The sequence below is a fragment of the Bacillus songklensis genome, assembly GCF_042649685.1.
GTDB lineage: Bacteria > Bacillota > Bacilli > Bacillales > Bacillaceae_H > Bacillus_BA > Bacillus_BA songklensis.
In genome coordinates this window covers 625,511-683,181 of record NZ_JBHRZT010000052.1, presented here as the reverse complement: position 1 = coordinate 683,181, position 57,671 = coordinate 625,511, and the positions used below count along the sequence as shown (strand labels likewise).

The following is a 57,671-nucleotide window of genomic DNA, read 5'->3' as shown; positions in this document are numbered from 1 at the left end:
ATGTCAGTTCAGCCTTTTTAATTTTATGCTCCTGCGGTGTCGGAATCCCGCCACCTTCAAGACCTGACCACAAACGGAACGTAAGATTTAAAGAGGAACCTGCTGCATCATTTGGAAAAAACACTTCGATATGGTTGGAATCCACACCTTGATACGGACGATCTCCAACATACAGTAATGATTCGAACCCGGAGTTATTTCCTTCCCCTGTTCTCCCAAAGTCAAATCGACCTACAATTTCACGATTGTTCCATTCTTTCGGAACCTCAACATCTGTCTGCAGCCAAGCGTAGACGTCCCGCCCTGTCCAATAATCCCCTACTTGGATGGTACCCCATTCCCCAGATTTTGGAGGACGCGTCCCGACGTCTCCATTTTCATCTATTAAAAAGCGAAATGAAGGAATCGGTATAGCTTCACGATAACGATATTCCCCTAATTCTGTGATACGTGCTTCCAACTTTTCTTCCGTCCAAAACATGATAAATCCTCCTTCGTTTTTTATGCGAATCGTGTAAATTAACCTTTAGATGCTCCTCCTAAACTAAAACCTTCTGACATGAAGCGCTGACTGAGGATGTATAGAATGACAGGAGGAATCGTATAAATAAGTGAAAAAGCAGCAAGCTTGCCATACTCCACCATACCGTATGATCCAAAAAACTGATAAATGGTAACGGATGCAGGAAGCTTTTCAGGTGTTTGAATTAAAATATACGGGACAAAGAAATTTCCCCAACTCCCTGTAAAGGTGAAAATACCAACTGTAAAAACCCCCGGTAACATAAGGGGTGCCACAACTTTGCGAAGTCCCTGAAAAACAGATGCTCCATCAACCCATGCCGACTCTTCAAGCTCAAGCGGCACAGCATCCATATAGTTTTTCATCATCCAAATGGCATAAGGCAGTGCAGATGCTGATAGAAATAACATGGTGCCAAAAAGAGAATCCTGCATTTTCAACATGATGAACAGCTGATAAACCGGAACCATGACAGCTGTAATCGGAAGCGCAGTCATAAACAGGATCGTATATAAAAATGGCTTTTTATATTTCAGTTGATATCTTGATAACGGATATGCTGCTAACCCGGCGACAATTACCGTAATGATTGCCTGGCCGAGTGAAAGTAACAAACCAGTTGAAAAAGCACGCTGATTCGACTTATCAGAAAGAATAGATGTAAAATTCGAGATTGTCGCCTTTTCCGGCACTTGCAGTGATACTTTGGCATGCGGATCAAATGCGGATAAGACAACCCAGAGCAACGGCAGCAGAAACAGAATACCGATAAGGCTAAGTACAACATAAGGTATGACCTTCTCTGATGAAAAACGGTTCCGCTTGAAATCCATCCTTCTTTTCCCCTCCTCTTAGAGCTTTACTTTCAACGCGCGAATGTACAGCAAGCTTGCAGCAACACCAATTAGAAGCATCACTAATGAAATGGCCGTTCCATAACCTAACTGATAGTTGACAAACGCCTGGTTGTACATATAAACCGGCAGCGTTTGTGTATCCATTCCCGGGCCGCCGCCTGTTAAGGCATAAATCAATGTGAATACGCCCAATGTTTGCAATGTAACAAGAATCATGTTTGTCACGATTTGGCCCTTAATCATTGGAACAGTAATTTTCCATAAACGCTGCCACCTTGAAGCACCGTCAATAATAGCTGCCTCCTCCACTGATTTAGGCACATTATCAAGAGCCGATTGGAAAACCAACATGGAGAAAGCTGTTCCGTGCCAAATATTTGCCACAATGACACCAACCATCGGGAACGTATACAGCCAGGTAACCGGCTTCAAGCCGATCAAACCGATGAGTGTATTCAATGTTCCCTGGTCATTTAAAAAAGCGAAAAACGCGAATGCCACGACAATCTCCGGTGTCACCCATCCGGCAAGTACAATCATGCCTATCACGCGTCTAAATGTCCGGTTTCGTTCCCTCATTAAGATGGCAATGATGAATCCTAACACTTGCTGCCCGATCACAGCTGAGAAAATTAAGAAGATAATGGTTTTCACAACGCTCAACCGGAAATTCGGATCTGAAAACATAGCAGCAAAGTTCTGAAAGCCGACAAACTCAATGCTTTGAGCAGATGCCCCTGTCAGCGACATATTTGTAAACGCAAAATAGAACGTTAATAAAATCGGTCCTACGAAAAAGACAGAAAGTAAAATCCAAGAAGGAAGCAGAAACAGAATGGATCTTAGAGAGGTGTTGTCCCGCTTTTTTCCTAATCCAATAAAGCTTAACTTTCCTATCGCCTGATCTGATTTTTGAACTTGAGCATTCATGGCATACTCCTTTCCTTCCGCGGTTAAAGTTTGACCGCCCCCCTACTAGGGGGCAATCATTTGTAAAGCCGTATTTCTTCCCTTCTTGTTAAAGCCCCTTACTTTTTAGTGACATTATCGGCACCCACAACCCGTGTCACTTCATTTGCGTATTGTTCCATCGCCTTTTTAGGAGATAAACTTCCAGTGACGACCGCTTCAACTGCCGCTTGTATTTTGGTAGAAACAGCTGGATATTTATCGACGCTTGGTCTAAAGTGCGTGTAGTCAATCAACTTGGCAGCTTCTGTTGTTACGCTTCCCGGTGCTTCAGTAACTTCCGGATCTTTGGCCACATCGGTACGAGGTGTTAAATCACCTTGTTTTAGTACATAGCTTTTGTTGTGCTCCGCATTTGTTGCGAGCTTAATAAACTCCCATGCTAAATCTTTGTTGTCCGCTTTTGAAGGAATAGAAAGCGCCCATCCACCTGACATCGAAGTAAAGCCAGGCTCTTGCCCGTTTTGCGTTGGCATGGCCGCCAGCTTATAAGTTTCTGTTCCTTTCGCCCAAGGCGCAGGACCATTCTCTCTCCAAACTCCCGGAACCCAGTTTCCGTTTAACACAATGCCTACCTTTTCTTTTGGCATTAATTCTGTTTGTACAATATCCCCGGCTTTACCTGTCAGCACCTGTGATAACTCAGGTCCGAGCTTGTTTGAATAAATTTTATCCATAAATTCCAGGGAATCGAGGAATCCTTTACTTTTTACAACCCACTTCTTACTTTCAAAATCATAAAGTTCATCTTCAGTTCCATATAGAAGCATTTCAAATGTTTGCATGGCCGTTGCTTCACCGGTTGCTTTACCGGAGTTTGCCCAGAACGGTACAACTCCCGGTACTTTTTCTTTGATCGTTTCTGCTGCCTTTATGATGTCATCCCAGCTTTTTGGCTCCCAAGGTACCGGAAGACCCGCTTTTTTGAAAAGATTGACATTGTACCAAAGGCCGCGTGTATCCGTGCTGTACGGAACACCATACAGCTTTCCGTCACTTGCCGTCACACCTTGTTTAACTGTTTCATTAAAGTTCTTCCAATCGTCCCAATCCTTTATGTAATCATCTAAGGGTTCAACGTTTTTAGCCATCGCATCAGAGTTAATCATAAATGTATCCTCTGTCACGACGTCCGGGGCTGTTTCACCAGATTTCACCATCAATGCAAGCTTTGCGAAGAAATCTCCCTCCGATGCTTGAATTGGCAGGAATTTCACCTTCGCATCAGGATTTTGTTCCTCCAGCTCTTTTTTTGTTTCATCCAACCATTCCTTTAAACCGACATTTGCTGATCCAAAGTCTCTGTATGCGATTTCAATTGTGTTCTTGCTGTCTGAAGCGTTGCCCTCCTTTTCACTAGAAGAGGTTCCACTGCTGCAAGCAGTAGAGGACATGATAAGCACAGGCGCCATTAATCCCATCAACATTTTTTTGGTCAATGATCGTTTCAAGACAATCTCCCCTTTTGTCATTTTTGTTTCGAACTGCGTTTTGGTCCCGCCCATAATTCTTTCAATCACCGCCCCCTTTATAGCGTGCCATTTTTTCAATATACAAAACTAGCAAGCTAGTTTTTTGCCGTTTTAATGTGCTGAAAGATGTTGAAATAGAGCCAATCATGTTTGTCGAGCATTCGCTGGAGGTATCAATAAAAAACGAATAATTTGTGTAATCGCTTTCTTTTGGGTGTAAAAAAATAAAGAAGAAGCTGTTTGATGAAAACAATGAGGTATCCAACTTACTTATAAACCCATATAACTACATCAACTTGTATACATTGTTTAACTTGTATATTCAATCTATCATATTCTGAATATTAGCATAGATATCGAGAGGTGTAAATAAATTATTTTAAATTTTCATATATTTACAAAAATATGAACAGGTTGTATATTCATTATATACATCTTACATAAAAAAGGGGGGAATTCCGGACGTGCGAATTCCACTTTACAAACAAATCCAAAAATATATAGCTGACAATATTCAACAAAAGAGATGGGCTGTAAATAGTAAGATTCCATCTGAAAATGAATTAGCCGAACAATTTAATGTAAGTAGAATCACGATTAAAAAGGCATTAGACGATCTTGTTGAGGAAAGAATCATTTATCGTATTCAGGGGAAAGGTTCATTTGTCGCTTCCAATATGGAAGGAGAACCTTCTCTTTACGAAACTCCTTCTCAAACAAATCATCACCGTCAAAAGTTGATTGCCTGTATCACTCCGCGTTTCAACAGTGAACTTGCTACCGCCACATTCTCTCAAATTGAGTCAACGCTGGCTGAACAGGGGTATCGTATGATTCTTTGTCAAACTCATGATTCGCAAAAGACGGAGGAACAAATATTAAGGGATGTTCTTCAAATGGGAGTGGAAGGGATTATCATTTACCCTGTGGAGGGGGAAGCTTACAATGAAGAGGTATTAAGGCTCACTCTAAAGGATTTTCCGCTCGTTTTAATTGATCGCTATTTTAGGGGAATAGAAGCGAATAGTGTATGCTCTGATAACTTTAGCGGTTCCTATGAAGCTATTCGTCATCTTATAGAACTCGGCCATACTCGAATTGGGGTAGTTTCTACCATGCACAAAGGAACGACAAGCATTGAGGACCGAATCGCCGGTTATGAAAAAGCGCTGACTGATGCTGATATCCCAATCGATCATCACCTTTACTTATTAAACCTCCAAAAGTCCGAAGAGAATGTGGAGAAAAGAGAGGAAAATAAAAAAGAGATTCAAACCTTTCTACAAAAAAATCCGGAAATGACGGCAATCTTCGCGGTCACCCCGGGCTTAGAGGTGCTGGAAGCCGCTCTCGAGTTTGCTCTTCAAGTTCCAGATGATTTGTCCATTATTACGTTTGACGACTATTCACATTCTCACCTTTTCAGTATTCCTCCCTCTTGCGTTCGGCAGCAAGGGCAAAAAATCGGCCAGGAAGCGGCAAAATTATTGATTTCTGCAATCGAAAACCCGGGTCAAAAACGAAAAAAAATCTTGATTCCTACTAAACTAGTAGTCCGTCAATCTACGGCAGCTTGTAAAGTAATACCAAAATAACAAGTACAGAAGTCAGAGATGCGAATCATTATAGCTCCTGATTGATTTAAAGGGTTCTGATGCAAGAAATCCAGGAAACCTGGACCTGCTGATACAGCCAAACCTTAGGTGTACATTCTATAAGGGGGATAGTTGCTTATGAAAAAGGGATTGGAAAAAAGAAAAATACATCGATTAAACGAAGAAGTCACATTTGTAGGTTTTGGTGCTTTGTCAATTGGTCGAGATTGGGGAATGGGAAAAGGATTCGATAAGAAAAGGCCTAATGAAAATGAAGCCGGAAAACTGCTGCATGCCGTTTTGGATAGCGGGATTAACTTAATCGATACAGCAAGTGCCTACCATCGAAGTGAGGAAAGAATAGGGAAATCTATTTCTCATCGCCGAAATGAATATATTCTAGCCTCAAAATGTGGTGAACATAATGATGAACCTGGTACCTATTACGATTTTTCCTACAATGCAGTGAAACAATCCATTGATCGCAGCCTGGAATTATTAAAAACAGATATGATAGATATTATGCAAATCCATTTTGGCCCAAATCCAGAAAAGGTAATCGTTGATGGTGAAACTGTAAAGGCAATGAAGGACGCAAAAGCCGAAGGGAAAATTCGTTTCCTCGGTGCTTCCATTGATGGCGAACTTGCAAGGCATTGCATCAATTCCGGTGATTTTGATATTATGCAAATGGAATATAACTTACTAAACCAACACAATGAAGGGAATATTCAATTATGTAAAGAAAAGGGAATAGGTGTTTTGATCCGGACAGGTTTAGGAAGAGGTCTATTAACACCGAAGGTTTTGAATTATCTTGAAGAGGACATGCCGCACAAAAAACAAATCCAGGCATTGTTAGATTTAGTTAATAACGATGCCAACCTATTATCAAGCATAGCTCTTCAATTTTTATATCAAAATGATGGTATTAGTTCCGTTCTAATTGGAACTAAGAATTTCGAGCGATTTGAACAAAATATGATTCTGCTTGATAAGGAAATAGATTCCTCTCTACTCACAAAAGCAACTGAGATTGTAAAGTCGTAAATCAGGAAGAACCAGCGGCTCTTATCCTTTACAGATAAGAGCCGCTAAGTTATGCACATTTTTTATTGGTTTAATTCTTTATAAGCCAAAACCTTTAAAGCCTGGATTTCTTCTTCTGTCAATTTACTTTCCACTTTATTCAAAATCTCCTGCTTTTCCTCTGCCGTAACGCCATCTTTTACTTTTGACTGAATGGATTGTACTTCATTCATCCCCAGCTTTTTGATAACCGTTTTAACCGCCTCTTCTTTCGTTGTAAACGGCAGTTTGCTTTCATCAATATGTTGGTTTCCCTCTTTGATAAACGCCTGTAGCTGAGGGTCACGTTCGATGGCTTCTTTCACCTTCTCCACTTCTCCGCTATTTTCAAGCTCAGCTGAAACATAATCCATAACCTTATCCGAAGCGATCTTCGTCCCAAAATGATAAACGCCGAAACCCGCTAGAGCAAGGAAAATAACAAAGAAGAACAAGATTTTCATGAATTTCATTTTTTGTCCCCTCCCTCTAGCTACTACTATACTATATTTCTTCCACCAATTGCAGCATTTCCCCGTTCGGTCCTTTAAACCGAATGGTTTTGCGGCCATTGATGCCGCGTTTTGGTTCATCCGTTAGAAAAACGACTGCTACTTTACGCTTCCTGCCGACCATTACAAGACGTATACATGAAACGAACGCCTTTAATAAAAAAGACAGTCAGGCATCTATCCCAACTGTCCCTTGAAAAAGGCGATTCTCTTTCGCGGATTTTTCCCAATTTTAATATAACCCCCGGCTTTATCACTTTTAAAAAACTTGATGTTAATTAATTTCAATGGTGTCCAAATTTCTTTCATATGATACAATGGCATACCATTTCCCTCCTTAATTGTACGGATATTCGTATTCGACAACTGGCTAGCATAGTTTCTTTAACCTTAGCTCCTATCGTTTTGCGTGACCACTTTTCAATGGCTTTGCCCTTTCGTACAATACTTGGATGATATTTCCATTATAAAATACTTTTTCATTCTTCATCAAGAACAATCTGTATTTTCTGAAAAAACGTTTTACAAAGAAAAAGAGCAGTAAAACTTTACACCCTGCCCTTTATTTTTTTATTGAACATATGAACGCTGCGATTTTAATCATTTCATAACCAGGACTAGCAATTGCCTAAGGAATTAATGCGTTGCTGTCGAAAAAGAGAAACGAAAAAACAGCGGCTCCTACCCTTTACGGATAAGAGCCGCTGTTTTGATTTGCTGCTTACTTTGTTGGTCCCATTTCCAGGCACTTGAAATAATCTCTTTTTCACCGATGTATGTAAGCAAACCTCTTTCAGGTCATTCATCCATTAAACTTCCTTTTTTGACAATAAACCACGGGTTCAATAAATTTTCTTTGTTGTAAGACAGTCTTTCTTTAGATTCCGTTTGGACTACCTTTCCTCCAGCCTGCTCAACAATCGCTTGTCCGGCTGCAGTGTCCCATTCCATCGTAGGAGCAAATCTAGGATACACATCTGCCTTACCTTCAGCGACCAGACACAGTTTGAGGGAACTGCCCGCTGAAGTAATCGTTACCTTTCCATACTTTCCTTGAATTTTATTAATATATGCTTCTGTTTCAGGCGACATATGTGAACGACTAGCCACAACGGCCATTTCTTGATTTAGTTCACGGGAAGATAATTTCTCTGAATGGGAAATCAATTCTGCTTCATTACGAAGGTTTACAGCTTCTACACCCTTTATCTTAAAGGAACCTGCTCCTTCTTTGGCAAAGTAGATGGTATCTAATATCGGAGCATAAATAACTCCCAATACTGGATACCCTTTATGTACTAACGCAATATTTACGGTAAACTCCCCATTGCGTTTAACAAACTCTTTTGTCCCATCCAAAGGGTCAACTACCCATAGGTACTCCCAATTCTTACGTTCTTCATAAGGTAAATGTTTGCCTTCTTCACTCAAAACAGGCATCTTTGGGAACAAACGCTTTAATTCAGAAGCGATCACCTCATGTGATTTCTTATCAGCAAGGGTTAATGGTGACTTGTCTTCTTTATTTTCAACAGCGAAATCTGAATGATAGACATCCATAATTTGCTCCCCGGCCTTCATGGATATAGCGATAACATCCAAAAGATTAATAGTAGTAAGCATATCTACTCCCACCTCTTTCACATTTTCAATACTATTAAAAAAGCCCCTTCCTGAAAACGCCATAAAAACGACTTCTTCCTCTATCTTACTATATCGCAATTTATTTTAATTGAATATCCATTTACTTCTAAATTAAAGGAAAAGCACTCTTTTTATGAAAGGGTGCTTTTTATTATGGTTATAATCCCAAAATGTAGAGGGATTCTATAACTACACGATACAGCTGTCCAAAGGTATACGAAGTTTTCACGGTTTCCCGGAATTAACTTCCTAATCATCTGACGGGATAATCTTTAAGATCATCGCTGTTTCATCACATGAAAGCAGTTTTGGACAGTTCAAGCAATCTTTCCACATTTTTTCCGTTCTTACTTTATCACTTTAAACTTTAGCTGGATGGGAGGCTGACACCGAGCTCACACTGGCACGCAAAATTAAAAGCACCGAAACACATACCTCGCCACAGCCGCAATTCCAGCCGAATGACGAAACTCTCCTTCTGCAATCCATTTCTTTACTTCCTGTAAATCCACTACTTCTATTTCAATTTCTTCGCTTTCCTCCAGCTGTTGCTCATGTCTTGTTAAATCTTTCGCTGCAAACAAATGAATCACTTCATCTGTTGAACCAACAGATGCATAAATATAGCCAAGATCCATCCATTGCGCTGCTTTGTATCCCGTTTCTTCAAGCAATTCTTTTTTTGCCGTTTCAATTGGTGTGTCGCCTTCTTCAATGCCGCCAGCCGGAAGCTCATATTCCCATTTTTCAAATATATGTCTGTACTGCTTGATACAGATGACTTGATGATTTTCAAGAATGGGAAGCACGCACACCCCATGTTTCATCTTCACATACGAAAAGGGGGCTTCGCTTTGATTGGGAAGCTGCACTCTCTCTACAACCACTTCAAACCGATCGGCTTTAATGGTTTCTCTTTGTAACACATGCCAATTTGACACTTTACACACTCCCTTTGCTCAATAATTTCGGAGGGAAGTTGGCTTATTAACCTATTCATGTACTGGGGGGCACCAACATTTTAAGCCATCTACTCTTCTTCTCTACCATTCACTTTATCATGTTCGAGCGGTGACAGGCACGCAAAAATCCGGCAAAATTAAAGAATTCCGTGACGGGTCCTTTCAGTAAAGATCAACTTTTGCCATTGATTAGAGACTTATGGGACAGCCTCAGGCTCTGGTGTAAGAATGAAAGAAAAAAGAATGAAGTGTGTAATCAGCGGTTCCTATCTTTTAAAAGCTAGGAACCGCTGTTTTACATGATGACTCACTTTGCTCATGCGACTAATCGAGCGGGATTTCCTTCATGAGTGGGGATGTGACATCGAAATTCGAAAAGATATGCCTCCGAACTTCCTAGCCAGCCTTCCTCCCGCCATCGAACTCCACAGCCATAGGGAGCGAGCCCAGGAGACAAAAACCAACTTGTCTGCCGGGCTCTACGCCCGTTCGCTCTGCTCGCTTCCTTGTCGTACAGTAAAGATACCGCGGAATACAAGAAAAGCGCGCTTTTCAAAAGGAACCGAGCATGATTGAAACAAAACCGGCTACATTTGAAGAAGCACTTGTCCAATACACACCGATGGTCCACCATCTCCTGAAAAAGCTGCGAATTTACAAAGACTTTGAGGACTACATCCAGCTCGCCTTCATCGCCTTATGGGAAGCATACGAAAAATTCGATCCCGAAAAAGGAGCCTTTTCCGCCTATGCCTATATGACGATGAAAGGACATTTGTTAATGGCGTTAAAAAAGCAAATCAAATATGCCGAGCACAACAAGCCGCTAAATGAAGCCGTCTTAGGGATCATCGAAGCAGAAAGGAATAACGTCCCGCTCGAACAAGAGATTCTTTATCTTTACTATAGAGGGTTGACGGAAGGCGAAAAAACGTACATCCACGAACATATCATCAATGACCGTCCGCTCCACGACATTGCCGCCGAACACCAGGTTAAACTCGATGCCGTCAAATGGTGGGGACGCTCGGCGAAGAAAAAGCTGCGGCGTGCAGCTGAGAGATTAAGAGATTACTAGTAGATGTTGATTAGAATATGTACGTATGCAGATGTTCATCCGCCATTTCTCGGATGGTGACTACAGGGACCAAATCTTATGATCTTTAGCCAAGGATTGGTTGCCGTGCAATCGAAAAAGAAAACATTCCTCCGTTCCCTTGGCCTTATCAAAAAGCAGCTCTTTGTTTAAATGGATCAAATCCATGAACTGAAACCTCAACGCAGAAGCGGCCGTTCGTTCGTACTGTGCTTTTAAAAAGGCCGGTCTTGCTTTCACGACGAGCTCGCTGCCGTTGTGAAACTTGACAATGGAATGATGATGATTTGTTGGATGAGGGACAATCTGAAGGATGTGCCGGGGGAATAGCCAAACGCAGTCAAAATGCTGGGGAGATGCAGAAGGAAATGTGTAAATGCCAAGAGCGGGAAGAAATGGGGTCCTTTTCTCGTATCCAAGTGACCGAACAACCGCCTCGCGTCTTCCCTCATAGGTGGAGCCGTGCTTCAAACAAATCTCGTCAAACAATTTTTGTGGAGACTTCGATGTCAAGTAATCTCCGTCAAGGTCGATCATCCTCGTCTGAAACGATGCATCGATGTGATACATAACCGCCATCGTTTTCAACCCGATTTCATACTCTTCATTAATTATCATTTTCTATTCACCTTCCTTAAAATTGTGTATCCCAATTGTATTATAACGGTAAATCCGACTGTTTTCTTAAATGCAGCGTAAAAATTTTGTATATAAATTGTAAAATTATGTATTATTTTGTAAATCCTATTACCATCCCTGAAAATGTTTTGTTCCACTCTAGGCTTCCAAACAAGCAGCCTTCCCCCTTTTTCGCATAGTAAAGATAGTTTATAATAGTTAACGGATATTTTTTTGGTTAAATTTCCAGTACATATGTTCTATTCAAGACCCCAAAAAAACACACCCGCCAAGCAAAAAGAATAACAGCTCAGCGGGTATTTCTGTTTTTCATTATCCTGTCAATCACTAAATAAACTCCAATCCCAACACTCGCCCCGGCACTATCAATGAATACATCTTTAACTTGAGCTCCTCTGCCGGGAACAAATAGTTGATGCATTTCATCTGATATGGCATACAGCACACAAATCAGTAAAGCCAGTCCTATAATACGATATCTATGTACCACACTTCTCCCCAGAACGCTTGCCACTAGCACTCCAAATACTAAATAAGCAAAGAAATGAGCATTTTTTCTGACGATGTGATTGAAGTTTCTTATATCAAACTCCGTATTAGGAGCAACTTTTTCTGCTGTTTTTACAATAACCTCTGTTATTCCTTTACTCAGGTGGTTAGACTCTGTTGCTGGTTGATTTGATAGGTAAAAGATTAATACCACCCAAAGAATAACAGCTGTCCAGGAAAAATTTTTATACACTTATTAAGTCCTTTTGCTTAACCTTATAATACTTAACATACCAATCCGCAAACTTCTGCAATCCTTCTTCTATCGAAGTCTCAGGCTTAAACCCTACAGCTTTCTGCAATAAGTCAGTAGACGCATAAGTAGCAGGTACATCACCCGGCTTGATTGGTTCAAAAACTTTATCAAATACTACCTCTCTGTCCATGGCCTTACTCAAGCATTTCTCTAGCGTTTCAATAAATGTCATCAACTTCTCTGGATTGTTGTTTCCAATGTTATAAACTTTATGAGGAACAGACTCGATAGGTGGTTTACCTATAAGTCGCTCAATTCCAATCACAATGTCATCAATGAATGTAAAGTCGCGATACAGGTCATTTTCAAAATCACCGTTGTTAAATATCTTAATTGGTTCACCAGCAAAATACTTATCAGTAAATCCAAAGTAGGCCATATCCGGTCGTCCCATAGGACCATAAACGGTAAAGAACCGAAGTCCTGTAGCTGGGATTTTATATAGATGGCTATAAGTATGTGCCATTAATTCATTTGATTTTTTAGTCGATGCATAAAGTGATACGGGATTGTCTACAAAATCTGTTTCTTCAAACGGAACCTTTTTATTTGCTCCGTAAACAGAACTGGATGACGCATATACAAGATGATCAACTGGATTGTATCTGCAGGCTTCAAGAATATTGTAAAAACCGATGATATTGCTTTGAATATATACATCCGGATTCTCTATGGAATACCGTACACCGGCTTGGGCAGCTAAATTTACTACAACATTTGGCTTGTACTCTTCAAAGAGTTTTGTAATCATCGATTTATCTGAAATATCACCTCTGATAAAGGTAAACTTCTCATAAGGTTCGAGCTGCTCCAAACGAGCATGTTTAAGATTTACATCGTAATAATCATTTACATTATCAACACCAATCACCCGGCAGCCCTGTTCCAATAGTTTACTAGATAAGAAATAACCAATGAAACCAGCTGCTCCAGTAATAAGGTATGTTTTACTAGGATCTAGAGGTTTGTAATTCAAGGTTCTTCGACTCCTTTAATCCTTCTCTACTTGCAGGTTTTCTTCCAATCGAGTGATACTCTACCCCTGCTTCTTGCATCTCTTCAACACGATAAATATTTCTTCCGTCATATACTAAAGGAGTTCTCATCAACTTCTTATAAGTTTCAGGGGTTACTGCTTTCACTTCTCCCCATTCAGTAAAAATAAAGCAGACATTGGCTCCATCTAAAGCATGCTCTATATTCGTAACATACGTCATACTACCTTTGCCATTCTTTCCTTCTGGATGCACTCTAGCAAAGTTTGCCGCACCTACAGGATCGTAAGCATAGATATCTGCACCTTGCTCCAATAACAAAGGCACATTTTCAAGAGAGGCAGCTTCCCTTAAATCGTCGGTTCCAGGCTTAAATGTCAACCCTAGCACTGCTACCTTAAGGCCATTAAAAGTAATGAGTCTTTTACTCGCCTTTTTATATAACATCGTCTTTTGTTCTTTATTTACATCAATGGCAGCCTTAACGGTTTTTAGCTCATAACCGTGCTGTCTTGCAATATACTCTAATGCTTTGGTATCCTTAGGGAAGCATGAACCGCCAAAACCAATCCCAGCATTTAAAAACTTACTTCCGATACGCTCATCAAAGCTCATCCCTCTTGCAACATCCTGAATATCCGCACCGACCAATTCACAAAGATTCGCAATATCATTCATATAGGATATTTTAAGAGCAAGAAAGTCATTAGATGCATACTTGATCATTTCTGCCGATCTTCTATTTACTGAAACAATAGGCAAATAAAACGGCTCATAAATTTTCATGAGCAGCTCTTCGGCCCATTTACTTTCGGTGCCGATAATAATTCTTTCGGCATGCAGCGTATTATGTACGGCGGAACCTTGTGCCAAGAACTCAGGATTTGACGCTACTTCTACTCTCACATCATTCACTAAAAAGTCATGAATAAACTGCTCAACCTTATCATTCGTTCCGACTGGCACTGTAGATTTTACAACAACAAGACAGTCTTTTTCTACCGATTCAGCAATTTGCCTTGCAACAGTTGCAATGTACGAAAGATTTGCAGAACCATCTGGCTGTTCTGGGGTACCTACACCTATAAAGATCGCATCCGCATCCTTATAGGCTGATTTATAATCTGTTGTATAATCAATTCTCCCAGCGGAATAATTCTTCTGCATCAATCCTTCCAAATCTGCTTCATAGATTGGAGAAACCCCAGATTTCATTAAATTCACTTTGCTTTCATCAATATCAACACAGGTCACTTGATGACCAACTTCGGCAAAGCATACACCTGCCACTAAGCCGACATAGCCTGTTCCTGCTACTGCTATTTTGTACATGGTTACGCCTTCCTTTACTTCTTATTTGCAATCTTCGTCAAGTAATTGGACACAGAAATCTGGAAGCCTTACATACTATACTGCTTCTCAAAATAATTCTGATACTCTCCACTAATAATTTGCTCCCACCACTCTTTATTATCAAGATACCATTCAATAGTTTGAGCAATTCCTGTTTCAAATGTATATGTTGGTTTCCAACCTAATTGTTCTAATTTGGTTGGGTCAATTGCATAACGCTTATCATGTCCTAAACGATCCTTAACAAACTCTATTAAATCCTCAGATTTCCCTAAGATACTAATAATTGTTTTAACAACTTCTAAATTGGTACGCTCATTGTGTCCACCTACATTGTATACTTCACCATTTACACCTTCGTGCAATACTAAATCAATAGCTGCACAATGATCAATAACATGTAACCAGTCACGAATATTTTTACCATCACCATATACGGGCACCTTTTGGTCATTTAATACACGAGAAATAGTTAAAGGAATTAGCTTTTCAGGGAAGTGATAGGGCCCATAGTTATTTGAGCAACGAGTGATATTAATAGGTAAACCATATGTTTCATGATAGGCACGGACTAATAAATCAGATGATGCTTTACTCGCACTATATGGGCTATTCGGTTGTAATGGTGTTTCTTCTGTAAAAAATGTCGTTGGATCAAAATCCAGTTCTCCATATACTTCATCTGTTGATACGTGAACGAATTTCGTAATACCCACTTGTTTTGCCGCATCTAATAATACCTGTGTTCCTAATACATTCGTTCGAACAAATACTCCTGGATCTGTGATCGAACGATCCACATGACTTTCTGCAGCGAAATGGACAACAAAGTCGAATTTCTCTTTCTCAAAAAGAGGAATTATTGCCTCATGGTCTGCAATATCCGCTTTTACAAAATGATAATTTTCTTTTGTTTCAATATCACGATGTTTTGTTAAATCTCCAGCATACGTTAATAAATCTAAATTATAAATATCATATTGAGGATATTTATCGACCATATACTGTACAAAGTTTCCACCAATGAAGCCTGCACCACCAGTAACAAGTACTTTCTTCCTTGTCATCTATTTCACCTCTTGTGTCAATTCTTTTAAGTATCTTTCCACAGCATCCTGCCATGTTGGTAATGGAATAAAACCGTTGTCTACTAGCTTTTGCTTCGACATACGTGAATTCTTAGGACGTACTGCACGAGTTGGATATTCTTCTGTTGAAATCGAATTTACTTTTATACCTTTATTAGCTTGTCTAAATATTTCTTTAGCAAATTCTGCCCAACTGCAAAATCCTTCGTTAGAAGCATGATAGATTCCATATTTATCACTTTGAATCATATCAATTAATAATCGGGCTAAATCTAATGTATAAGTAGGGGAACCAAACTGGTCTCCTACAACATTCAATTCATTTCGAGTTTCTACTAATCGCAGCATTGTCTTAACAAAATTGTTTCCATTAATACCAAAAACCCATGAAATACGAACAATAAACCACTTGTCCGATAATTGTTTTACCACTTCTTCGCCTTCATGCTTTGTTAATCCATAGTATCCAATTGGGCTTGGATCATCTGTTTCCTCAAACGGTGTTTCTCCTTCTCCATTAAATACATAGTCCGTGCTAATATACATGAACTTTGCATTAACATCTTTAGCAGCTTGAGCTATGTATTTTGTTCCTTCAACATTTACGTTCCAGCATGTATCCTTGTCATCTTCAGCTCTATCGACTGCTGTATATGCAGCACAATGAATAATACCATCTGGATGAACTTTATTAATATAATGAGAAACTTCTTCTTCGTTTGTTATATCTAAATCTTTGGAACCTACACCTACCATGTTTAGACCTAGTTTCAAACCGTGTTGAACAACATCATAACCAAGCTGACCAGTATAACCTGTTACTAAAATTTTCATAAAATTACTCTCCATAGCTGAAGTTATTTTCAGCATCCTTTAGCAATGGTGCTTTTTCATCCTTTGCTGATAATATAGGCATAATATCGATAGGCCATTCAATCCCTATCCTAGGATCATTCCAAATAATGCCCCGGTCACATTCTGGTGCATATAGCTCGTCCACTTTATACTGAACTTCAACATCATCAGTTAAAGTCATAAATCCATGCGCAAACCCTTTTGGAATTAATAATTGCTTTTTATTTTCTGCAGTTAATTCAATTCCAAACCATTCCCCAAAAGTCGGACTCCCTTTTCTGATGTCTACAGCAACATCGAAAATAGCTCCTTTTGTACAACGTACTAGCTTTGTTTGTGCTTTCGGATTTAATTGATAATGCAATCCTCTTAAGGTTCCCTTAGCTCCTGAAAATGATTGATTGTCCTGAACAAACTTTAAGTTTATTCCAGCTTCTGAAAACTTTGCATCGCTATATGTTTCCATAAACCAACCACGGTGATCACCAAATACAGTTGGTTCAACAATCACTACACTATCTAAGTTAGTTTTAGTAAATTTCATTTTTATTCCCACTTCTTTCAATACTTAATATTGTATTTCTCCATTGGCTACTTTCATTAAATATTGACCATATCCAGTTTTACTAAGCTTTTCACCGCATTCCCATAATTGATCCTTAGTAATCCAGCCATTAATATAGGCAACTTCCTCAGGAGCGGCAATCTTAATTCCTTGATGTTCTTCTACTGTCTTAACAAAATTAGTGGCTTCAACTAAACTTTGGTGTGTACCAGTATCTAACCAAGTAAACCCTCGCCCTAATAGTTCTACTTCTAACTCTCCTAGTTTTAAATAAGCTTCATTTATAGAGGTAATCTCTAGTTCACCTCGTTCAGATGGCTTTACATTTTTAGCAATATCTACAACACGATTATCATAAAAATACAACCCGGTAATAGCATAATTTGATTTTGGTACTTCCGGCTTTTCTTCAACACTAATTACCTTTCCATCCTCATTAAACTCTACAACACCAAAGCGTTGAGGATCCTGTACATGATATCCAAATACAGTGGCACCCTTTTCTTTATTTGCAGCCCGTTGAAGTATTTTTCTCATGCCACTTCCATAATAAATGTTATCTCCTAAAATCATGGCAACAGAGTCATCACCAATAAAATCTTCACCAATTAAAAAAGCCTGAGCTAATCCATCAGGGCTTGGCTGAATTTTATATTCAAGGTTTATACCAAATTGTGTACCATTACCCAAGAGAGCCTCAAAGCGTGGCGTATCTTCAGGGGTTGAGATAATTAATATCTCCTTAATTCCTGCAAGCATTAATGTTGATAACGGATAAAAAATCATTGGTTTATCATAAATTGGTAATAGTTGTTTACTTGTTACCATTGTCAAAGGATAGAGCCTTGTACCAGACCCTCCAGCTAGAATTATTCCCTTCATTTCTTCACCTGCTTTTTAATTTTAATAAACTCAAACCTCTAAAAATAATGAACTATACTAGCACCATAACTAGCAAACTATCAATATAGTGGGTGTACTTACCTAATTTAAAAGCTACTAGAATTGAGTTTTCTTCTTAAGTTTAATTATGAATTGAATTGATCCTTTAATTAAACCTTTCTCATATTGATTCATTCCCAAATTGAAAATTAGGAATATATATACTATTATAAATAGAGCCAGTTTTATCAATAATGTTAGTATTGGGGTTCCAATACTAATTAAATCAATAAATTTGCCTATTCCATATGCAAACAAAAGAGGGATGCTTAGTTTACTAATTGCTTTCCAAAATGAATAAATGTCAAGTCCTATCTCTTTATTATAATAAATATTCATAATTAATCCGTTTCCTATTAGGAAAGAAACTCCCGTTACGAAAGCTGTACCAATGCCACCATAATAATTAGCTACTGGAATGGAGACCGCTACTTTTATTATTGCCATTCCCAAAAATACAAGTGCCCTAAAAGAATATAGATTTTTAGCCTGCAAGATAGTTAAGCCAATGTTTTGTATTAAGTCAATTGTAAAAGGAATCATAATGATTAACGTAATGTAGTATGATTTCCTAAATCCTTCTCCAACCCAAATTGTAATAAATTCTTGTCCATATAAAATAAACCCAATAAGAACTGCACCTAGTAAGAGATACTGTATTCTACCAATTTTTATGAAGAGTTCAGAAAGTTCTGAGTTTGAAGCGTGATTCATAACCCTTTTGGTAACGTTAGGCAGAAATACACCTGACATTGCAATGGATAAAGCCATATATAAACTTACGATTTGTGATGCAATCGAGAATATTGCGACCTCAGATGTACCACTAACCGCTCCTAATATTAGCTGATCCGAGCGCCAAAACAATTGATCCATTATCGCTGTAATAAAAACAAAAAAGGAGAAGCGGATCATTTCTTTGAAAAGAGGCTTATCCCAAAATGAGAATTTAATTTTAACCTTTAATTTATTTAACGTATAAAAAATCTTTATGGCTACAGCAACTATGTTAATGAAAGCTTCTATTATTACTAAAATTAATGCACTTGATTCTATAGAAAATACAGCGAGAACTACAATAGGTCTAATAATGGTTTGTAGAATTGATAAGCCTTTTAAGAAAACAAACTTTTCATGTGCTTCAATTATTGATTTAAATACTGCTGTAGAGATAGTTATAGAAACATTAAATAATATTATTATATACATCTTTTGCGAGGTTATAAGTTCGCTAGTAGTTAATGTTCCAGAGTATATATCATCAATAAAGAAATATAATATTGTGCCAGCAAATATTAATACTAGTGTTAATACTAAGTAGATAATAGTAGAAATAGCGAGGAGATTTTCCCCACCTTTTTCATCTTTTAAAGCAAGGTACTTGGAGTAATACCTTGTGACAGTGTTGGATAATCCAAAGTCAAATAAACTTAAATAAACTAAAATAGAGCCCATAATTTGATATAAACCATATTCATCTTTACCTAGAAAAAAAATCAGTAGTGGAACATAAATAAATCCTACTAGGGCATTAATTCCTGTATATCCATAAGAAAGGAGTACTCCTGCTCTTCTTTGGTTGATTTTCAAAACAATTACCTCATCTATTCTTAACTTTCTTTTTTTGTAAATTCTATTAAGGAAATGTTAAACAAACATTGCTATCTCGATATAATTCCCAATACATTCCTTCAGTTGAACATGAATATCCAATTTTTATATTAAATATAATAGTAAAAATCAAATTAATAATATTCATATTAACTACTAATTGCCTTACTATCATCGTTTTATAACAATTAAAATTGCATTTTTTAAATTAACTTACAAAACTTATTTATTTTAAATATACTCTTTTTCAAATTATATTTGATTATAGTATTACATCTATATATGGAAAAATATATACTAGCTATTTTAAAACGAAAAATATTTTTTGCGAATAAACTACCGCTTATATCTTTTAATTTCTCATCCTCTACTGAATCCATAATATTCTTTAGGTTTTTTACTTTTGTATGCACGCTAACATTTTTTTCACTTATTATTGAGTCTACACAATATCTAAATAACAGCTCTGATAACACATTTTTATTTGTTACTAAACCATCATATTTTAACATCAGTTCAGCATATAAGTTGTTAATAACATTACATCTAGTTTTCATATATTGATATGAGTGTTTTAATCTTGATAAAGAATTACCTGCATTTACCCTATGGTAATATAAAACTTTTTCCACAGTAGCTATTTTATCTGCAATATTAAATACTTTATAATTTAAACAAGTATCCTCAGCAAAATTATCATGATCCTCATAAAAAATAGAGTTATCAACAAGAAGTTTTCGTCTAATTAATTTATTATATGGAGCTCCAAAGTAAGGTTCTAGGGGATATTTTATTAATGTATTTATAAATTCTTTATCCGTTAAATTTTCACTATTTTTTTCGAGATAATTTTGATATCTAAATTTTCGTTTTGCTTTGTGAAAATTTGTGTTAACTAAACAAATCCCACACATTACAATATCAGCATTATCAGTAATGGCTTTATTAACAAGGATTTCAATCATACTTTTATCTAAATAATCATCACTATCAATAAAGATACAATATTCACCGGTTGCTTTAGTAAGTCCTGTGTTTCTTGCAATCGAAACACCTTCATTTACTTTATGGATAACTTTAAAGTTTTCATATTTCGCTGCATAATCGTCACAAATCTTCCCGCTATTATCACTTGAACCATCATTTATCATTAGAACTTCAATATTTTTATATGTTTGTTTTTGGATAGAGTTCAAACATTCACACAAATATTCTTCAACATTATACACAGGTACAATGACAGATATTTTGGTATCAAACACTTAACTGCCCCCCCCTATCTCTATTAATTTTTTTCTTAAATAAGAGTCTTAAATATACAAAAGAAAGCAAATATGGAGTAATAAAAAATCCCCAATATATAAATGAGCACCAAGCACTTAATGCAATTATACAATATAGAGTTTTATGATATAGTGTTCTCTTAGATGCATAAAATCTTTTTGTTGAAGCCCCAATAAACAAACCAAAAATTAAACTCTCTATAAATACACCAAAGTATCGAAAATCATAATAAAAAAATGTAAACATTGTGATATAGACATTTGTTGTTTCTCTTTTACCCTCAAAAGCCATTATCCCTGTTGAAAGGATATAATTTAGCTCATTGTTTATTTTCATTAAAAAATCTGGATAAAAACCTGTTATCTTCTCTGTTAAAGAAAAAGGTATATTTAAAATACCATTTGAGAAAGCTAAGCCATATGCCATAATATTATTTTCATCAATATAATTTAGCCAATGATCCATAACCGTCATAGAAATACCTAAATAATTATATAAGAAATCAATAGATAACTGACCATTTCTACTAAATTGAATAATAAATATAGAAGCAATTATGAATAATAAAGTTCTAAATATTAGTTTTTTATTAGTTTTTGACAATCTTTTATTATTAAATGCTAAGCATAAACATATGCTCATAAACCAGTAAATAAATAATTCTTTGCCTTGAGTAACTATAATATGAGAAATTACAGAAAATAAAGCCAGTGTAAAAACTTTCTTATTTCTAAATCCATCTAAAAATAGATTCAATAATAGTGGTGCAAGTAAAAAAAATATAAATGGTAGTGCTACCCAAGTAGAAAAAAACTTTTCAAACCCATTAAATAATATACCTGTTGTGTAATAATAATACCTTATTTCTAACCAACTAACTCCATTTAATAATAATGAAATTACTTTTGATAATTGTATTAAATAAAAAAATAGTATGACCCATAAAAACTTAGTCAATATTTTAATATTAATTTGATAATCTTGCGTAACTCCACTTTTATATTTAGTACTTAAAGTTAATATTTTACTATTTTTCATAAAAATATAACCAACAGTAAAACCTGTAATTCCAATTAAAACTACATAATAGACTCTTGTGGAAAATTCGACAAGTCCATATAGTTTTAAACCACTTAAAATTATTACTACAAGCCATATACCGTAAAAACCTACTAAAACAAAGTTTTTCTTTCTATTTAATATAACGGACATTATTAACAGTAATAACAATACTAAAACCGTAAATATATACATGTTTACCTCCAGTTGTGGAGTATGTTTAATCACTTTTTGGCACAAATTTACCGTATTTCTTATACCAAAAATCTCTAATACCAAAATAAATGTATTTTATTTTTTTAGATTTATCATCTTCAAAAAATAAAATCTTACATATATTATTTATAGACTGTAATAGCGATACTACATAAAAATAAAACTTATTATAATATTTTTTATTGTAATACAGTCTATTTCTAGTAATGTAATAACATCTTAATGCAGAATGTTGAATAACACCACTTTTCGATAGGCTGCCAAGACTTTGTTTAAGATTACTTTTGTGATATTTGATTATTTTATAACCACGTAATTTAACTTGCTTGCAGAAATCAACATCAACCCTGTCAATAAAATAATTTTCATCAAATCTAATTTTTTCATTATTCATTATAGAAAGATTAATAAAACTACCTGAACTGATCACCCAATCAACAAAGCCATATTCATCCTCACCATGATTTAAAATCTTTTTACCTTTAAAAATTATCGTGGGTGCGTATATACCTACATTTTCAAATTGACTTCTACATATAAAATCTTTCATCTTCACAATATCTTCACTTTGAAAAACACTATCCTGATCCATTGTGCAAAGGTAATCAATTTTATCTAAATAAATTGATTTTAATACATAATTATACGCATAGCTTAACCCCATATTTTCAGAGTTGTAAATATACACCAATCTTTTATCTTTATTAATAAAATCTACATACTCACTATTATCTTCAGTATTATCAAAAATGATTACTCGATCAAAATCATTTAGATAACCATTCACCTTTTCTATATCTGCTATTTCTGGCTTATATAAAACAACCTCAACAGCAAAAGTTTTTTTATTTACCATAGATATACCTCATATTTAGTATATTTTATTGGGCTCTTTTATTGATGGGTAGCAAAGTATTACTCCATAACATGATTTTATTAACTCCTCCCCTTACACATCTATTAAAACCATATCATCTAAATATATGTCTGGTCTTTTAGTGCTATCTTTATACCATTTACTTGGCGCAATAACAATCTTTTGGTTGTTTTCTGATAAATATGCCCCCCACCATGAAAAAGAACTATTGGCAATAATAAAATGTTTACAAGTGTAAAGGAGGCGTAAACTCTCATAGTCTTTAAAGCCTTCAATATATCTCACAGGATATTTAAAATCAAAATCTTTTACTACATCTTCAATACAATCTGAAAAAATATAAAAAGTAGGTTCTTCAATTTTCTCCGCAATAATATCCATTGCTTTATAATAATATTCCTTATTACATATATTTAGAGGTGAATTGCGGTAATCTTTTCCCCATCTAATACTAATTCCAACTGCATCATTACTTTTAATATCTTCCAATAACTCTTTCTCTTTATTTGTTGGCTGAATTCTTACCTTAAGTTCTTTTTTAATTAGCTCTTTATGGCCCCTGAAATATTTTTCACTTTGGAAATAACCATAGGTATATTTAAATTCCTTTTTACTCTCCACAATAGGATAGTAATATCTATCTAAATTATAATAAAGACCCTTTTCTCCTAACAGCTGAAAAACACTCTCACCTATTTTATCAGTACGAAGAGATACTTTTTTGATCTTAAAAAATACATGATATAATTTCTGAGATAAATTTAAATAACCATTTGATACCACTCTTCTCTTAACTTCACTACTATTCTTGATTGTATCGGGTATATTTAACATGTTTAATGAATAGTCTCTTACTTTATATCTATTATAAACACCACAATCCAGAAATAATTCTTCATTATTTTCAAGTTGTAAACTTCTTGCAAATGCATAACAAAACATTTGATTCCCCAGACCGCCTAACATTTTGGCAATAATCATATAATACCTCCAAACACCAAGTAGTTATTTTACAATAACCAATGTCAACTATCTTCTAAAAAACTTTCTGAAAATCCATTTCCCTAAAGGTGTTGGTATAACCAATAAGCCAGTTTGCAAGGTAAACACGTACATTAAATCAAAAAATCCAGCATATCCCATTTTCCAAGATTTATATATAACTCCAATATAGTTTTTTGCTGTAGACCATGACTTACGGCGCTTGTACATGTTGTCATTAGTTCTAAATTTAACTAAAGGTTTATCAATATTCTTCCCTTTACAGCCTTGATAAAGTAATCTTGTGAATAGTTCAATATCCTGACCACGTCTTAAAGTACTATAACCACCATTACTTAAAATCGTACTTTTTTTATACATTACCGTAGGATGATTAAATGGGTTTCTTCTTTTTGCAAATTTATAAATTTCTTTATGAGTAATTGGGACCCTCTTAATTGCTGTAAACTGCTCAGGATTATCATAAAACTCATACATAAACGAACCGACAATATCCAATTCAGGATCACTCGCAAATTCTTCCAGCTGTAATTGGCATCTATTTTTAAATGCTATATCATCTGTGTCCATTCTTGCCACCAATTCATTTTTACACTTATTTAAACCAGCGTTTAAAGCAGAGCCTAATCCAACATTTTCAGACAAGCTAATAATATTTATGTTTGTGTATTTTTTTTCAAAATCACGTAAAACATCCTCTAGTTCATCTGTTAACGGTCCATCTTTTACTATAACAAAGTCATTAGTTGGTACCGTTTGATTCAACATACTTAAAACACTTAATTTTAAATATTCTGGGTCCTCTTTGTAATAAACAGATGTTAAAACACTGTAGTCCATATTGTACTCCCTCTTAACTCTTCGCTATGATTTCTTCAATTCTATTAACGATTTTACTCGAGCTCATCCCATACACATCTCTCAAATAATTTTGAGAGCCTACAATACTAGAGTACATATCATTTAGGCCAACCTTTATAATTCTTGCTTTTGTACCTGCTAGTTCAGCCATAACCTCCGAAACAGCACTACCAAACCCGCCAATAACATTATGTTCTTCAACAGTCACTATGAACTCAAATTTTTTTGCGCACTCTTCAATCGTTTTTCTATCGATTGGCTTTACTGTTGGAAATGTATATAATGCAGGATTAACTCCATCTTTACTTAATATTTCTTTTGCTTCCATTGCTTCATCAAAAATAGCACCTGTAGAAAATATTGCTACTCTCGCGCCATCTTTTATTTTAATTGCCTTTCCGATTTGAAAATCATCTATTTTATCATGAATACGTTTTTCTCCGCCTCTACCAAGTCTCAAATAACATGTACCTTCGTGCTCATAGATAGCTCTAGTTGCATATTCAGCTTCAACCAAATCACCTGGTGCAAGAACTGTAACATCAGGCAATGCCCTCATTATTGATAAATCCTCTGTAGCATGGTGACTCATTCCTAAAGACCCGTAAACAAATCCTCCACCTACACAAACAATCTTCACGTTTGCATTATGATAAGCACAGTCATTCCTTATTTGCTCAATAGCTCTTAATGTTGGGAAGTTTCCAATAGAATAAGTAAATACCGTCTTCCCTTCTAAAGCCAAACCTGCAGCAAAACTTGTCATATTTTGTTCAGCAATCCCAGCATTTGTGAATTGATCAGGTAACTGTTCCCAAAATGGTTTTAATACACCAAATCCTAGATCCCCTGTTATAAGGTGTACATTTTTATCTTCTTTTGCTATATCTATTAAAGTTTTTACAAACGTATCCCTCATACCTTTTGAGCCTCCAATTCATACATATCTAATACACCTTCGGGCATTTGCTCTTTTAATTCAGCAACAGCCGAATCATATTCTTCACCTTCATGCGGGAAGCGATAGTGCCAAAGTATATCATTTTCCATAAATGAAATCCCTTTTCCTTTTATGGTATTAGCGATAATTACAGTAGGCTTGTTTTGTGAAGAAGTAGCCTGATTATATGCGTCTCTTAATTCATCATGATTATGACCATCAATATCAATCACGTTCCACCCAAACGCTCTCCACTTATCTGCAAAAGGCGATAGCTCGATTGTATTGTCACAAAAATCCAAGCTTTGCATTTTATTATGATCTATAACTGCAACTAAATTATTAAGTCTATAATGGTTAGCCATTAAGGCAGCTTCCCAGACCGATCCTTCATCACATTCCCCATCACCTAATATAACGAATACGTTATGATTCTTTTGGTCTTTTTTTGCTCCATATGCCATACCTGCTGCAACTGATAATCCGTGACCAAGAGATCCCGTCGAAAACTCAACACCAGGAATACCTTTATGTGAAACATGACCAGACAATCTACTACCATCAGCATAGTGTGTTTTTAATTCTTCAATATCAAAAAAGCCTTTTTCTGCTAGTGCAGCATATATTGCAGCACCTGCATGGCCTTTACTGAGAATAATTCTATCTCTTTCTGGCATTTTAGGATTTTCGGGATCTATGTTGGCGATATCGTTATAAAGTACTGCAATAATGTCTGTTACAGATAATATTGCACCTATATGTGACCCTTTCGAAATATGTGTCATTTCTATTCCATGTCGTCTAATTTTCCAGGCTAGTTGTAAACTATTCATTTTGCAACCTCCTTATCCTCTGATATCATTAATAGTTCCTCAATTTGTTCTGTTGATAAATTCCACTGCATTGCTTCGAGATTGGATAAAAGTTGGTTAGGGTTTTTTATCCCAGCCAATACAACTGAATTAGGTATATGATCAAGAATAAAGCGTAAAGCAATTGAAGGGATTGACCTTCCAGTTTGCTCTGAAATTTTTCTCATGACATTAACGATTTCCAAGTTTTTCTTAAGTTTTTCACCATGGAAATTTACATACACGTCTCTTGAACGTCTATCGTCAGAACCAAACTTTACATTACTATCATACTTTCCAGTTAGTATCCCTTGTCCTAGACTTCCCCACGTTAATGGAGTGAGTTCGAGTTCATTTGATAGATTGAGTAAGTCCTTTTCATTCTTTCTACAAGCTAAACTATATTCATCTTGGAAGCTAACAAATTTCCCAATATGTGAGTTAAGTTCAGTTTTATCTTCTTGATGTATATTTGACAATCCATAATAACGAATGTACCCTTTGGTTTTTAAATCCTCTAACTTATAGATAACATCATTAATATTAGTTTTATTGTCCCTGTAGTGAATTTGATATAAGTCAATGTAGTCTGTTCCTAATCTTTTCAAACTGCCTTTAACTGCTCTTTCTATCCACTCTGGGCTGTTGTCAAAAAATGTCTTACCATTTTCAACACGCACACCGAATTTAGTAGCAATCACTACTTTATCTCTGTTTCTTTTAATTGATCTGCCCAATACCTCTTCCGATTTACCAAGCCCATAAGTATCAGCGGTATCAAAAAAATTAACACCCTGATCTATTGCAGTATGAACTGCATTAATCAAGTTATTTTCTGATACCTCTCCCCAACCATGACCACCCATAGGACATCCACCCATACATAGCCTAGAAACTTTTAAATCTGAATTTTTCAGAGTAATATATTCCATAGAACATTCTCCTATTTATTTATTTGCAATATGTTTAATTGCTTTTTGAACGACTCTCCATACAGTATTAAAAAATAGATAGACATCCGTTTTCATTGATACTGTTGCAGCGTATTTAATTCGTAGTTGATTTTTCTTTTTTAGAACAAACTTTTCGTAAATCTCATCAGCATTTTCTCTGCCGACTATTTCATCAAGATTAATAAATTCTATTGAACTATAATCAGTTATTCCAGGTCTTACTTTTAATATAAATTCCTCGTTACCACTGTATTGAGAGGTGTATTTTACCAACTCCGGACGTGGTCCAATGAAACTCATTTCTCCTTTAATAATGTTTAGAAGTTGTGTAATTTCATCAAGTTTTGTTTTACGTAGAAAGTTACCAACCTTTGTGATTCTACTATCATTCAACGCTGTTGTACCTCCACCGATTTTGTCGGCATCCTTAACCATTGTACGGAACTTATAAATCCTGAAGTTTTTCCCATTATATCCACCGCGTTCAGCTTTATAAAGAACAGGAAAACCAGTTTCTAAGATTATGAATATAGATACAACTATATAAACTGGTAACAAAATTATTAAAAATATAAGTGCTAATAAAACATCAAATATTCTTTTTATATATCTGTTATAAATTCCCTTGTATCCTTTAATTTCTTCAAGCTTAATAGAATCAACTTCTACATGTTCTACTGGTGCAAATTTCATAATAACCCCCCCTTAACTTTATTATTTAAATTACAATGAGCCGTTATGTTTTGATCATAAACCACAAAATTATTAAGTTGATATTTACATTTATATAAATTCGATTTAATTTCTCGACATGTTTAAGGGTCTATCTTTCTTGTCTATACTGCTCTTAAAAGAACAAACAAAGGAGCGAATCTAGATGAGAAAAGGACTGACCATTACCAATAACCATGGCTGGACAATTGAACAACTTCAAGCGCATGAGAAAACGATTAAAAAGGCTTCTATGGCGAAACGAGTGGCGGTGATTCGTCTGATTATGCAAGGGTATTATGCAATTCAAGTGGCCAAACTCCTAAACGTCCATCGTGAAACCATTTCAGGCTATGTCAAAAAATTTAATCGTGGTGGAATGGACGCCTTATTACATCGTGATTATTCGCCGGGCAAGCCGCCTTTTCTGTCAACAACGGAAGAACAAGAATTGCGACGAATGCTTGAACACAGCACACCGGCAGAAGAAGGATATGGCTTTGAATCACGTTGGGACACGCGTATTTTAAAGCACGTCATCGAAGACAAGTTCGCCATTACGATGTCCCGTAGTGGCATTAGCGATATGTTGAAACGATGGGGTTTCAGCTATACGCGGCCCACCTATACTCTCAAGCGTGCCAACCGTCTAAAACAAGAAGCGTTTCAACGGGAATTAGACATGGTGAAAAAAACGTCTCAGACGATGTAATTCTTTTATATGAAGATGAAAGCCACATTCGCGATTACCAAACGCTCCGTTCCACATGGAGTGTCAAAGGGAAACAAACGCAAATTCCCACGCATGGCCATCATGCGACGGTGAGTTTATTCGGTTGCGTAAACATTCGAAACGGCGAATTTCTTTGTATGGAAACGAACCAATGTAATGCCCAATCGTTTTACACGTTTCTTCGCTATACATTGGCACAATATGAGGATCGACACGTCATCATGATCCTCGATAACGCCCGTATCCATCATGCAAAAATCCCAAAGCCTTTCCTGCAAGAAAAGGAACATCGACTGACTCTTCTTTTTCTTCCGCCGTACTCTCCTAACCTAAACGCCGTGGGATGGTTGAAAGAGAGTGTTATCGTCAATCGGTTTCATGCCACCCAGCACGATATCCGAAAATCAGTTTCATCGTTTTTAGAGCACCTAGATCGATTTCCTGAAAAAGTGCTCCAACGGATTGGATCGTTAGCCATGCCGGAATATTAATCGTGATTTATATAGTTGCTTAGTACTTATTTGGAATATCTTATTCTTTTCCAACCAACTACTAACCCACTAAATTAAATCTAACTCACATACCCACGTCGCAATTTCTATTCAATTTACCAAGCTACTTCTTAATAAATTTTCGTTTCACTCTCAATCTCAACCGTGTTTCTTCCTATTTATACTTATATACCGTTCAATCAATGTTACTTAATTTAGCACCGAACGTTCCTCAAACCCTTATCGTACAAGGCTTCCAGCACCTTATCTAAGCTCAATAGTCACTTCCCTCTCAACATGCAATCACTATAGTTTATTAGTTGATTAGGATGAAGACTTTCCTTGCCAACTAACTCCTCCTAACCAACTATCTACAGTACAATCTTTCAAAAAGCTAGCTTGAAGAGCTTTAATCCTCATAGTTTTATAAGAATGGAACACTTTCACCTTTCTCATCACTATCTTCACCTTCATTGTCCCCTGGATGCAAACTACAATGAACCTTTCCATCCACATAACTAATATCTCCATGCTCAGGGCAAATCTCTTGCCCATAATCCTGCAAATATTGAACAAAAACTACATCTGAATGTTCAATACTCTCTAAATCCGAATTAAATATAGGGCATCTAACCCTACCTCACACCACACTACCGACAACTGTTCGTGTCTAAGGTGTAATGTCAACCCACATTTAACCCACAGCATAGCCGAGTGCCTCCATTGATACAGGTAAGGAGACATCACCTCATTCACATTTAAAAGATTAAAGATAAAATATCCTTAATCTTTTAAATGTGGTATTGATATGACCGTTTCTTAATTTAGCCATTCTTAAGTAAAGATTTTTCAAAAATTTGTTGTAGATATTCCAACAAATCTTCTCTTAATTCTGCATTCTGCAACGCCATCTCAATCGTCGTCTTAATAAACCCCATTTTCTCTCCAACATCATATCTAGTTCCTTCAAAATCATAAGCAAATACTCTTTGGATTTGATTCAACTTTTGAATGGCATCCGTTAGTTGAATCTCTCCCCCAGTACCAAGCTCTTGCTGTTCTAAAAACATAAAAATCTCCGGCGTTAGGACATAACGCCCCATAATGGCTAGATTGGAAGGGGCTGTTCCTTGTTTTGGTTTTTCCACAAAGTTATTAACCTGGTAACGGCGTCCCAATTGTGCAGAAGGGTCAATAATTCCGTAACGATGTGTTTCTTTTTCCGGGACAGTTTGAACACCAATGACAGAAGATAGAGTCGCTTCATACTCATCCATTAATTGGCGCAAACAAGGTTTTTCGGATTGAACAATATCGTCACCAAGCAACACTGCAAACGGTTCATCCCCAATGAATTTGCGTGCACACCATACCGCATGTCCAAGACCTTTTGGTTCTTTTTGACGTATATAATGGATATCTACTTTAGAAGGCTCTTTCACTTTTTCAAGTAAATCAAATTTTTCTTTTTGCATCAGATTTTCTTCTAATTCAAAAGAGTGATCAAAATGATCTTCAATTGCTCGCTTTCCTTTCCCTGTAACAATAATAATGTCCTCTATACCTGAAGCAATTGCTTCCTCAACAATGTATTGAATAGTAGGCTTGTCTACAATTGGCAGCATTTCTTTAGGCATTGCCTTCGTCGCTGGCAAAAAGCGAGTTCCTAATCCAGCAGCTGGAATAATAGCTTTTCTTACTTTTTTCATTTATATATCTCCTTCCACAATTACTAGATTAGTTTTTAGCAAATATCTTATTATTTGCAATTCCTAACAGCCTATTCCTGATTTCTTCCTTATCTATTTGTCCAAAATCATTCATAAACTCAAGCAATATATTTTGTTCCAATAATGTCGCTTTCCCAACACGAATCTTCGGAAACACCTGTTCCGAATGCACTTCATTCTCATTCAACAACTCTTCATACATCTTCTCACCAGGGCGAATCCCGCTAAACTTAATCCCAATCTCTTCAACCGTATACCCTGATAGTTTAATAAGGTTCTTCGCAAGGTCCACAATCTTTACCGGTTCACCCATATCTAGAACGAAAATCTCTCCGCCTCTGGCAAGTACCCCGGCTTGTATGACCAGACGCGATGCTTCCGGAATCGTCATAAAGTAACGGGTCATATCAGGATGAGTTACGGTTACTGGCCCGCCCTTTTGAATTTGTTGCTTAAAAATCGGAATAACACTGCCTCGGCTTCCAAGTACGTTACCGAAACGAACAGCTACGAACTTAGTTTTACTATGTTTCGCTAATTGCTGAATCAACATTTCTGCAAAACGTTTTGTTGCGCCCATTACGTTTGTTGGGTTAACTGCTTTATCCGATGAAATTAATACAAACGTGCCTACACCGAATGTATCCGCAGCTTCTGATACATTTTTGGTTCCAAATATATTGTTTTTCACCGCTTCTTCCGGGTTGCGTTCCATTAACGGCACATGCTTGTGTGCTGCCGCATGGTACACAACATGAGGACGGTATTTCTCCATGATCGTAAATATTTTCGGACGATCTTGAATGTCCGCAATCTCTGTCAAAATTTCAATTTCTTCATTATATTGTGCACGCAGCTCCAACTCGATCGAGTAAATGCTGTTTTCACCATGTCCGAGTAAGATTAGTGTTTTTGGAGTAAATCTACAAATTTGACGGCAAATCTCCGAACCGATGGAACCGCCTGCTCCTGTTATTAGCACTGTTTTACCAGTAATTGTTTCAGAAATGCCCTCTTCATCCAGCTTCACAGGATCACGTCCCAGTAAATCTTCCACTTGCACATCACGGAATTGATTGAAAGATACTTTCCCCAGCATGATATCTTCAATTTTAGGAATGGTTTGTGTCTTTACTTTTGTTTTGGCACATTCATGATAGATTTCCTCGAGCTCTTTTGCCTTTAGTGAAGGAATCGCAATGACAATATGCTCAACGTTTAACTCTTTTACCGCTGCTTGAATCACTTCTTTACCGCCTACTACTGGAATTCCCATGACTTCAAGCTTATGTTTCTTTACATCGTCATCAACAAAAGCAACCGGCTGCATATCACTTTCAACATTTTGCTTTAATTGACGAGCAATCATCGTGCCCGCTGCACCAGCCCCGATGATTAACGTACGTTTACGTTGTGTTTCTTGTTGCTTTTTAAAGTATGTATCACGAAATATTCGCCATGAAAAACGTGATCCACCGATTAATAAAATATGTAGTAACCATGTAATAAACAGGGTACGAAAATAAATATCTTGAAAGACTGCCAATTGCACAATTCCTGTTGCTGCAATGGAAATCGTTACAGACTTGAAAATAGCCCACAACTCTCCAATGCTCGCATATTGCCATGCCTTTTTATATAAGTGGAATCTTTGAGCAAAGACATGATGGGTAATGAATAGGCTGATAGAACTTATTAATAATGTTTTAGCTGTAAAAATCTGAAAATATGGATGTAAAATAAAGAAACTTACATAAATGGAACCTAATACAATGAATGAATCTAAAGCGACCAAAAGCGATAATCTTCTTTGGTACGTCACTGCCCATCACCCTTCTAACTCTCTTTTTTCATTTCATCTAATCTTTTATTAATCACCATGTTGATTAGTTTTTTCACGTCATGTATTTGTTCATAAGAAGCATCCTGTCTAATATATCGTACAGCTTTCTTCACGGTTTTAGGGAATTTGTCAAATTTCCTCATATTACCAAACTGACTATATTAACAAGAAATTTTTATGTAAGATAACACATACACTGTTGTAAAAATAAACCTTAATTTCCCCGAAATCTCGATTACAAACATTACACAAGTCGAAATAAGAGTTCAACAAGCTACCCCCTCCGGTAACTTGTTGAACTACATTAAAAGATCCCTAAAAACTTCTTCCTCTTCACCTTATGCGGTTCTCCCCGATCGACCATCTGGCCTTTCACGAGATACTCCGCATTTTCCGTGAAGAAGTAAACCATATTCGTTCCGTACTGTTTTTCAATGATGTTGTATGCTTCACTGAGGCGGAATGTGCGTCCGCTTGTGTTGTGGGCATCTGATGCGATGAAGTGTGTCAGGTTGGCTTCGATTAGCTGCTGGGAGAATTTTTGGATTTTCTTGCCGAAGTGGCCGGTTACGCTGGAAGCGGTCACCTGGGTGAGTGCTCCCTTTTTCACAAAGTCATACAGCAAGTCTGGCTGTTCCATGATTTGCGCGTTCCGTTCAGGGTGAACGATGACAGGATTGAGTCCTTGAAGCTGGATGTCAAACAACAGCTGCTCCGCGTATTTTGGAACCTGGCTTGATGAGAACTCCACCATGACGTATTTTTTGCCGTCGTTTAAGGTAAGCACTTCACCCTTTTCATAATCTTCAACCAATTCACCGTAAATGCGAGGCTCCTGGCCCGGTAAAATGGTAAGAGGAATGCTTTGTTTTGTCAGCTCTTCATTTAACTCTTTTACCCGTTCGATAATACTACTTTTGACATTTATAAAGCGGCCGTTTTGATGATGGGGGGTCGCAATAATCGTCGTAATTCCGTCCGCTACAGCTATTTTAGCCATCTCTAAGCTGTCTTCAATTGTTTTTGCGCCGTCATCAATATTAGGCAAAATGTGACAATGGATATCAATCAATGGTAGCACCTCTTTATCATGATCTGTAACTATTAAAGTAGTATTTTTCAAAACTTTTACTATAGTAACATAAATAGGAATGGTTGGACATAGGCATTTTTGTCGAATGATGGCGAATCCACTAAATTTTTACATACTTTTTACATTTCTCTAAACCTTTTTACTGAAATAAGAACCTCGTTGTCTTGATATGTCGTCTTGTCGCTATGATGAATGGCGCATGTTCTCGATATTTAAAAGAATTAGCTGGCAACATCCTAGTCCATATAGTGATCCAGTAATGAAAATGTGACACCTTCTTTTTTCGGAACCATCGCCATTCAGCAAGATACAACAATATCTCTTAAATTTGGAGAGTATTCCCTCTTTGTTTTTCCTTTTTCTAGAATAACATAGGTAAAAAGAATTAGAAACAGTGGATTTTTGTCGAAAACTGTCTTTTTCACTATAATCATAGTGAAATGACAGATTCGGGCCCCGCTCACTTTCTTCCGTTTCTAAGCCTGTTGATGCGCACATTCAAATGTCGATCTTAAATCCGGCTAAATTTCTTATCATCATCTATCGCTTGTTATCCTGTTGATGTTCCTTTGTTTGAGCATCCTGAATAGACTCAAAAGGTTCTCGTATAAGGCTTCGGCAAGGGCCCGTAAGGGAAATGGGCGAAGCCTTATGCGTAAAGAATGTAGCATGGACCGCTTTCGTCCATGTTACATTCTTTATGTGGATTCATATACCTTGACGAGTTTCTTCCTATTAATATGGTTTTGTAATCGTTTTCTTTTTGTTTGAATTTTATGAAAAAGATTGATTGTTTCTCCTTCTTCCTCTACAATGACAGAGTCATTTTTCCCATACAGAAAGGATACTCCCATGCGCAAAACATTATTGATCTTTTTACTGCTTGCCATTTTTTATGCATCGAACACGCCTGGTTTGAAGGCGACAAAGCCGGAAACATGGATTTCACTTCCTTCCTTAAAAGAAAACGTCAACCTGTCAACCATCTTTCAGCCGGGAAGTCGGTTTTATAAACCGGTGCCTTTTGAACCGGCCAAAGAATTTATCGCCAGAAAATCGGCACATATTACGTTTTTTGGACTGCTTACTCTTTTATTTTTTTGGAACTTGCCCAAGCGAAGAGGGCGTTATGCACTGGCTGTTTTGCTGACAGGGCTGTTTGCCTTCACCGACGAAATTCACCAGGCGTTCATCTTGGATCGTGATGGACGGTTGACGGATGTGCTGCTTGATACAACGAGCGGAGCGATCGTCATGTTGATTGTTTATTGGATCAATCGAAAGCGTCGTCTAGAAGAAAATCAACATTATGCATAACAGAGCTAGAAAATAAAATACGTTGAAATGGTTAGGACAAACAAACGAAAGAGGCAAACGGATTTCCGCTCGCCTCTTTGGTTTGTTTTCATTCTAGAAACGATGCTATCTATTCATGTTTGTCATGTTCATTTTGCTCTTGATCGTGTTCGCGGATCGTATTCACCTTGATTGTGCGGTCCGGCTCCCGGCCAAAACCATCAATCTCTAAGCGATCCTTGTACGCTTGGATGACAGAGTACGCATTGGTATCGGGTGTATCCAGCATGCCTTGGAAATTCACATATTTGATTCCGTTTTTCTCGCCATAATTGCCTGCATGATTATGCCCGTTGAAGTAAGCCACTACATTGCCCGCAGACTCCAGTTCCCGCATGATTTCAGCGTCATTCCATGCATTGTGCTCGTTGGCAGGGTATAGCGGATGATGCCCAATCACCACGACTTTTTCATTCCTTTTAGCCGATTCTTTAAGAATGTTATGTAGCCATGTCATTTGTTCCGAGCCTACTCCGCCATTCCAGGTCTGGGCATTTTCCGCTCCGGACGCCTTTAGTTGATTATACATCTTTTCGGCTTCTTGATATTTCGGGGAACCTGGTTCATTTGCATACAGGCTCAGGTCATTGGTGTCTAACACGACAAAACGCCAGCCTTTTTCAGCAAAGTCATAATATTGATTCTTCATACCCAAAATGTCAACCACTTGGTCTGTTGGTACTGCGAAATCATGGTTGCCGAGCACATGATATTTGGGACCTTCAATTTTGTTGAAATAAGGAAGAATGGTATGAAAACTGTCCACGTTCCGGTCGATCATATCGCCCATCTGTACGGTGAACGTAAGATCATGCCGATTGAGTTCAGCCGTTGCTTCCTGCAGTTTGCTTATCGAATTCCGATAATAGCGTACACCCGCTGCATCACAATCACAGTATTGGATATCGGTAAGAAGCCCGAATTCAAAGGAAGGCTTTTTGTCTGTATGTTCGTTCCTTTCTGCAGATGCAGATGTTGATGCAAATAGAGATAATCCTAATGCGACAGAAGCACTCATATACATCAATTTTTGTGCCATGCCTGGTTTTCTTGGTTTGATTGACATTGATCATTCCCCTCTCATTTTTTAACTGACTTTTTCATCATAATGTATGAAAGTGAAGAAATTGATAGATTTACCCAACCTTTAGATTTTTTTAAAATCTTAATATTGGATTTACAAAGCCTGCAACCGGGAAAACTCGTAATGTCTTTGGTGTTTTTAGTGGATAATCGGGTATTTGCGTTAAAATTAAAAGGTTTCTATTTAAACGAAGCATTTAAGATGAAGATAGCAGTAACAGTGAAAGGAATGATTTTTGCCCCCAAGTCCATATACCCTCATAAATTCCTCATACTGTCAATCAAGTTTGGCCGTTATATTGTTTTCTCGTAAGAAAGGATGCATATATTTGCCGCTTTTTGTGGTGCTTATGCACACGGCCGCCAGGCTTTCAGGCAATCGGCTTTTTTATTTTTTCGACGGACGCTCTTGTCAATCGGAACATTGTGGAGTGTGACCATTTTCGTTATGAGGTTTGCATCTTTCATGATGTTGGCCGGTATGCCTACAATAGAAACGGAATCTTCAGAATCGGCACGATCACCATTGTTCGACTCTTCTTCATTGATGGATGGATGACTTCTTTTGCTTTTCTCCTTTTGTTGATCTCAAAAACCATTTGCATTTCCACTTACTTGTCTTCCTTTTCTGTCAAAATTTGAGGGATTGGATGGAGAGAAAACTATGTTACAATGAACGGGGCCGCCGGACTGCTAGATCAATAACTAGAATAGAGGTGGACTTTAATGAAAACGATGAACGAAGTGTTTTGGCTTCGCAGCCTTTCATGTTTGACCGTTGTCTTGCTTCATGCGATCACAACGACGATCATTCATTACTATCCATCTCCGGATAACTCGACACATACCATTCTGCGCTCCCTGCAAATGCTGATGATGTATGGAACGCCGATGTTTGTGTTCATTTCGGAGTTTTTAATTGCCTACCGTTATCGTTACGGAGTAAAGCAAGGTTTTTTAAGTAAACGTGTAAAATTCATTTTGATTCCATATATCGTGATGGGACTGTTTTATGCAGTGGTGTATCAAGCGCCGCACGGCATTGGGTCCATTCTTTCCAAATGGGGGGACCATGTCTTTTTCGGTGCCTATCATGGTTATTTTATTTTGATCATTTTTCAATTTTATATTCTGCACCTTCTGTTTGATCGCGCATTAAGAAAAATGAATGCGAAAGCGACCCTTTTCGCTGCGTTTGTGGTCAATGCCGCTTATTTGGCATTCTTCAATTTCAATGATCCCCAAAACTACGGCATGGATCCTGACACCTGGACACGCCTGACGAATCTGCCGTTTTTGGCGTGGTTGTTTTATTTTGTGGCCGGTTATTATGCAGGCCGTTATTTCGGTCAATTCAAACAGTTTGTGATTAAGACACGCAAATGGCACCTTCCGTTTTTAGTTGGTTCAGCTGCCCTTGTTCTTGTGCTTTACCATACAGAAGCGCTGGTTGCTGTCGGCTCCAAACGATTTGATATTATTTTATTAACGACCGCTGTCATGGTCATCATGTTTTCCACGGCGTTCCGTCTGAAAAGGATTCCGCCGGAGCTCGTTGTGGTCAGTCAATATTCATTCGGCATTTATTTGCTTCATCCGTTTTTCCAGCTTGTCATTGCCAGAAACATCAAGAACTTCACCACAACGGACAACATGTTCGTGCTCATTTCGATTTTCTTTGGATTGGGCGTCCTTCTTCCGATGGCCGTCACTAATCTGCTCAACCGCATCCCGTACGGTCAGTATATCGTCGGGAAAGTCGGCGTCGGGAAGAAACGAGAGACAGCTCGACAAAGCGAACAGGCGAAAGCTGCTTAACAAGAAAAGCGGAGCAAGCCCGTTTAAGCCGATAGGACGTTGGAGCTTCCGACGGGGAACCGCTTTTTGGTTCCCTGTGAGGAAGTGAAACGGCCGTACGGCTTGGCTTGCGCAGCTGGACAACACGAAAAGCACAGGCGACTGTTTAACGTGCAATTTATACTTTCTTATATAAAGAGAAAGAAGCGTCCCTCACGTGAGGGGCGCTTCTTCTTTGTTATGGCTTTCTTTATACCATTGTTCAAATTGCCCGCCAGAGAGCGGTTTGCTGAAATAGCAGCCCTCCACTTCATCGCATTTTCGCATTGAAGAATGGCGGCCAAAAGCGGTCACCATTGCAGCGGAAGGGTCAAAATGCCAAGATACTCCTTCATGGCCATGCCTGTATAAGAGGAACCCGTCGGAACGAAATTATTCGCATGGGCCCTCAATTCAAAGCTTTTTTTATAATCGGTCGGATATGGCTGTACCTTCATTCCCGCTCTTTCAAAATTCAGGATGGAGCGCTCCATATGAAAAGCGGACGTCACCAAAATCGGATGCTTAAGCTTTAAGCGGTCCATAATCGCCTTTGTGTTTAACGCGTTTTGCTTCGTATTCAAGCTTTTTGTCTCTGTGATGATTCGGTCTTTTGGCACGCCCAAATCGATCAATTGCCTTTTGGCGATTTCGGCTTCGATTCCGGTGTCGCTGAAGACGGAGCCTCCGGAGACAATGATTGGGAGTTCCGTCTCACGGTAAAGCCTCGCTGCGGTCAACAGGCGGTTGGCCGCCGAACCGGACAGATGGCCGGGACCGGTAATATCCGGTGTATCGGACGTCGCCCCGCCCCCGAGCATGACGATCACATCCCCATACAATTCATGGGGCGGTTCATATCGCTTTTCGAGCGAATGGATCAACCTGTCCCCGACATATGGAATGGAAGAAACATATAAACCCATCGTAATGATGAACAAACATTTCGCTTCCCATCTATGTTGACGGTATAACCAGATACTCAATCCCAATAACAGAAGAATAAAGATGCCGGGGGGCAATAAAAACCCGTAAATAAATTTCGTTATGTAAAGCATATGTAAAAACCTCCAGTTCCATTATAACCGGAGTTTGTGAAGTCGTTGTAAAAAATTTCACTTCTTGTAATCCCAAAGGATCTTCCATTCCCCTTTTTCTTTCGTTACGAACACATATTGCCGAAAATCGAATGCGCCGTATTTCCCTTTGTATGATTGGGTGACAGTCATTTTATATACGACCTTCAACGGTGAAACACCCTCTTCCATTTTCCACCGTTCGATTTTTTCCGGCTTGTCAATTGTGTAAGAAAAGGTCTCTGCACCAAAATGGCCCATAAACACATGGGCACGGTCCTGAACATAGGGCCCCTTCGGGAATTTTACCTTCATCTGTGAATGGAGCAGCTCCCACGAATCGCCAAATTCCCCTTCCTGTTCGTACGTGTAAAATTCCTCGACCGTTTTTTTCGCCTGATGGCCCGGAGAAAGAAACGAAAGGAGTGTCCAAAACAAGCTGCCGATGACCAAAATGGCAAGAATCAGTAAGATGATATTTCTTGGAAGCAGACGTCTTTTGCGCATGGATCACGGTCCCCTTTGTGGAAAGGCTATTTATAACCATGATTATTCATGCTGATTCTCTTTTATTATCCGGATTGTCTACATCGTTTAAAAAACGCTTGATCGACAGTTCTGTTTTCCGTCAGCTCCTATTAAACGATGAACGCCGTCAGCTATATAAATCCATTTTCATTTTCGACATCAGCTTTGGCTTTTTAAGCTACTTACAGTTTTTCTGTCTTTACATCTTGAATAGGCTGAAAAGGTGAAAATCTGACATGACTGTTTTATGCCATGTCGGATTTTCAATGTGGATTTATATAGATGGAATCATTCACTTTTAAACAAGATATACATCATTTAACTTTCGTCGTTGTGTCTAAGTTGGGCAGCACATGATAGATGTACACATCCTTTTTATGTTTAAACAATGACTTTCTCCTTCTTTTTTGAAAATATACTCTATACGTTTCCCTTAAACCATCGTACCTTAGATACTTTAGTTTTTTCTTCTTGGCAAACAGTTTAGCTGCCTTCTCAATATCAGTTTCTGTATGAATTTCGTAATCAGGATACTTATAGTCAATTTGTAAAGGATGCTCATTAATGGATTCCAAGAAAAAGAACATGTTGATCCCCCCATATATTTTTCACAGTGCTATATCGTTAACTCAAATGGTTTAATTGATTAGTGATTCTTTATACATGAATTATAAAGAATCATACATGCACTTTTTGTAAAAAAATGTAGAATAAGGTGAATATTATGGCAAAAAAACCGTTAACTATATTACGTACATCATAATTAAGTTCATAAGGCCATTTTAATGGCACCACACTTCTTAAAAAACAAAAAAAGCAACCCTCAAACGGATTGCTCGCTGTATTTAATGAATAATTCGCGCGATTTACCGGCCACTACAAAATAATATGGCCTATTAACCTTAGCCAACCAAAGAATGATATCCATAATGGAATGCTCAGAGATGTCCCCCACACTAGACCGACCAGGAAATTTCCTTGTTCTTCCATCCAAATCCACTCCTTCTTTAGGTTGCAGGTTAACGTATGATGATTTGTTTCGTCTTGTACATTCATTATAAATAAAAACGCTTTCACTGTATATGGCTTTTCGCTCCATTATATTTTATTCATAGATTTTGATAGACATCATTCCATGTATGGAAATGGGAAGAAAAAAGAAAAATAAGGTGACTACTTAAAGGAAGGAAGGATTCTATGCGCAATTTTTACAAAAACTTGGCAATCGCTATCCCGTTGTCGTTTACAGCATTATACGCACTCCCTGCCCATGCGGAGAATATGCCTAGTCCTTCGGAAAGCGCTCCAGTTAAGCTGACGAAAGAACAAAAAAAGGAGTTGTCCACCCTCCAAAAGGATCTTCTCGAAAAACGAAAAGAAGTGATTTCCAAATATGTGGAGTATGGTGTCTTGACAAAAGAAAAAGGACAAAAAATCATTTCCCGTTTGGAACAGCGCTATGCCGAACTTGAAAAAAATGATTTCATCCCTAAATGTAATGGCTTCAAAAAGGGACATCACAAAGGACATCATGAATAACCGATGAACATAAGATAGGAGGATGACTCAAAAGGTATAAAAAGCCATCCCTTTTAAGTCATCCTCCTAAAAGCCTTCACTTATGAAGGCCTTTTTTGTGTCTCATTAGCTGATCGCCGCACCGCCTGCCCGCAAAAGAAGATTCTCCGTTTTTCTCCCCAATACGGTTAAAATAATGTGCACTTATGATCATGGGGGTACAGTCGCTATGGTTTGAAGAACGTAGATCAATCTCAAAAATAAAATCATGATCCTTCACATAAGGTTTCACCATTTCCCAATTAATTCTGCCCTTCCCCAGCGGCAATGAATCATGCATGACACCCAGACTATCCACAACATGAAAATATCTTGCAAAGGTGTGAAACTTCTCTAGATGCTCTTGCAATCTTCCGTTGTCCCCTTTTAATGATAGAAAAGAATGGCTTATATCAATATTTAATGGCAATGTTAACGGCTCCACGATTTCTGAAAGCAGAAATGGATTTTCAGCTGAGAAAATTCCGCGTATTGTATCCTCCCAAAGAAACGAGTCATCGCAAATCGTTAATACCTCTTCAATTCGTTTTCTTGTTTCCTTTCTTTTGGCCGAGTCTCGATAATCGGTACTTTCCGACGATTGATAATGGCAATGAACGACACATTTAATTTCTTCTTGTTGACAGATCGATGCCAACACTTTACAGGACCAGTCGTAATGATCACGCATCTCCTGGTTTACGCTTATAATATCCAGGTACCGTCCCTTATAAGTCATTGGATGATGGAGATACACGCGGGCACCTTTAGACTTTACCAATTGGATAGACTGTACAATCCGTTCAGGCTGATATAAATCGTCTTCTACTAAATGGAACTCAACGATTTCAGGATTATATTTCATTCTATTTTGAATATGGTCAGCATTCAGCCCGGTTTTCAAACGAATATACTTCATCTTTCGCTCCCCTTTTTACCCCTTTGTGCACATTTTATCAACATTCTTTGCATCCTTAACATATTTTGTATTACAATCTTGTTAATTTTTCGAAAGCGATTCATTATATGTCTATTTCGTATGATTTATATCATCGCTTTGTTTTAACAAAAAGGGAGCCGACGGTAATCCTGTTGTTAAACTGAAATGAACCGCCGACGAAATCCTTGATGTTGCTGGATTTCTCTTGACGGTTCATGTTCAGGAGGCTGATCCGAAAGCATGTTCTTTGCGCTTTCGGGTCAGCCCCTTCCGTTTACTAGCTGATCACCACACCGCCCGCCCGCTCGATGCACCCTTTCACCATTTCGTAAATATCGTGGAGAAACGGCTGCCGGACGAGCTCTTCTGTTTGTGTCGGTACGGCTTGCTGGAGCGGCTTTCCTGTGATCTCTTCTTCCGCGTATGCCAATAAATCTTGATGAATCAAAAAGCAAATGCGTTCAATGGTCCGGTCTTTTTCGATATTCGGCGCTTCCGGAAGCGACCATCCTGACGGTTCTTGAATGAAAAATCGATAAAGGGCTTCACCCATGCAGGAAGCAAACGTGGAGAAGATGTCATCATGGTATTCGATTCGATTGCGGAACTGTCTCGCTCCATCCAAAATGGCCAATGAAAGGGCCGTGCTGCCATAAATCGGATAAACGTGATGGCTTCCTTTTGGTATCGTTGACTTTTCTAATGCATGAACCAATTTTTGAAGTGTTTGGACGGTCCGATTCCCATTGGAGGACTCTGCCATATACAGCCCGTTTTGTTTCAGGGCACTCATGACGATCCGTCCCGCTCTCTCCCCCCATGCACTTCCAACCTGCTGCACCCGATTATGCAAGGTATGGAGAAGATGTTCACATTTATCCTGATGTGTTGGCAGACGGTTGCCGGTTACCGCCTCAACATTTGTGAAGACAATATGCATTTTGTGTGCCTGGCCGTTGATGACCATTTCTTTAAACAACGAACAGCCGGCTGTGCTTCCGGCCCGTTCTACGATCATGACCGCATCCGCAGAGGTGATTCTCTCCGTTTGATGGGCGGAAAGCCGGCCGTCAGCGATTGTCCGCTCGGTCAACATGAGCTTTGGAACCGCTCCTTCGTTTGCAAGCGGACGAAACGGCCCTTTAATGCGCATTCCCTCTACAAGCGCCGTCAGCTGATTGCCGTCCACCCCCGGGTCGTCCCCGAACAGCAGATACAACAGCTGCAAAAAGTAGTCCCCGTCTCTCGTTTTTAAACGCCAGCATACCGGCCAGTCATCGGTATGATACGTGATTTGCCCATTTTCAAGGATCGAAAAAAGCCGTTCGATTTCTTCTAATAAAGCATCTGTTATTCCGTTGCATACAGGATCTTGCCGCCATAAAGCAAGAAATCGTTGTTTTTGTTCATCATCGGGCACATGTTGGGTAAGCACATCGTTTCGAAGTCTTATTGCGGCGTCTTTCATGGCTTTTAAATAGGGCTCCCATCGCTGTAAATGGGTTTTGTCACACGCCGGCGGTGCAAACCCGTACAGGGATGATACCGCTGAAGGGAGAGGGCCCATTAAACTGCGAAGGGAAAAATCCCTGTCCATCAATGCTTTCATCATCTCTTGCTCCGAGTTTTCCATTGCATACACCGCGGCCGCCTCAACCACCGCTTCTTCCACACGTGCTTTCACTTCCTTAAACGGGAGAAACGTGACGACCACTTCGTAAAGCTCCTGGTCTGCCAAAAGCCATTCGATTTCATATGACACGTTATGCGTCATGCCGGCAGGCGGAAACAGCTCGGTTTCGTCTTTTAATCCGAGAAGCTGACGCAGCAACGTTGTCTTTCCCGCTCCCCGCTCCCCGATGATTTGCACATTCGCGTATCCTTCTTCGCTCTGAAACGGAAGAACACGATTGCGGATTCCCACTAAAACCGGCTCCTCCTGTTCATCATATACGGCGGCCACAATTCGCTCATCAAACAATGTGTTGGCCCGTGCTTTCGCTTTCGGTGTCCAAAACTTTTCGTCCGTTACCAAGTCATTCAATTGCTTCCGCAGCTTTTCCGCTTCTTCCTCACTATTTAGATTCAATCCCATTCTGATGGGTTGTCCCTTTTTCCCGCCCGCCTCTTTGCGAAATGGGTGTTCAAATGTGACACACCAGCTTTGGCCGTTTTGCGAACGGCTCTTTTTGGCCCGATCCACTGTCATATGATTGACATCCCCCTCTATTTAATAACAATCATCTTTTATGTTCATATAATGCTAGAAGCAGAGATTGCTTGTTCTCTCTATTCAATGTATGAAGGAAATAAAGTCAGTATGCTGAATGATTGTGTTCGTTTGAAGAGGGTTTTTTTTGCGATATGTAGAAAAAGAATGTGAGGTGATAATATGCTAGCAAAGATGATGACATGCCATGTTCATGACAATCAAAAAGATGTTTTCTCGTATAAACAGCAGCATTGGGCGGCCCTTGCCCATGTGGACGGGTTTATCGGGCAGCTCGGAGGCTGGAATGTTGACCAGCCGACAGAAGCATTTGTATTGGGGTTATGGGAAAACGAGGAGATGTACCAGGACTTCATGAAGCATACCCATGATTCCATTTTTTATAAAAGCGGCCAGGAAGCGACATATCATCATTTGGATGTGAACATTTCCAAGCAGTCGCAATCGATGGGCGGACGCTACAATTTCTTCCGCTCCAGTGCGCTTGAATCCCGCTATATAATGGTGACAACATGTAAGCTTCAGGAAAACCAGCCTTATGTAATGAAAGAAATCATTCAACAGCTTACCCATCCTGCTTTTCGCTGCCTGTTTCATATCGCTGCCCCGGTTAACCATGAAACGATCACGATCATTTCTCTTTACAGCGCGGCATGTCCGCCAAACACGATTGACCGGCTTATCCATCCCGCTGTGTCCGCCGTTAAACAGCACTTTTATGAGCTGGAGCCCAATTGGCTTGTGCTTAAACAGCCCTCCTAATCATTTTCCTGTAAAAGAAAAGCTGCGAATTGCGGCTTTTTTTATTTCAGCTGTAAACGATGACTCATTTAGTGATTTATTCCCATTAGAATTATGGCTACCCATTCACATGAATAATTCTAAACATTATTAAAATTGCAATAAATGGATAAAAAAGAAATGAATTGATTGCTTAAAAAAGATCAAATGAAAAAGCTGCTTCAAACAGGAACAATCCCTGTTTTGTTATCCGCTAGTTTTTTTATGGGCGCCTGTTGCTCAAGCTGAAACGCCTTATTACGGAAAAGACTACAGTCAGCCGGAAAAGGGGTGATTTTTTCCCTTTTGAGTCACCCTCATATCATTTTTAATGCATCTGAAATCGGAGTTTCACCTGATACAAGATCAAATGAACGATTAAACGTATGTTCCTCATTTAGAGCCGCCATAATGGTTTGGGCAACATAATAAGGTTTTATCTTCTCGTTCCAGTTCTCTCTTCTGTGAGCCTGAAGGGCACTGACCATAATAAACCGTTTCGTTCCTATTTTTTCGGCGGCTGCCTTCCAGATTGGCCGCCACAGCTTCCACTCCTACTTTCTCAAAGGACTCTGCCTGTTCGTTCTTCCTGACCATCGCCCTGACTGTATGTTCATCACTTTCCCTTAACAAAGATATAAGGTGTTGTCCTATTTACCCATTTGATTCCTTCCTTTCCATTATTTCGAAGTAAAAGGGACTTATCAAACAAACGGCTCGGCCAGCGGCCTGCGATAAGTCCCTTTTCAATCGCGGGAAACAGTTCAACAGGATTTCGTCATCACGTTTTTATTTTCATCCAATGTTACGAGCATGTCGGTCATCCCGACAAACAACCCATTTTCCACGACTCCCGGAATACTGTTCAATTTCCGCTCAAGCGTTTCAGGATACGGAATGTCCGGGAAGTTGCAGTCAAAAATATAGTTGCCGTTATCCGTAACAAACGGCTTTCCTTCTTTCAGCCTTATCTCTAGAGAGCAGCCAAGCTCGCGGATATACCGTTCGGTCATACTGAATCCAAATGGAACCACTTCAACAGGAAGAAGGAACGTCCCCAGTTTTTCAACGAGCTTCGAAGAATCGGCAACAACGATAAACTGCTTGGCGGCATTTGCGATGATTTTCTCGCGAAGCAGCGCCCCGCCTCCACCTTTCGTCAAATTCAAATTCGGGTCCACTTCATCCGCTCCATCAATGGCAACATCGATTTGTTCAATTTCTCCAAAGTTAGCGAGCGGGATGCCGAATTCCTTTGCCAGCTTTTCCGTTTGAACGGACGTTGGAATGCCTTGAATGGAAAGCCCTTCTTTGACAAGCCGTCCGAGCTTTTTTAGTGTATAGTATACGGTGGAACCAGTGCCGAGTCCGACGACCATGCCGTCTTTCACGAACTCTGCCGCTTTTTCACCGACTAATTGTTTTTCGTTCATTGTACTCACCCCCGACGTACAGGATGTACTAGCAAATATGTGGCGATTTTAGCCTTTGTTCCTTACCTCTTTATTATCCCCTTTTATGAAGTGAAAAACACCAAGTTTTGGATACACTAACCATCAAGGGGAAGGCGGTGCGTATCCCCATTTGGCCAATATGCCGGCAGCGTATGATGAATAAGATTCAGCAAATCGCCAAAAAGTCAGGAAGACTTTTGCCTATTCGTTCTGTTATAATAAGGGAAATGGGATTTTCATTTTAATACTTGGGAGACGATTAACATGAATCTAGGATTCGGAGAAGTTGCCATCATTTTATTTGTTGCGTTGCTTTTATTCGGACCAAAAAAACTTCCAGAACTTGGGAAAGCGGCCGGTAAAACATTGAAAGAATTTAAAGATGCGACTCGGGGGATTATGGAAGACGACAATTCTGCCGAGAAGAAATAAGCATTGCAGTATGAAGAGGGTGTCCTGAAAGTACGTTTTTTGTACTTGGGACATCCCTTTTTTTCTTTTCCTCCTATTTCCGTATATATCCTCATGTTCAAATTCAAAGAATTGCATAGCTCTTTTCCTTATAGGGATGCTAAAACTGTGGTCGAGAAAAAACTTGTAAACAGCCTAAAATGAACTTTGCCTACACGCTGAATGTTAAGAGTGATGTTTATTTCTCTTCGTTTCATTTTTCATTTCCTTCATAAAATAATAGATCGTGGTAAGAATGAAGATTCCTGCCAGCATCATAACCATAAAGTTCGTCATAACTTTACCTCCCTTTCTTCTATCCTTTTATCCGTCATTGACCCGGCTTTCTGTTTTTGAGCCATAAACATGACCAATTTTCGGCGGTCCAGCCAAAGTAAGATCAAGCACATACTCGTTAATACGGTACTTAGATCCTGCACGCCAATATCAAAGCAATAATTGACCATCATCACATTGACGACGATCGGGAAATAACAAACGGCCCCCAATGTGGCTGTCCTCGGAATCATAATCAAAATGGCGGATATGACTTCCCCCAGTCCGATGAATATTTCATAAACACGCGAATAGCCAAAAAATGTCCACGCCATGACAAATCCTTCTCCATTTATCGCCGCCATTTCTGGAGTGGGTGTACCGAATTGTCCCATGGTTAATTTGGCTGCTCCATAAATCAGGAAATTTGCCGCTAAAAAAAGACGAAATGTAGTGGGAATCGACTGTTTGAGCACACGAACAAGTCTACTGTTGTTCATTTGACGCATCATCCTTTCTTTTATCCATGTTCAAAAACCTTTTGCGCATCTCCGGGGCGGGAATCATGCAAGCTTCCTGTTTCCCCAAAAAATGGTACCGATGTTTTGCAAACCACCGGTAGAATGCGTTCCGGATCGGTCCAGGGATAACGATTAGAACATATAGTCCTTTCCATAAACCATCCAGTTTTCTGCAAATGCGAAGCACTGCCGTTGATTCTGTATAGATTCGTTCTCCCTCAATTAAGACAATGGAGTCAAAGGGGGAAGCAGAACGATGACCAGCAAGCACCGATTCCGCTATGCTTGATTGTAATGATGCAAAACGGAAATGACCTTTGCGATCACGCCGAATAATAAACTTTACAGACCGATTGCAAAAACCGCACTCTCCATCAAAGAGAACGACAGAGTGTTTATCTGAATCAATCAGCCTATGATTCATCAATCATTCTCCTTTCCCAGTCCTCTTATTTGCATAAATCCAATTTAATTTTTTAACCTCTGCCACCGTGCTTTCTTCTATTCGCGCCTTTCTGTTCTCTCATCTTGAATGGGCTTTCAAAGGTTCTCGTATAAGGCTTCGGCAAGGGCCCGTAAGGGAAATGGGCGAAGCCTTATGCGTAAATCATGTGGCATGGACCGCTTTTGTCCATGTCACATGATTTATGTGGATGTATATATTTTAGTTTGCGAACTTTAAAAGGAGTTTAAGTTACGTTTAATTTTCGTTTGGATGAATATTCCATGTTTAACATCTATTTTGGTTCTGGTAACGGACTACCGTACAAAATAAACGTAGGAGTTGAGAATATGAACGGAAACAACTTATTGAGGGATTGGTCCTATTATACAGATAGGCTGCCTGAATTTTTATTGGCACTAGTCGTTCTATCGGTCGGTTGGCTCACGGCCAAAGCGATCGGAAATGGGATAGAAAAACCATTACATAAAACGAAGGCCGATAACAAGCTGTTTTCAGGCCTTGAAAACCGGAAATATCGTCCGGAAAAAATAAGCGGAAAAGTCGTGTACTATCTTGTCCTTGCGTTTGTCTTTATCATCGTGTTTAACATTTTAAAAGCCGCTCTTATATTCCAATAGCCGAGTTTGTTTTCGGTAATTCCATTACTTCCGTCTCGGTGGCTAACGAAACAAAATATTTGCCGGAAGGATTGCGTCTTACGGTGGCACTCTTATAAATCCTTTTTGACTAGAGTTACTTTCCCGTTAACTGTTTCTTCCTCAAACAAATCCGTAACTTTAATAAGAATATAATTTTTTAGATAAACAGAATCTACTATAAACTTGGATGCAATCACCATCCCGGCGTTCTCCACCGAAAAATTATTCGTCTGAACCATCGTTTGTGGAGGAAACTAACATTCTATGTATCTAACGAATGGTTTTTGCACCGGAGCCTAATGGTCCGTATTTATTTGGCGAATACATGGTTGCCAATAACGGCTGTTACTTGTCGGGTTTCTAGCCAATCATTGGTTGCTATTTGTGGGTTGTAGAAATAAAGAGCATCATTTGTATGATTTTGACTGGCTAGCGCTTCATTCACCGCCCGTTTTGAATCATCAGATGCAGGCTGGTTAATGGCTCCATTTCCTGCAGGTGTAAATTGATATTCACCGTTTTCTAGCTGCTGATAGATGACATCATGAATAGAGTTTGGAAATTCTGGAGAAGCAACGCGATTTAATACAACGATCGCTACTGCTACTTTTCCTTGATACGGCTCACCTTTCGCTTCTGCCTCTACTAATCTGGACAATAAATCTTTATCTTCAGCTGAAATAGCGACAGACTGAGGTGGAGCTGGCTGCTGATTGACTGCCGGTGCAGCGGGCTGAGCCGTTTGTGCTTCAGCAGAAGACGAACCATTTCCGATGGTTAAAGATTGTCCAATATAAATCGTATCATTTTGTAAATGATTCGCTGCTTTTAGTCCTTCCACTGTTACCCCATAGTGTTTCGCAATGCTGAATAAAGTATCGCCTTTTGCTACTTTATGTACAATAGAACTGCTTGCTTGGACTGCTGTATGATCAGGAATGGTTAATGTTTCACCAATATAGATCATGTCATTTTGACGATGATTCGCTTTTTTTAATTCATCCACTGTCACTCCATTTTGTTGACCAAGCTCCCATAAAGTATCTCCTTTCACCACTTTATGTAGAGCTGCTGCCTCTGCTGTTCCTTGTGCTGCTAGAAATGACAAAGATGCTGCAGAAGCAAATACCCATTTTTTCATGGTTGTCTTTTTCATAAAAAATACCTCCCCAAAAACTGCATGACATTATCGTAGCATAGAGGATTGGGATTTTATTGAAAGAATGGGTAACATTTATGGTAATTCTATTAAGATTCTTACATGGTGGATAATAATGTTACAACATTTACAGAAACCTCAAAAAAACTTAATAAACATGACGTTTGTATTGCGAATTTACTTTAGAGGAATTTTTTTCATTATAATGAGAATCTATATTTAGCTGTTTACGCTTCAACTGACAACCATATATGGTGATAACTCCTGTTCCTTCAATGAGCATTGTAGAGAAAAGAGGTTTGTCTATACTCTGAGGCTAGGATGAGGGCCCAACCTTTTGCTCTTTATTTCAGGCATATCAACTATTTTTGAGAAGAAAGATGATAGGAACATAGAAACTTAATTAAGTATAAGAAAGGGAGATTGATGTGTTGAAAGAATTTTGTTATAGAGCCGGACAAAGAAATCGATAGGATGGCCAGCAAGTATAAAGTATGAGTAACTTCTTCTAACGAGGGTGATGTTAACAAAAAAGGGCAGATAGCTTAATCATCTGCCCTTTTTTGTTAAGTTAATTTGTCATAGACGAACTGTAATCCGATTATATAATCATTAATTTAAAACAAAAAGGGAAGGAAATTGTAATTTAACGGTAAAAAAGTAAAGTATATTTCCTGGCACAACATAATCAGAGGGTTCTGGTGCAAAAAGAACCAGAAATCCAGTCTTTCTTTAAAAACAACAAAAATGGGTAGAGTTCTACAAAGAAAATTTATATAGGTACCTCTTAGTTAGAATTCTTATGATTCTATACAAACGGAAGCAATCTCGCTTCTGCGGAAGGTTACAGTTTTTCCTTGTCCCTTCAAATCATTGTATTGAAAAAAAGCTGGATTGGATCCTTTCTCACCAAAGGGATTAAAAGTAGCCAAAAAAGCATGATCAAATTTAATAGGTTCACCACAAATGATGTAATTAGATAACTTTACTCTCAATAATCCCATTGTGTTCTTATTCCTTAACCAAGACTTTGGAATTTCTAATTCCATAATAAAGTTGAAGGTGTGTCCATTAATGAGAAGTACTTCTATATGAAAGGAATGTTCTTTAAATTGAATCTCTTGATCTTTCAGTAATTTCTCTAACATTTCATCCCGATCCTCCTTCTTTCTTTCAACAAAAACAAACTTACCCTATTATGTTATAACCAAAATCTAATTTATCCTCTTAAATGAGCTGTTTTTAACAAAAATTAAATTTTTGTGGATGAAAACCCCTTTTTTGTAAAATTAACCTTGTGTTTTCGATGTTGTAATACGTTAAGGTAATAAAGCGATGGTACAGGACTCGTCTAAAATATGGTAACGAAGCTAGTTTCTATTAATTCTTTTAGAATCATATCGTTTTTATTAACCCCTGTATTAAATCCTCTTCGTCTGATTATTGGTGAATGATGAATTCGAAATCAAAAAAAAAGACCAGGCTCGCGCCCGTCCTACAATTTCACTATTTCTTCGTATTCAGTCAACGTAGTAGAAATGATTCGACGTTCTATACTTTTTGCGGATCTTTCTAATTGCTCCAGTCTGTCTTCGATGCTGCCCAAGCGTTCATGTATCGCCTGGAACTGGTCGCCTAAGTACCTCGTTAAGACTTCCTCGTTAGCCATCAGTGATCTCCCCTCCATACGTAATCGCATGTCCATATTTTAACAAATAAACGGATCATTTTTCCTGTCTTAATGATTCTTTAACATACTCTTTAATATCTTTACTTTCTTCCCGTCACATCGACTAGAAATCGTCGTAATCGACATCTTTTCCGGTTCTTAGAACGAAAAAAGGCAAAGCTGCCCGCCCGCCTTATTGATCTCGCACCATTTTATTTAACGTTTTAATTTCAACGCTATACTCAACGGAACGAGCTGCTAATTCGTCAATAATCCGTTGCTGCTTGTCGACGAATTGCTTTAAATTCTCGTAACTTTCCGGACTGCTAATATCATATTTTGTTCAAACGAAAATACAGAGCAGATTTCTTCTTCAATAAGAGGGAGGTTAGTAACGTAACAAAAAGGGTAATTTTGTTATGATGTAATGGTATTCACAATGGGAGGAGGATAATTGTGCCTAAAACGCTACCAGGAAGGTTATCAGCCTTAGTTTTAGCTTTTTTCTTGATGGAGCTCATTTATTTTGTTGTTTTAACTCTGCAAGGTGATCCGTTGGGAGCTGTTTTGCATTTTATTCAAATTACTCCTTTTATAGCTCTAGTTGGTATCATTTTTAGTATATTTGCCATCAACAAAGAAGATTCCATCACTAAAACTATTCCTAAAATCACGTTGTCAATAGGAATTATTTTTGTTTGCTTGTATTTCTACTTAATGTTTAGTTGACTTTTCAGGGGTGAGGAATTTAACTATATAGGTTTGTAATTTGAATTTGAGACTAACGGGCAGTAATGTTAAACTAACAATGTTAAGCAAATAGATAACAAAATAACGATGCATGGGTTCAAATCGTTTTTAAAAAGTTTAAAGAAGAAATAAATTATGTTATCTTATAGCTTTTTTCTTCTTGTAACTCTAAAATATTGGAATTTGGTGTCATGGAAGTATAAGATTACCATTTCTTATTTGAAAGTACTCTGAAAATTAATGGAGTCTGTTAATACTACTTGATATGTAGACACTCCTTAGAACAGTATTTTCAACTCCGAACAATGGGGTGGAATGAGTGTCCTTTTGGCAAAAGATAAAAGCAAGAATAAAAAAATGGCTGCCCGTAGGACAGGAGGAACAGAAGGACATAGAATTTGAACAGCTTGAGTCTGATATCCTTACTCCTGATATGACCGAAAATGAACCTGTACTGTGCTCCCCTCCAATGGTGTCAACCCGAACTGATCTTCCTTATCAGGTGATGGAAAGATACCATGACAGTAAATACTGGGAATGGACAGAACGAATTAGAGGGTATCAAGATCGGTTAACACAAGAGAAATTTATTCCGGAAATTGAATGTAAGGATGAGGAGATCGTTCGACATTTTGGATCCTCGCAACCGGCTTCCCATGATGTACTTCTTCATTACTTGCCTGCATCAAAGGAATTACATCAAAACCCGGTTTTGCTTGTCCATGGTGCCGGACATTATGCAAACCTGTCCTGGTGTGAATCTTTGCATCAGGAAAAAGGGCTTGTCCATTCGTTATCATCGTCAGGAAGAGATGTATTTGCGGTTAGCTTTGCTCATTGCCATGGCGATAACTGGCAGCAAGCGATTCAATTATCGAACATCATCCGACGAATCAAGGAAGTGGTCCAGACGGATAAAATCGATTTGATTGCCCATAGTAAAGGGGGAGTGCCTGTATGGATCTATTTGGCAGGACTCTGCAGTCCGTGGGATGCGCAATATCAAGGGGAAGTGGAACGGTATATAATGTTGGGGACACCTAACCGGGGATTGGATTTTCCCTTCCGCCATGTCTTCCCCAATTGGTCCGTCATTGAGATGGGAATCAATGCGCCGATTGCTTGTGATTCCATCATGTATTATGGTGTTTACATAGATACGACGGAGCGAAGCATTTATCGTGATGGTGGTGTGTTTCCGGGTTCCTGTCAGCTCCTGTATCGTTGGGACGATAAATACCCCGTTCAGATTCAGTCCAAAACCTTATACTATGGCGGACAAAATATTCTTCTTCATTCCAGGGGCATCGATGCTGCAATCCGGGAAGGAGATCATTTGATGGAGAAACTACTGTCTTCACCGATTGATAGCCAGATCGAAGTCCATGTACTGGCAGGTAATCAACCTTACTTTAATGGCATACGCGGGGAGCAAGATGCAGCAAGCGATGGGCTTGTATTTGTAGATAGTGTCCTTTTTACCGATGGAATCGCTCCTTCCCCCAATCAAGTCAAACGAAAAGATGTCTTACCTCTTAATCATTTGGAACTGCTTTATCATCCGGATGCGCATCAATGGGTATTGGACGGACTTTTATATCAATATAACTAACCGGTTTCCAATGAAACTGTTTTTTTTCGATTTTCTTCTTTGGGACGTCTTATGCGTAGTATTTAATAAATGAAAAAATGTTCTTTACCCATAAGTCCAAAAATTAGCAAAAAATCGTTCAAACACATCAACAGTGTCCTCACGTAAAAAACTCAAATTCTAGAAATCCGAATTTTTTTGGTTGCCAATAAGAATGGTTAACTAAAGATGAATGTTATATACAATTAATTAGTTTTTATTTTTTCCCTCATGCAACATTAATAGTGACTTTCTGGACAATAAAACAGAAAGAATGTTTCTTTAGAAGTGGAGTAATCTCAAAAGATAGCATCGGTTTAAGGGTGTGTTGTTCAGCTAACTGAGGGCTTTCGTGAAACAAGAGGAGTTGCACTGCAGCTCCTTTTGTAGCTGTTGGTTTATCAAAATATATTCCCGCTTTTGTTGAAAAAAGCATCCGCTTTATCCAAGCAGATGCTCCTTTTTTGACGTGTTTCTTCCTATCAAGCTATTTTCGCACCAGAACCTTTATTACCATTGTTCTTCAATAACAAAATGCTTCAAGAATTATTTCAAACTGCGGTTTAAGAAAGCTTTTGTTCGTTCAAACCTTGGGTTCGTAAACAAATCTGCAGGAGCACCGGATTCGACAATCTCTCCATTGTCCATGAAAATGACCCTGTTTGCCACTTCCTTGGCGAACCCCATCTCGTGCGTCACCACAATCATCGTCATTTGTTCTTGAGCCAGGTCCTTCATGACTTGTAATACTTCGCCCGTCAATTCTGGATCCAAGGCGGAAGTAGGTTCATCAAATAGCAGAAATTCCGGGTTCATCATAAGCGCCCTGGCAATTGCTACTCTTTGTTTTTGTCCACCTGAGAGCTTAGCCGGATATGCTGTTGCCCGATCAGAGAGTCCAATTTTCTCTAGGAGCTCATTGCTGCGTTGCCCGATTTCAGCGGACGATTCCTTTTTTACCATTCTGGGAGCAAGCTCCAAATTTTCTTTGACTGTGAGATGAGGAAAGAGGTTAAAATGCTGAAAGACCATACCCATTTTGCCAGTAATCTGTTTGATTTCTTGAGGTTTTGCGTATATTCCATCCTTCACCAGATGATTGCCAGACACACAGATGCTGCCGTCGTCTACTTCTTCGAGATGGACCAGACTGCGGAGCATCGTGCTTTTTCCAGAGCCGGATGGACCGATTACTGCTACCACATCATTTTTATTCACATCAAAAGTAATCTGTTTTAGTACTTCCAGCTTGCCATATGACTTTTTAAGATTGGATACTTCAATGATAGGCACATTCACCATTCCTTCTTATTCAAATTTGAACCGACGTTCGAACCATTTAAAGATCATGGTTAATACAAGCGTCATAATCAAATAAATGACACCTGCCACGACAAATGGCACGATCGTAAAATCACGATTGACAGCAGTTTGAGCAAAATGTAACAATTCCGGTACAGCTACCGCATAGAGCAGTGCGGTATCCTTGACCAGTGTCACCGATTCGTTAGCCACAGCTGGAAGTGCTATGCGAAACATTTGAGGCAGTATGATCTTTGTCATCGTCTGCCATTTATTCAAGCCAAGGACTTGAGATGCCTCATATTGACCTTTATCAATAGCCAGAAGACCACCGCGAAAGATTTCGGCAAAATAGGCTGCATAGTTCAAAATAAAACCTAAACAGGCAGCGACAAAACGATCAAGAACCAAATATTCGCCAATCACAGGCAGCATTGGCAGCCCGAAGCATATAAATAACAGTTGAAGCAAGAGCGGGGTTCCACGCAACACGTAAATATAGCCCTGAGCAAGCCAGGAAAGAGGCTTGAAACTGCTTCTTACAGCGAGCGTTAATACAAAACCCAACGGAATAGACACCACAATGGCGATCAAAAACAAGAGAACTGTCATCTGTGCCCCTTCTAGCATGGGCATAAGTATTGAGGTAATGTAATCAAAAGACATAAAAGGTTCCTCCAAAAACAAAACAGGGTTCCCCCGTGGAAATCCTGTTTCGCCCTATATTCGTTATTACTTTAACACCTTATCTTCGCCAAACCACTTTTTCGAAATTTCGGCGGCAGTACCATCCTCATTCATCTCATCGAGTGCTTTTTGAAGCTTTTCAAGTAAGGCTTCATTTCCTTTTTTAACGCCTACTCCATACTCTTCTGGAGCAAGGGATTCATCTAACACCTTAAAGGTATCTTTCTCTTTAGTCATATAGTAATCTATGACAACCTCATCGATAACTACCGCATCTAAACGGCCGTTCTTTAAGTCATTCAAGGCAGAAACATTGTCGGAAAACTCCGTAACAGTTTTAATTTTGGATTTGATAGGGTTAGCATTCAAAGCATCTGCTGCGGATGATAGAGACTGAAGACCCACAACTTTACCTTCTAAATCGCTTAGCTTAGCAAGCTTTGAATCAGCAAGGGTAACAACCACCTGTGCATTTTTCAAATACGGCTTTGTAAAAAGAACCTTCTTCTTACGTTCATCCGTAATAGTATACCCGTTCCAAATGAGATCAATTCGTCCGCTGCTTAGCTCAGATTCTTTTGTTTGCCAGTCAATGGGTTGAAATTTAACCTTTGTTCCCATTTTTTCTGCAGCTGCTTTGGCGTAGTCGATGTCAAAACCAACAATCTCATTGTTCTCATCCCGGAACCCCATAGGTGCAAATTTATCGTCGATTCCAATCACCAGCGTGTCATCCGCTTTCTCCGTTGATTCAGAAGATTTAGAACACCCTGCAACAATCGAAAGTGCGGTTACTATTACTAAGATAATAGTTGCTAAACGTTTCATATTTTAGGATACCACCTTTAACTGAGTATTATTTTACTTTAGTACACTACCATATTATCAAACTATAATATTGTAACACCATAATATTATAAATACAATATCCATTATGAATTGTAAAATAAAGGAGCCCTTTCCATTAAGGAATTAGGCCCCTTCAAATTGTTTTATACTTATTTTGGCTATCGCCTCCACATGTATCGTATATGGAAACAAGAATAAGCATCATGGCAATTGCTTCTTTTTTGACAAGTTTCTTCCTA

General features: G+C 38.4%; 58 protein-coding genes, 2 pseudogenes and 1 riboswitch (1 of these 61 cut by a window edge). Of the genes and pseudogenes, 13 read left to right on the top strand and 47 right to left on the bottom strand.

Features of this window, described 5'->3' with window-relative positions; genetic code table 11:
- The 4 genes from ACFOU2_RS14685 to ACFOU2_RS14670 form a co-directional block, all read right to left on the bottom strand.
- Positions 1-481, bottom strand: the 5' portion of a protein-coding gene (locus tag ACFOU2_RS14685; RefSeq protein ID WP_377916358.1) for an alpha-mannosidase. The gene continues 2,651 nt to the left of window position 1, outside the view; only the first 481 of its 3,132 coding nucleotides appear in the window; its start codon is at positions 479-481; its stop codon lies beyond the left edge, outside the window.
- Between the two features lie 38 nt (positions 482-519).
- A complete protein-coding gene (locus ACFOU2_RS14680) occupies positions 520-1,356 on the bottom strand; it encodes a carbohydrate ABC transporter permease (protein ID WP_377916356.1) in 837 nt (278 codons plus the stop codon).
- An 18-nt stretch (positions 1,357-1,374) separates the two neighbouring features.
- Complete coding sequence (locus tag ACFOU2_RS14675) at positions 1,375-2,310, bottom strand: carbohydrate ABC transporter permease (protein WP_377916351.1); 936 nt, start codon at positions 2,308-2,310, stop codon at positions 1,375-1,377.
- A gap of 98 nt (positions 2,311-2,408) precedes the next feature.
- Positions 2,409-3,869 (bottom strand): extracellular solute-binding protein, encoded by a 1,461-nt coding sequence (locus ACFOU2_RS14670; RefSeq protein WP_377916349.1) that lies wholly within the window; start codon positions 3,867-3,869, stop codon positions 2,409-2,411.
- A gap of 416 nt (positions 3,870-4,285) precedes the next feature.
- Here ACFOU2_RS14670 and ACFOU2_RS14665 point away from each other — a divergent pair, with 416 nt between their 5' ends.
- Both ACFOU2_RS14665 and ACFOU2_RS14660 read left to right on the top strand, forming a co-directional pair.
- Positions 4,286-5,416 carry a GntR family transcriptional regulator gene (locus ACFOU2_RS14665; RefSeq protein ID WP_377916347.1) on the top strand — a complete coding sequence of 377 codons (1,131 nt, stop codon included), beginning with the start codon at positions 4,286-4,288 and terminating at the stop codon, positions 5,414-5,416.
- A gap of 138 nt (positions 5,417-5,554) precedes the next feature.
- A complete protein-coding gene (locus ACFOU2_RS14660) occupies positions 5,555-6,466 on the top strand; it encodes an aldo/keto reductase (RefSeq protein WP_377916345.1) in 912 nt (303 codons plus the stop codon).
- A gap of 62 nt (positions 6,467-6,528) precedes the next feature.
- Here ACFOU2_RS14660 and ACFOU2_RS14655 read toward each other — a convergent pair whose 3' ends face one another.
- From ACFOU2_RS14655 to ACFOU2_RS14635, 5 genes are all read right to left on the bottom strand, one after another.
- Complete coding sequence (locus ACFOU2_RS14655) at positions 6,529-6,957, bottom strand: hypothetical protein (protein WP_377916343.1); 429 nt, start codon at positions 6,955-6,957, stop codon at positions 6,529-6,531.
- Between the two features lie 31 nt (positions 6,958-6,988).
- Positions 6,989-7,120 carry a hypothetical protein gene (locus ACFOU2_RS14650; protein ID WP_377916341.1) on the bottom strand — a complete coding sequence of 44 codons (132 nt, stop codon included), beginning with the start codon at positions 7,118-7,120 and terminating at the stop codon, positions 6,989-6,991.
- Between the two features lie 53 nt (positions 7,121-7,173).
- Positions 7,174-7,320, bottom strand: coding sequence for a hypothetical protein (locus tag ACFOU2_RS14645; protein ID WP_377916339.1), 147 nt, complete (start codon positions 7,318-7,320; stop codon positions 7,174-7,176).
- A gap of 34 nt (positions 7,321-7,354) precedes the next feature.
- Positions 7,355-7,440, bottom strand: a riboswitch (cyclic di-GMP riboswitch).
- A gap of 354 nt (positions 7,441-7,794) precedes the next feature.
- A complete protein-coding gene (gene cysQ, locus ACFOU2_RS14640) occupies positions 7,795-8,619 on the bottom strand; it encodes a 3'(2'),5'-bisphosphate nucleotidase CysQ (protein WP_377916338.1) in 825 nt (274 codons plus the stop codon).
- A gap of 434 nt (positions 8,620-9,053) precedes the next feature.
- Positions 9,054-9,581, bottom strand: a complete 528-nt coding sequence (locus tag ACFOU2_RS14635; protein WP_377916336.1) for an NUDIX hydrolase — start codon at positions 9,579-9,581, stop codon at positions 9,054-9,056.
- 589 nt (positions 9,582-10,170) lie between these two features.
- On the opposite strand from ACFOU2_RS14635, the gene ACFOU2_RS14630 reads away from it, so the two are divergent.
- The gene (locus tag ACFOU2_RS14630; RefSeq protein WP_377916334.1) at positions 10,171-10,680 is read left to right on the top strand and encodes a sigma-70 family RNA polymerase sigma factor; all 510 of its coding nucleotides are present in this window, start codon (positions 10,171-10,173) and stop codon (positions 10,678-10,680) included.
- Between the two features lie 60 nt (positions 10,681-10,740).
- On the opposite strand, the gene ACFOU2_RS14625 is transcribed toward ACFOU2_RS14630, so the two are convergent.
- The 18 genes from ACFOU2_RS14625 to ACFOU2_RS14540 all read right to left on the bottom strand — a co-directional run bounded on the left by ACFOU2_RS14625 (position 10,741) and on the right by ACFOU2_RS14540 (position 28,287).
- The gene (locus ACFOU2_RS14625; protein ID WP_377916332.1) at positions 10,741-11,316 is read right to left on the bottom strand and encodes a competence protein ComK; all 576 of its coding nucleotides are present in this window, start codon (positions 11,314-11,316) and stop codon (positions 10,741-10,743) included.
- 310 nt (positions 11,317-11,626) lie between these two features.
- Positions 11,627-12,079 carry a VanZ family protein gene (locus tag ACFOU2_RS14620; RefSeq protein ID WP_377916330.1) on the bottom strand — a complete coding sequence of 151 codons (453 nt, stop codon included), beginning with the start codon at positions 12,077-12,079 and terminating at the stop codon, positions 11,627-11,629.
- Complete coding sequence (locus ACFOU2_RS14615; RefSeq protein ID WP_377916328.1) at positions 12,072-13,118, bottom strand: SDR family NAD(P)-dependent oxidoreductase; 1,047 nt, start codon at positions 13,116-13,118, stop codon at positions 12,072-12,074. Before ACFOU2_RS14615 ends, ACFOU2_RS14620 begins: the two co-directional genes overlap by 8 nt.
- Positions 13,093-14,469 carry a UDP-glucose dehydrogenase family protein gene (locus ACFOU2_RS14610; protein ID WP_377916326.1) on the bottom strand — a complete coding sequence of 459 codons (1,377 nt, stop codon included), beginning with the start codon at positions 14,467-14,469 and terminating at the stop codon, positions 13,093-13,095. The genes ACFOU2_RS14615 and ACFOU2_RS14610 overlap by 26 nt, the downstream gene beginning before the upstream one ends.
- 68 nt (positions 14,470-14,537) lie before the next feature.
- Entirely contained in the window at positions 14,538-15,557 is a 1,020-nt protein-coding gene (gene rfbB, locus ACFOU2_RS14605; RefSeq protein ID WP_377916324.1) for a dTDP-glucose 4,6-dehydratase, read from the bottom strand.
- On the bottom strand, positions 15,558-16,412 hold the full coding sequence (rfbD, locus tag ACFOU2_RS14600) for a dTDP-4-dehydrorhamnose reductase (RefSeq protein WP_377916322.1): 855 nt from the start codon (positions 16,410-16,412) through the stop codon (positions 15,558-15,560).
- A 4-nt stretch (positions 16,413-16,416) separates the two neighbouring features.
- On the bottom strand, positions 16,417-16,977 hold the full coding sequence (gene rfbC, locus ACFOU2_RS14595) for a dTDP-4-dehydrorhamnose 3,5-epimerase (protein ID WP_377916320.1): 561 nt from the start codon (positions 16,975-16,977) through the stop codon (positions 16,417-16,419).
- 24 nt (positions 16,978-17,001) lie between these two features.
- Positions 17,002-17,880, bottom strand: coding sequence for a glucose-1-phosphate thymidylyltransferase RfbA (gene rfbA, locus ACFOU2_RS14590; protein WP_377916318.1), 879 nt, complete (start codon positions 17,878-17,880; stop codon positions 17,002-17,004).
- 117 nt (positions 17,881-17,997) lie between these two features.
- Complete coding sequence (locus ACFOU2_RS14585; RefSeq protein ID WP_377916316.1) at positions 17,998-19,530, bottom strand: lipopolysaccharide biosynthesis protein; 1,533 nt, start codon at positions 19,528-19,530, stop codon at positions 17,998-18,000.
- Positions 19,531-19,754: 224 nt separating this feature from the next.
- Positions 19,755-20,813: a glycosyltransferase family 2 protein gene (locus ACFOU2_RS14580; RefSeq protein ID WP_377916314.1), complete on the bottom strand. Its 1,059-nt coding sequence runs from the start codon at positions 20,811-20,813 to the stop codon at positions 19,755-19,757.
- Entirely contained in the window at positions 20,806-22,089 is a 1,284-nt protein-coding gene (locus tag ACFOU2_RS14575; protein WP_377916312.1) for an O-antigen polymerase, read from the bottom strand. Before ACFOU2_RS14575 ends, ACFOU2_RS14580 begins: the two co-directional genes overlap by 8 nt.
- Positions 22,090-22,114: 25 nt before the next feature.
- Positions 22,115-22,966 (bottom strand): glycosyltransferase, encoded by an 852-nt coding sequence (locus ACFOU2_RS14570; RefSeq protein ID WP_377916310.1) that lies wholly within the window; start codon positions 22,964-22,966, stop codon positions 22,115-22,117.
- Positions 22,967-23,059: 93 nt separating this feature from the next.
- Complete coding sequence (locus ACFOU2_RS14565) at positions 23,060-23,968, bottom strand: alpha-1,2-fucosyltransferase (RefSeq protein ID WP_377916308.1); 909 nt, start codon at positions 23,966-23,968, stop codon at positions 23,060-23,062.
- Positions 23,969-24,016: 48 nt separating this feature from the next.
- Entirely contained in the window at positions 24,017-24,829 is an 813-nt protein-coding gene (locus ACFOU2_RS14560) for a glycosyltransferase (RefSeq protein WP_377916306.1), read from the bottom strand.
- 13 nt (positions 24,830-24,842) lie between these two features.
- Positions 24,843-25,769, bottom strand: coding sequence for a transketolase family protein (locus tag ACFOU2_RS14555; RefSeq protein WP_377916304.1), 927 nt, complete (start codon positions 25,767-25,769; stop codon positions 24,843-24,845).
- The gene (locus ACFOU2_RS14550; RefSeq protein WP_377916302.1) at positions 25,766-26,623 is read right to left on the bottom strand and encodes a transketolase; all 858 of its coding nucleotides are present in this window, start codon (positions 26,621-26,623) and stop codon (positions 25,766-25,768) included. The genes ACFOU2_RS14555 and ACFOU2_RS14550 overlap by 4 nt, the downstream gene beginning before the upstream one ends.
- Complete coding sequence (locus ACFOU2_RS14545) at positions 26,620-27,573, bottom strand: aldo/keto reductase (RefSeq protein WP_377916300.1); 954 nt, start codon at positions 27,571-27,573, stop codon at positions 26,620-26,622. The genes ACFOU2_RS14550 and ACFOU2_RS14545 overlap by 4 nt, the downstream gene beginning before the upstream one ends.
- A gap of 15 nt (positions 27,574-27,588) precedes the next feature.
- On the bottom strand, positions 27,589-28,287 hold the full coding sequence (locus ACFOU2_RS14540) for a sugar transferase (RefSeq protein ID WP_377916298.1): 699 nt from the start codon (positions 28,285-28,287) through the stop codon (positions 27,589-27,591).
- 184 nt (positions 28,288-28,471) lie between these two features.
- Here ACFOU2_RS14540 and ACFOU2_RS14535 point away from each other — a divergent pair, with 184 nt between their 5' ends.
- Together ACFOU2_RS14535 and ACFOU2_RS14530 are read left to right on the top strand one after the other, a co-directional pair.
- On the top strand, positions 28,472-29,017 hold the full coding sequence (locus ACFOU2_RS14535) for a helix-turn-helix domain-containing protein (RefSeq protein ID WP_377916296.1): 546 nt from the start codon (positions 28,472-28,474) through the stop codon (positions 29,015-29,017).
- A complete protein-coding gene (locus ACFOU2_RS14530) occupies positions 28,903-29,529 on the top strand; it encodes an IS630 family transposase (RefSeq protein WP_377916294.1) in 627 nt (208 codons plus the stop codon). The genes ACFOU2_RS14535 and ACFOU2_RS14530 overlap by 115 nt, the downstream gene beginning before the upstream one ends.
- An 824-nt stretch (positions 29,530-30,353) precedes the next feature.
- Here ACFOU2_RS14530 and galU read toward each other — a convergent pair.
- The 3 genes from galU to ACFOU2_RS14515 form a co-directional block, all read right to left on the bottom strand.
- Positions 30,354-31,238, bottom strand: a complete 885-nt coding sequence (gene galU / locus ACFOU2_RS14525) for a UTP--glucose-1-phosphate uridylyltransferase GalU (protein WP_377916292.1) — start codon at positions 31,236-31,238, stop codon at positions 30,354-30,356.
- A 28-nt stretch (positions 31,239-31,266) separates the two neighbouring features.
- Positions 31,267-33,081 carry a polysaccharide biosynthesis protein gene (locus ACFOU2_RS14520; protein WP_377916290.1) on the bottom strand — a complete coding sequence of 605 codons (1,815 nt, stop codon included), beginning with the start codon at positions 33,079-33,081 and terminating at the stop codon, positions 31,267-31,269.
- Positions 33,082-33,406: 325 nt separating this feature from the next.
- Positions 33,407-34,174 (bottom strand): tyrosine-protein phosphatase, encoded by a 768-nt coding sequence (locus tag ACFOU2_RS14515; protein WP_377916288.1) that lies wholly within the window; start codon positions 34,172-34,174, stop codon positions 33,407-33,409.
- Between the two features lie 873 nt (positions 34,175-35,047).
- On the opposite strand from ACFOU2_RS14515, the gene ACFOU2_RS14510 reads away from it, so the two are divergent.
- Positions 35,048-35,512 (top strand): VanZ family protein, encoded by a 465-nt coding sequence (locus ACFOU2_RS14510; protein WP_377916286.1) that lies wholly within the window; start codon positions 35,048-35,050, stop codon positions 35,510-35,512.
- Positions 35,513-35,621: 109 nt separating this feature from the next.
- Here the strand turns inward: ACFOU2_RS14510 and ACFOU2_RS14505 are convergent, their stop codons facing one another.
- A complete protein-coding gene (locus ACFOU2_RS14505) occupies positions 35,622-36,617 on the bottom strand; it encodes a metallophosphoesterase (RefSeq protein ID WP_377916284.1) in 996 nt (331 codons plus the stop codon).
- A 502-nt stretch (positions 36,618-37,119) separates the two neighbouring features.
- Complete coding sequence (locus tag ACFOU2_RS14500; protein ID WP_377916282.1) at positions 37,120-37,245, bottom strand: hypothetical protein; 126 nt, start codon at positions 37,243-37,245, stop codon at positions 37,120-37,122.
- 115 nt (positions 37,246-37,360) lie between these two features.
- Here ACFOU2_RS14500 and ACFOU2_RS14495 point away from each other — a divergent pair, with 115 nt between their 5' ends.
- Positions 37,361-38,452, top strand: coding sequence for an acyltransferase family protein (locus ACFOU2_RS14495; RefSeq protein WP_377916280.1), 1,092 nt, complete (start codon positions 37,361-37,363; stop codon positions 38,450-38,452).
- 329 nt (positions 38,453-38,781) lie between these two features.
- On the opposite strand, the gene ACFOU2_RS14490 is transcribed toward ACFOU2_RS14495, so the two are convergent.
- The 3 genes from ACFOU2_RS14490 to ACFOU2_RS14480 form a co-directional block, all read right to left on the bottom strand.
- Positions 38,782-39,528 (bottom strand): YdcF family protein, encoded by a 747-nt coding sequence (locus ACFOU2_RS14490; RefSeq protein WP_377916278.1) that lies wholly within the window; start codon positions 39,526-39,528, stop codon positions 38,782-38,784.
- Between the two features lie 57 nt (positions 39,529-39,585).
- Positions 39,586-40,053 (bottom strand): hypothetical protein, encoded by a 468-nt coding sequence (locus ACFOU2_RS14485; RefSeq protein WP_377916276.1) that lies wholly within the window; start codon positions 40,051-40,053, stop codon positions 39,586-39,588.
- A gap of 335 nt (positions 40,054-40,388) precedes the next feature.
- Positions 40,389-40,661 carry a hypothetical protein gene (locus ACFOU2_RS14480; RefSeq protein ID WP_377916274.1) on the bottom strand — a complete coding sequence of 91 codons (273 nt, stop codon included), beginning with the start codon at positions 40,659-40,661 and terminating at the stop codon, positions 40,389-40,391.
- Positions 40,662-41,271: 610 nt separating this feature from the next.
- Between ACFOU2_RS14480 and ACFOU2_RS14475 the strand changes: the two genes are divergently transcribed.
- On the top strand, positions 41,272-41,613 hold the full coding sequence (locus tag ACFOU2_RS14475) for a YckD family protein (RefSeq protein ID WP_377916272.1): 342 nt from the start codon (positions 41,272-41,274) through the stop codon (positions 41,611-41,613).
- A gap of 76 nt (positions 41,614-41,689) precedes the next feature.
- Here the strand turns inward: ACFOU2_RS14475 and ACFOU2_RS14470 are convergent, their stop codons facing one another.
- Positions 41,690-42,550 (bottom strand): sugar phosphate isomerase/epimerase, encoded by an 861-nt coding sequence (locus ACFOU2_RS14470; protein ID WP_377916270.1) that lies wholly within the window; start codon positions 42,548-42,550, stop codon positions 41,690-41,692.
- 298 nt (positions 42,551-42,848) lie between these two features.
- On the bottom strand, positions 42,849-44,780 hold the full coding sequence (locus ACFOU2_RS14465) for a hypothetical protein (RefSeq protein ID WP_377916268.1): 1,932 nt from the start codon (positions 44,778-44,780) through the stop codon (positions 42,849-42,851).
- A 183-nt stretch (positions 44,781-44,963) separates the two neighbouring features.
- Here ACFOU2_RS14465 and ACFOU2_RS14460 point away from each other — a divergent pair, with 183 nt between their 5' ends.
- Positions 44,964-45,563: a YdbC family protein gene (locus ACFOU2_RS14460; protein WP_377916266.1), complete on the top strand. Its 600-nt coding sequence runs from the start codon at positions 44,964-44,966 to the stop codon at positions 45,561-45,563.
- A 335-nt stretch (positions 45,564-45,898) separates the two neighbouring features.
- Here the strand turns inward: ACFOU2_RS14460 and ACFOU2_RS14455 are convergent.
- Positions 45,899-46,235, bottom strand: a pseudogene (locus ACFOU2_RS14455) (hypothetical protein).
- A gap of 110 nt (positions 46,236-46,345) precedes the next feature.
- The gene (gene rpiA / locus ACFOU2_RS14450; RefSeq protein WP_377916264.1) at positions 46,346-47,014 is read right to left on the bottom strand and encodes a ribose-5-phosphate isomerase RpiA; all 669 of its coding nucleotides are present in this window, start codon (positions 47,012-47,014) and stop codon (positions 46,346-46,348) included.
- A 285-nt stretch (positions 47,015-47,299) separates the two neighbouring features.
- On the opposite strand from rpiA, the gene ACFOU2_RS14445 reads away from it, so the two are divergent.
- On the top strand, positions 47,300-47,467 hold the full coding sequence (locus ACFOU2_RS14445) for a twin-arginine translocase TatA/TatE family subunit (protein ID WP_377916262.1): 168 nt from the start codon (positions 47,300-47,302) through the stop codon (positions 47,465-47,467).
- A gap of 311 nt (positions 47,468-47,778) precedes the next feature.
- Here the strand turns inward: ACFOU2_RS14445 and ACFOU2_RS14440 are convergent, their stop codons facing one another.
- Complete coding sequence (locus tag ACFOU2_RS14440) at positions 47,779-48,261, bottom strand: hypothetical protein (RefSeq protein ID WP_377916260.1); 483 nt, start codon at positions 48,259-48,261, stop codon at positions 47,779-47,781.
- Entirely contained in the window at positions 48,248-48,706 is a 459-nt protein-coding gene (locus tag ACFOU2_RS14435) for a thiol-disulfide oxidoreductase DCC family protein (protein ID WP_377916258.1), read from the bottom strand. Before ACFOU2_RS14435 ends, ACFOU2_RS14440 begins: the two co-directional genes overlap by 14 nt.
- Positions 48,707-49,008: 302 nt before the next feature.
- Here ACFOU2_RS14435 and ACFOU2_RS14430 point away from each other — a divergent pair, with 302 nt between their 5' ends.
- The gene (locus ACFOU2_RS14430) at positions 49,009-49,365 is read left to right on the top strand and encodes a mechanosensitive ion channel family protein (protein ID WP_377916256.1); all 357 of its coding nucleotides are present in this window, start codon (positions 49,009-49,011) and stop codon (positions 49,363-49,365) included.
- Here ACFOU2_RS14430 and ACFOU2_RS14425 read toward each other — a convergent pair.
- The 3 genes and pseudogenes from ACFOU2_RS14425 to ACFOU2_RS14415 form a co-directional block, all read right to left on the bottom strand.
- A pseudogene (locus ACFOU2_RS14425) lies at positions 49,355-49,456 on the bottom strand (RNA-guided endonuclease TnpB family protein); the annotation flags it as partial. The gene ACFOU2_RS14430 and the pseudogene ACFOU2_RS14425 sit on opposite strands and share 11 nt — an antisense overlap.
- A 240-nt stretch (positions 49,457-49,696) precedes the next feature.
- Entirely contained in the window at positions 49,697-50,542 is an 846-nt protein-coding gene (locus ACFOU2_RS14420) for a cell wall hydrolase (protein ID WP_377916254.1), read from the bottom strand.
- Positions 50,543-51,345: 803 nt separating this feature from the next.
- A complete protein-coding gene (locus ACFOU2_RS14415; protein WP_377916252.1) occupies positions 51,346-51,693 on the bottom strand; it encodes a hypothetical protein in 348 nt (115 codons plus the stop codon).
- Positions 51,694-52,670: 977 nt separating this feature from the next.
- Between ACFOU2_RS14415 and ACFOU2_RS14410 the strand changes: the two genes are divergently transcribed.
- Complete coding sequence (locus ACFOU2_RS14410) at positions 52,671-52,943, top strand: hypothetical protein (protein ID WP_377916250.1); 273 nt, start codon at positions 52,671-52,673, stop codon at positions 52,941-52,943.
- Between the two features lie 340 nt (positions 52,944-53,283).
- Positions 53,284-54,576 carry an esterase/lipase family protein gene (locus ACFOU2_RS14405; protein ID WP_377916248.1) on the top strand — a complete coding sequence of 431 codons (1,293 nt, stop codon included), beginning with the start codon at positions 53,284-53,286 and terminating at the stop codon, positions 54,574-54,576.
- A gap of 564 nt (positions 54,577-55,140) precedes the next feature.
- Here the strand turns inward: ACFOU2_RS14405 and ACFOU2_RS14400 are convergent.
- The 3 genes from ACFOU2_RS14400 to ACFOU2_RS14390 form a co-directional block, all read right to left on the bottom strand.
- The gene (locus ACFOU2_RS14400) at positions 55,141-55,887 is read right to left on the bottom strand and encodes an amino acid ABC transporter ATP-binding protein (RefSeq protein WP_377916246.1); all 747 of its coding nucleotides are present in this window, start codon (positions 55,885-55,887) and stop codon (positions 55,141-55,143) included.
- Between the two features lie 15 nt (positions 55,888-55,902).
- Complete coding sequence (locus ACFOU2_RS14395; protein WP_377916244.1) at positions 55,903-56,562, bottom strand: amino acid ABC transporter permease; 660 nt, start codon at positions 56,560-56,562, stop codon at positions 55,903-55,905.
- Positions 56,563-56,628: 66 nt separating this feature from the next.
- Positions 56,629-57,411 carry an amino acid ABC transporter substrate-binding protein gene (locus ACFOU2_RS14390; RefSeq protein ID WP_377916242.1) on the bottom strand — a complete coding sequence of 261 codons (783 nt, stop codon included), beginning with the start codon at positions 57,409-57,411 and terminating at the stop codon, positions 56,629-56,631.
- Positions 57,412-57,671 lie beyond the last annotated feature (260 nt).

Coding starts and splice junctions, on each gene's coding strand:
- ACFOU2_RS14655 (WP_377916343.1), bottom strand. CDS start 6,957: ATGAAATTCATGAAAATCTTGTTCTTCTTTGTTATTTTCCTTGCTCTA.
- ACFOU2_RS14625 (WP_377916332.1), bottom strand. CDS start 11,316: ATGATAATTAATGAAGAGTATGAAATCGGGTTGAAAACGATGGCGGTT.
- ACFOU2_RS14540 (WP_377916298.1), bottom strand. CDS start 28,287: ATGAAATTTGCACCAGTAGAACATGTAGAAGTTGATTCTATTAAGCTT.
- ACFOU2_RS14565 (WP_377916308.1), bottom strand. CDS start 23,968: ATGATTATTGCCAAAATGTTAGGCGGTCTGGGGAATCAAATGTTTTGT.
- ACFOU2_RS14560 (WP_377916306.1), bottom strand. CDS start 24,829: ATGGACTACAGTGTTTTAACATCTGTTTATTACAAAGAGGACCCAGAA.
- ACFOU2_RS14530 (WP_377916294.1), top strand. CDS start 28,903: ATGGGGTTTCAGCTATACGCGGCCCACCTATACTCTCAAGCGTGCCAA.
- ACFOU2_RS14545 (WP_377916300.1), bottom strand. CDS start 27,573: ATGGAATATATTACTCTGAAAAATTCAGATTTAAAAGTTTCTAGGCTA.
- ACFOU2_RS14460 (WP_377916266.1), top strand. CDS start 44,964: ATGCTAGCAAAGATGATGACATGCCATGTTCATGACAATCAAAAAGAT.
- ACFOU2_RS14440 (WP_377916260.1), bottom strand. CDS start 48,261: ATGAACAACAGTAGACTTGTTCGTGTGCTCAAACAGTCGATTCCCACT.
- ACFOU2_RS14535 (WP_377916296.1), top strand. CDS start 28,472: ATGAGAAAAGGACTGACCATTACCAATAACCATGGCTGGACAATTGAA.
- ACFOU2_RS14510 (WP_377916286.1), top strand. CDS start 35,048: ATGCGCAAAACATTATTGATCTTTTTACTGCTTGCCATTTTTTATGCA.
- ACFOU2_RS14480 (WP_377916274.1), bottom strand. CDS start 40,661: ATGTTCTTTTTCTTGGAATCCATTAATGAGCATCCTTTACAAATTGAC.
- ACFOU2_RS14645 (WP_377916339.1), bottom strand. CDS start 7,320: ATGCCATTGTATCATATGAAAGAAATTTGGACACCATTGAAATTAATT.
- ACFOU2_RS14675 (WP_377916351.1), bottom strand. CDS start 2,310: ATGAATGCTCAAGTTCAAAAATCAGATCAGGCGATAGGAAAGTTAAGC.
- ACFOU2_RS14555 (WP_377916304.1), bottom strand. CDS start 25,769: ATGAGGGATACGTTTGTAAAAACTTTAATAGATATAGCAAAAGAAGAT.
- ACFOU2_RS14470 (WP_377916270.1), bottom strand. CDS start 42,550: ATGAAGTATATTCGTTTGAAAACCGGGCTGAATGCTGACCATATTCAA.
- ACFOU2_RS14550 (WP_377916302.1), bottom strand. CDS start 26,623: ATGAATAGTTTACAACTAGCCTGGAAAATTAGACGACATGGAATAGAA.
- ACFOU2_RS14475 (WP_377916272.1), top strand. CDS start 41,272: ATGCGCAATTTTTACAAAAACTTGGCAATCGCTATCCCGTTGTCGTTT.
- ACFOU2_RS14650 (WP_377916341.1), bottom strand. CDS start 7,120: ATGGTCGGCAGGAAGCGTAAAGTAGCAGTCGTTTTTCTAACGGATGAA.
- ACFOU2_RS14575 (WP_377916312.1), bottom strand. CDS start 22,089: ATGTATATATTTACGGTTTTAGTATTGTTATTACTGTTAATAATGTCC.
- ACFOU2_RS14445 (WP_377916262.1), top strand. CDS start 47,300: ATGAATCTAGGATTCGGAGAAGTTGCCATCATTTTATTTGTTGCGTTG.
- ACFOU2_RS14435 (WP_377916258.1), bottom strand. CDS start 48,706: ATGAATCATAGGCTGATTGATTCAGATAAACACTCTGTCGTTCTCTTT.
- ACFOU2_RS14485 (WP_377916276.1), bottom strand. CDS start 40,053: ATGCGCAAAAGACGTCTGCTTCCAAGAAATATCATCTTACTGATTCTT.
- ACFOU2_RS14420 (WP_377916254.1), bottom strand. CDS start 50,542: ATGAAAAAGACAACCATGAAAAAATGGGTATTTGCTTCTGCAGCATCT.
- ACFOU2_RS14495 (WP_377916280.1), top strand. CDS start 37,361: ATGAAAACGATGAACGAAGTGTTTTGGCTTCGCAGCCTTTCATGTTTG.
- rfbC (WP_377916320.1), bottom strand. CDS start 16,977: ATGAAATTTACTAAAACTAACTTAGATAGTGTAGTGATTGTTGAACCA.
- ACFOU2_RS14680 (WP_377916356.1), bottom strand. CDS start 1,356: ATGGATTTCAAGCGGAACCGTTTTTCATCAGAGAAGGTCATACCTTAT.
- ACFOU2_RS14610 (WP_377916326.1), bottom strand. CDS start 14,469: ATGTACAAAATAGCAGTAGCAGGAACAGGCTATGTCGGCTTAGTGGCA.
- ACFOU2_RS14505 (WP_377916284.1), bottom strand. CDS start 36,617: ATGTCAATCAAACCAAGAAAACCAGGCATGGCACAAAAATTGATGTAT.
- ACFOU2_RS14465 (WP_377916268.1), bottom strand. CDS start 44,780: ATGACAGTGGATCGGGCCAAAAAGAGCCGTTCGCAAAACGGCCAAAGC.
- ACFOU2_RS14490 (WP_377916278.1), bottom strand. CDS start 39,528: ATGCTTTACATAACGAAATTTATTTACGGGTTTTTATTGCCCCCCGGC.
- ACFOU2_RS14390 (WP_377916242.1), bottom strand. CDS start 57,411: ATGAAACGTTTAGCAACTATTATCTTAGTAATAGTAACCGCACTTTCG.
- galU (WP_377916292.1), bottom strand. CDS start 31,238: ATGAAAAAAGTAAGAAAAGCTATTATTCCAGCTGCTGGATTAGGAACT.
- rfbD (WP_377916322.1), bottom strand. CDS start 16,412: ATGAAAATTTTAGTAACAGGTTATACTGGTCAGCTTGGTTATGATGTT.
- rfbA (WP_377916318.1), bottom strand. CDS start 17,880: ATGAAGGGAATAATTCTAGCTGGAGGGTCTGGTACAAGGCTCTATCCT.
- ACFOU2_RS14570 (WP_377916310.1), bottom strand. CDS start 22,966: ATGGTAAATAAAAAAACTTTTGCTGTTGAGGTTGTTTTATATAAGCCA.
- ACFOU2_RS14430 (WP_377916256.1), top strand. CDS start 49,009: ATGTTTAACATCTATTTTGGTTCTGGTAACGGACTACCGTACAAAATA.
- cysQ (WP_377916338.1), bottom strand. CDS start 8,619: ATGCTTACTACTATTAATCTTTTGGATGTTATCGCTATATCCATGAAG.
- ACFOU2_RS14660 (WP_377916345.1), top strand. CDS start 5,555: ATGAAAAAGGGATTGGAAAAAAGAAAAATACATCGATTAAACGAAGAA.
- rfbB (WP_377916324.1), bottom strand. CDS start 15,557: ATGACAAGGAAGAAAGTACTTGTTACTGGTGGTGCAGGCTTCATTGGT.
- ACFOU2_RS14395 (WP_377916244.1), bottom strand. CDS start 56,562: ATGTCTTTTGATTACATTACCTCAATACTTATGCCCATGCTAGAAGGG.
- ACFOU2_RS14415 (WP_377916252.1), bottom strand. CDS start 51,693: ATGTTAGAGAAATTACTGAAAGATCAAGAGATTCAATTTAAAGAACAT.
- rpiA (WP_377916264.1), bottom strand. CDS start 47,014: ATGAACGAAAAACAATTAGTCGGTGAAAAAGCGGCAGAGTTCGTGAAA.
- ACFOU2_RS14630 (WP_377916334.1), top strand. CDS start 10,171: ATGATTGAAACAAAACCGGCTACATTTGAAGAAGCACTTGTCCAATAC.